Consider the following 57,671-nt stretch of genomic DNA (forward strand, 5'->3'; position numbering starts at 1 on the left):
GCGGGCGAAGAAGCGTCCCATGAGATCCTCGAAGGATGACGAGATGGCGGGGCGGCCGGCCCCCCAGCGGAGCCGGCCGAACGTCACGTCAATCCATGAGGCCGATGGTCTTCATGTAGGCGAGGTTGGCGTCGAGGGCCTCCTGCGCGAGCTCGCTCTTCTTGGCGAAATTCTCCCATTCGCCGCGCGCCACCTTGCGCATCTGGTCGCGGTCCGCCTGCGGCCAGTCGATCACATGGACCTTGCCGCCCGCCGCGTCCTTCTCGGCCAGCTTCTCGTCCTGTTCGTGGACGACCTTGGTCAGGTCCGCCATCGCAGAATAGAACCAGTCGCGCAGCGCCGTCTGGTCCTCCGGCTTGAGGTCGTTCCAGGCGTCCTTGTTGAGGGTCAACTCCATCGACGGCATGGAGTGGATGCCGGGATAGAGCGGATAGGGCGCGACGTCATTGAGGCCGGTCGCGGCGTTGTTGACATAGGCTGAGGCGTCGGCGGCATCAACGATGCCCTTTTCCAGCGCGCCATAGACTTCCGAGAACGGAATCGACACCGGGCTCGCGCCGGCGGCGGCGAAAACGGCCGAGGCGAGACCCTCCGGCGAGCGGATCTTCTTGCCCTTCAGATCCGCGAAATGCTCGATTGGCACGCGGGCCGGCAGCGCCTCGCGGCTGTAGGGACCGCAGCCGATCAACTGCACCTGACCGTCGGCGATCTCGTCCAGCGCCTTCTGCCAGATCTTCTCGCCCGGCCCGTCCTTGCAGAAGCCAAGCATCTGCTCGGGCTTGTCATAGCCGGAGATCAGGTCGCCGAGGATCGCGAAGGCCGGCTCCTGGCCGGAGAAATAGTTCACCGAGGTCCAGTCGCCGTCGAGGACGCCCATCGAGACCGCCTGCGGCGTCTCCTTCGACGGGACGACCGAGCCCGACGGCGTCAGATTGATCTCGACCCGGCCGTCGGTCATCTCCTTGATCTTCGGCAGCCAGGTCTTGGTCAGATACTCGGTCGAGAAGTCCCCCGCATTGAACGAGGTCTGGATCGTGTAGGTCTTCGCCACGGCCGGAGCCGTGAGTGCGGTCGCGACGGCGCAGGCGAGCGCCAGCATTTTGATACGCATGAATGTCCTCCCATCGGTCGTCTCGGCTCGTCGCCGGACAACAGAAGCACTAATATATTTGTTGGCTGACGGCAACCTCTGCTAGGACTCCGTCGAACGCCCGCTAACGAGAGCCGCTCCGGCATGAAACCGCATCAGGTCCCAACCGACGTCTCCGACCTCGACCTGTCACTGGAATTCGATCGACGGCCGCTGGCCTCACAGGGCATCTACGGCTCGCTCAGACGACGCATCGTCGATCTGGCGCTAAGGCCGGGAGAACTCCTGTCGCGCGCCACCCTCGCCAAGGAGTACGGCGTCAGCCAGACTCCGGTGCGCGATGCCTTCTTCCGTCTGGAGCGCGAGGGATTGGTCGAGATCTTTCCGCAGTCGCGAAGCCTCGTCGCGAAGATCAATCTGGCGCACGCCCGCGAGACACAGTTCCTGCGGGTGGCGCTCGAAATCGAGGTCGCAAAGCTCCTCATCCAGGCGCGCGATCCGGCGAAGACCGCCCTCGCCCGGCATGTGCTGCAACTTCAGACCCGCGCACTCGACGAGGGACGCCTGGAGCGGTTCGCGGTGCTGGACCGCCACTTCCACCTGTCCCTCTGCGATGCGGCGGGATATCCGGATTTGTGGCACATGATCTCGGAACGGTCCGGGCATATCGACCGCCTGCGCGCGCTCAACCTTCCCGATCCCGGCAAGGCGAACGCCATCATCGCCGCGCATACCGACATCCTCGATGCGATCGATGCGGGTGATGCGGTGGCTTGCGAGGCGGCGGTGCGCACGCACCTGTCGGGCACGCTCAGCGCGGTGCCGGCGATCAAAGAGCGGTTCCCGCAATATTTCGACTGACAATGCCACCCGCACGGCGCGGGGCGGCGGAGCCCGTCGCCCGCGAAACTGCCGTCTGTGATCCGCCCTCCCGGATCGCCTCCGGGTATAACGATCGCCCCGTTCTCCCCGGGCCGCTTCTTCCGCCGCTCGTGCCGCGGCCAGCCGCACCGGCATCCTGACAGCGAAGACGGCTTATCCAGCCGGGGCTGCGTGGGCCGAGTGGCAGCGTCTTCGCCGCAGGAAGTGAGGGGGTGTCTCCCGCGCTTGCCTCCGCGGCTCCGGGGGCCGCTGATCCGGTCCCCGTCGCGTGGTCGTGTCAGGTCAGAGGGTCGCGCCCATCATCATCCGCACGATCTCCTCGTCGCTGGTCTCCGACGGACGGCGCTCGCCGGCGACTTTGCCGCGGGCGAGGACGACGATCCGATCGGCTGCGGCGAAAATGTCGGGCAGGTTGTGCGAGATCAGGATGATCCCGACGCCCTTCGATTTCAGCCGCTCGATCAGCGCCATCACCTGGCGCTGCTCGGGCACGCCCAGCGCGGCGGTCGGCTCGTCCATGATCACCAGCCGTGCCTGCCAGTGGACGGCCCTGGCGATGGCGATCGCCTGCCTCTGGCCACCGGAGAGCTCGCGCACCGGGGCGCTCGGGTCGGGGATGACGATGCCGAGGCCCTTTAAGACCTCGATCGCGCTGTTGCGCATCGCCGCCCGGTCGAGGAAGCTGAGGCCCAGGATCCGGCGGGTCTTCTCCCGTCCGAGATAGAGGTTGAGCCCGGGGTCGAGATTGTCCGCCAGTGCGAGATCCTGATAGATCGTCTCGATACCCGCGGACCGGACGGCCTCCGGCGGCTTGCCGGTCAGACGCTGGCCGTCGAACTGAACGTCTCCCGACGTTGGCGTATAGACGCCGGAGATCATCTTGATGACGGTCGATTTGCCGGCGCCATTGTCGCCCGCGATCACGACGCATTCGCCTTCATGGACCGCGAAGGAGACGTCCGAAACGGCTTCGTTGCCGCCGAAGCGCTTCTTGAGGTGCCTTGCCTCGAGCAGAACCGTCATGATCGCGCTCCCGTCAGCCGGTCCCGTGACTGGTCGACGACCACGGCGACGATGATCACCAGGCCGACCGCGACGAACTGCCAGTAGGGCGGCAAGCCGCTGAAGACGAGGCCGAACTGGATCACGGCGATGATGAAGGCGCCGATCACCGTGCCGGTCACGGTGCCCTGTCCACCGGTCAGCGAAGCGCCGCCGATGAACACCGCCGCGACGGCGTAGAGCAGGATCGGCTCGCCGGCGTTGGCGGCGCCGGCCGAAAACCGCATCGTATAGATTAGCCCGCCGATGCCGGCGGTGATCGCCGACAGGACGAACAGCGCCACCAGCTGCTTCTCGACGTTGACGCCGGCCCGCTCGACCGAGGCCCGGTTGGCGCCGAGCGCATAGGTGTGGACGCCGAACTTGGTGTAGCTCAGAAGATAGTGGCAGATAACGGCAAGGACCGCCGCCACCAGGACTGGGATGGGTACTCCGAGGACTATCCCATTGCCGATGGAGCGGGCCTCCTCGCTGCGGATCGACACGGTCGCACCGCCTGCGATGATCAGCGCCGCGCCGCGCGCGATGCCGTAGGTGCCGAGTGTGCCGATGAAGCTCGGCACGTTGATGAAGGCGACGAGCCAGCCATTGATCAATCCGACGATCACTGCGGCGAGAAGACCGACGACGAGGCCGATGATCACCGCGAGCCAGCCCGCGTCCGCCCCGATGAAGCGTACGACCAGCGCCATGGCGACGGCCGCAAAGCCGGTCGAGAAGGCGATGGAGAGGTCGATATGGCCGGCCACGATGACCAGCGTGAGACCGAGCGCCAGAAGCAGGATCTGCGATGCCGCCACGGCGATCGACTGGATCGAGTAGAGGTGGAACAGGAATGTGCTTCCTGTTTCCACCCGCGCATAGATTTCGAAGAAGCCGAGGATGAGGATGAGAAACAACCACGACCAAGCGGCGAGGAGGGACTTCAAAATTGAAGTCCCGTTCTTTTCCGACATTACTGTCTGCCTTACTCGGAGTAGATGAACTTCTTGATGTTCTCGTCCTCGACGTTGTTCTTGTCGATGACGGTGAAGCCGGTTCCGATCGTAGTGGGCACCGATTGGCCGGTCAGCGCGGCATAAGCCGTCATCACGCCGTAATAGCCGATTTCCGCCGGATGCTGGGCGATCGCGGCGTCGACGAGACCCGACGAGATGTTGTCGACGATGCTCCTCGGCGCGTCGAAGGCGATCACGGTCACGTCGTCCTGCTTGCTGGCGCTGGCGACACCATTGCCGGCGCCGATGGCGGAGAAGAGGTTCGCGCCGAACACCCCTGAAATGTCGGGATTGCGCGCGAGCACCGCCTGGAACTGCGAGGCAGCGAGCGACGCGTCGTTCTCGTTGTATTGCGTATCGAGCACCTCAACGTCCGGATGGTTCTCGGCCATCTCCTGCTTGAAGCCCTGCTCGCGCTGGTCCGTCGTGGAAATGCCCGGCCGGACGTTGGAGACGTAGACCTTGCCCTTGCCGCCGATCTTGTCGGCCATGAAGCGCGCGGCCATCCGACCGCCTTCGAGATTGTCGGAGGCGATATAGGAAAGCGGGAAGTCGGCGTCGCCGGAGCCGGTCTGATACTTGCCGTTGCCGACATAGGTATCCACGGTGACGACCGGAATGCCGGCCTGATTGGCGCGCCGCAGCGGCTCGATCATCTGCGTGCTGTCGGTCGGCGCGATCAGGATCGCGTCGGGCTGGCGGGCGATCACCGCATCGAGGACCGGCGTCTGCAGGACCGGATCGAATTCCTCCGCGCCCTGGAAGTCGACGGTGATGCCGAGGGCTTCGGCGGCGGCCTGGGCGCCGCGATTCATGGTGATGTAGAAGGCGTCGGTCGTCAGCCCGGGGACGAGCGTGATCTTGAAGTCCTTCTTCTCCTGAGCCTGCGCCATGCCGGCCAAGCCCATCGCCGCCACGAGAACGGTCGACCTGATGAGATTCCGCATACTGAATGCCTCCCTGTGAAAAAAACGGCTCCTCCAAGCCGCCGTGACGCCCGATCGCGTCGACCGTCACGGGTCAGACACCGGTCCGACGTTCGGAGATTGCCTCGCCGCGCCTTCTGGCGCAAGAATTAAATCACAGAAATTAATTTCAGGAGAAATCGGAGTGACCAGACGCGCCAGGAACGCTCGGCTGCTGAACCGAAGTCTGATGCACGCGGCCGCCAAGCTACATTATCTCGACGGGCTGACCCAACTGGAGATTTCGCGCCGGATGCAGGTTTCGACGGCGACCGTCTCCCGGCTACTCGCCCATGCCCGGCAAGAAGGCATGGTGCGGATCGAACTGGTCGATCTCGATGAGAGCGACGAGTTCGGCGACAGGCTTTGCGGCCTCCTCGGCCTCAAGGCCGTACGGGTTCTGGAAAGCGGCAATGTCGCCTCGCTGGCCTCCCAGGTGGGCACGCTTCTGACGGAAGCAAATCTCGGCGCCGGATCCGTCGTCGCGATCGGCTGGGGGCGCACCGTGCAGAGCCTGATCGCGGCCGGTTTGCCGGAGCTTCCGGGTGTCGTCGTGGTGCCCGCCACCGGGGGCATGCACGAGACCGCTTCGCATTTCCAGATCAACGAATTCGTGCGCACCGCGGCTGAGCAGATGGGCGGCGAGGCGCGCTTTCTTCATGCGGGCCTCATCGCCTCGGCCGAATTGCGTGCGGTGCTGAGACGCGATCCCGATACCGCGCGCATCCTCGAATTCTGGTCGCGGACAGACGCGGCGATCCTTGGGATCGGCGAATTCCAGAAGGCGTCCAGACGGCCGGGCGTGCGGTTTCCAGACGACGATGCCGGCCGCATCGTCGGCGATGTCGTGCGGCACTATTACGACGAGCACGGAGGCGAGATCCGATGGGAGGGCCAGGAGGATCTCATGGCGATCAGCCGCGAGGAACTCCGCCGAATTCCCCTGAGCATCGGCGTGGCGGTCGGCAAGGAGAAGGTCATGGCCATCCTCGGCGCGGCGCGCTCCGGCATGATCAATGCGCTGGTCACGGACACGCAGGTGGCGCGCCTGCTTCTCGATCATCTGGACCGCTCCGGCGAGACCGCACCGAAGGAGGCCGGATGACCGGCCTTGCGAAACCCTGAAATATGTTTCTGTAAAAAGTTGTTGAAATAGGACCCTGTGGTGGCTATCGCTCTCTTGGACGCATGCGAGCCGGCTGTGCCGAGGGATCCGCGCCAATCTACCTGGCAGCGCCCCGCTCGGTCGGCGATCTCGTCCCATGAAAAGAAAACCACGACGACAGAGGGAGCGCCCATCATGCCGGTGAAGATGACGACGTCGGAGCGACGCGGATATCAGCAGATCTGCGGCGACAACGGATTGATGATGGTCGTCGCCGCCGACCAGCGCGGCGGCATGCGCAAGGTGCTGGCCGACACGCCCGAGGCGCAGGCGAAGATCGACGAAGCGACGCTCGGCGAGGTCAAGGCCGGCATCGTGCGCCACCTCGCCAACAAGGCGACCTGCATTCTGCTCGATCCCGTATGCGCCGTTCCGGCCGTGGTCGACGACGGCGTCCTGTCTCGGGACACCGGGCTCCTGATCGGTCTCGACGCCTCCGGCTGGGACACCGACGAAGCCGGCTACCGCATCTCCAAGCTGGTCCCGGGGATCGACGCCCGGCGGGTGCGCGAGCTCGGCGGCACCGGCGCCAAGCTGATGGTCTATCTGCGTCCCGACCGGCCCGAGGCCAACACGGTCAACCTCCAGATCATCCGCGACTGCGTCGCCGATTTCGAACGCGAGGACGTGCTCCTGGTCGTCGAGATCCTGACCTACCGGCTCGAGGGAGAGTCGGACGCAGACTACGCCAAGGCCTTTCCGGAACTCATCGTGGAAAGCGCCCGGCTGTCGCTGGAACTAGGGTCCAAGGTCCTGAAGCTCCCCTTCCCCGGCACGGCGGACGCCTGCCGCCGGATCACCGAACTCTGCGACGGCGTTCCCTGGGCGGTCCTGTCGGCGGGCGTCGACCACGAGACCTTCATCGGACAGGTGCGGACCGCGATGGAAAACGGCGCGTCGGGCGTAATCGCCGGCCGGTCCCTGTGGAAGGACTGCATCTCGCTCGACCCCAAGGTCCGACAGACCCGGCTGGAGGAGATCGCCAGCGAGCGTCTGCGGCAGCTTCAGGAGGTTCTGGACCTTCATGCGGCGCGCGGCTGAGACGGCGCTCGGCGTCGACGTCGGAGGCACCCGCATCCGCGTCGCCCGGATCGATCGGGCGGGGCGGATCCTTGAACGCATCGTCGAGCCTGTCCGCGCGGATCGCGCCGGGTTTCAGGAGCAGCTGGCGCGCCTGACCGGCGAACTTCGCGCGCCGTCTGACACCGCTGTGGGCATCGGCATTCCCGGCCGCGTCGACGGGCACTCGGGCACAATCCTGTCGGCCGGCTATCTCGACATTGCCGGCCTCGACCTCGCCGGGCTGATCGCCGAACGGACCGGCCTGCCGTGCCGGATCGAGAACGACGCCACCATGGCGCTGATCGCCGAGATGCGCGCGCGAGTAAGCGGCCCCAGTGGCCTCGTCGCCATGTTCACGATCGGCACCGGGATCGGCGGAGCGATGCTTCAGGACGGACGGCCTTGGTATGGCGGCGGTCTCTCCGGACAATTCGGCCACATCGTGGTCGCGGATGACGGACCGCCCTGCAATTGCGGCCGAACCGGCTGCGTCGAGACCTTCAGTTCCGGCACGGCGCTCGGCCGGCTGATCGCGCAGGACGGCCTCCCGGAGACGACCCGCGCCGGCGACCTTCTGGCCCGGGCGAAGGGCGGCGACAGCCAGGCCGCCGACCTTCTCGAGCGCTGGGCGCGGCCATTGTTCCGGGCGATCGAGACGATCGTCTCAGTCACAGATCCGAACCTCGTCCTCATCGGCGGCGGACTGGGAGCCGAGATGACGCGAGCGCTCGCCCGGCTTCCCTCACGCAGCCGCTGGTTCTCGCTGCCGATTGAGGCGGCAGTGCTGGGCGACGATGCCGGGGTCGTGGGAGCCGGGATCTGCGGTCTCGATACGCTGCCGAACAGCGAGGGAGGAGCGACGGCGTGAAACGGGCGATCCTCGTCAACGGCGTTCCCGCGAGCGGCAAGTCGACGATCGGCGCCGGGCTGACCGAATACCTCCTGAAGGCAGGCATCGCGGCCGTTCCTCTCGCACTCGACACGGTGAAGGAAGGGCTCTTCGTCCATGTCGGGGCCGGCGACCGCGCGCACAACCGGATGCTCGGACGGGCAAGCTATCACGCGATCTTCGACACGGTGGCGGCATTCCCCGACGCTCTGGTGCCGGTGATCGACGCCTGGCACGGCTTCCAGCCGGAAAGCGTCCTGCGCGAGCATGTCGCCCGCGCCGGCATCGAGCGCGTGATCGAAGTCTGGTGCCGGGTCTCGCCCGAGACCGCCGCCGCACGCTACCGGGCCCGCGCGCAAGGGCGCCATCGCGGCCATCCGCCGGCGTCCTACGCGGATGAGTTGTTCGAACTGGCAAAGATCGCGCGGCCCTTGGGCATCGGCCCGGTCGTCGAGATCGACACGGAAAAGCCGCTCGACCCACAGAGTTTCGATACGGTTCTGAACTTGCTGAACGCATGAAGCGCGCGCCGGGAGCAAGGCGCGCATCGATTGGAGGAAGAGCGAACATGGCATCCTACGACAAGGGCCCGATACTCGTGACCGGCGCCAGCGGCGGGATCGGCGCGGCGACGGTGCGGCATCTGATGGCCGCGGGAGCCGAGGTGATCGCCAGCGGCCGCGACGAAACGAAGCTCGAGGCGCTGGCGAAGGAGACCGGCTGCCGGGCCCTGCCCTTCGACCTTTGCAGCGAGGAGAGCGTGCGCGAGGCGATCGCCGATGTCGACCTTTGGGGCGTTGTCAATTGCGGCGGCTTCGGCGGCGAGATCGCGACGCCGATGGAGACCGACATCGACGTCTTCGACAAGGTGATCTCGGTGAATGCCCGCGGCGCGCTTCTCGTGATCAAATATGCCTCGCGCACGATGATCCGGCTCGGCAAGGGCGGCGCGATCGTCAATGTTTCGAGCCAGGCCTCGCTGGTGGCGCTGAAGGGGCATATTTCCTACGGTTCCTCCAAGGCTGCGCTAGACAACATTACCCGCGTCTCGGCGCTGGAACTCGGGCCGCACGGCATCCGGGTGAATGGCGTGCACCCGACGGTCGTGATGACCGAGATGTCCGCCTTCTACTGGGGTCGCCCGGAGATCGGCGAGCCGTTCCTCAACCAGATGCCGCTCGGCCGCTGGGCCACGGAGGAGGAGATCGCGGCGCCCATCGCCTTCCTCTTGAGCGACGGCGCGTCGATGATCTCCGGCGTCTCCCTGCCGATCGACGGCGGATTCACGGCCTGTTGAGCCGAGCGGAAGCCGGCGTCGCCAGCCGGTCGGCCTCCGTGCAAGGCCGTTGATCTCGTCGAAGCCGAGGTCCGGCTATTCGCTTTTGAGGGTGGCGAGACCGCCGACTGGTCCAGCCTGAGATCCTCTGCCGGCTGGTGCGAAGCGCGGCCGGGCGAACTGGTCCTGGCGCGAGTTCGGATAGATGTGCGCCGGCCGCTCGCGTCAGAAGCCGAAGCCATGCGCGTCGGCGACGGCGCAGACCGGGCTTGCTGCCGGTCCGGCGGGCAAGCGGCAGCACCACGAGCGTCACGAAGGCGAGCCCGCCGATCCAGTGCACCACGCCGATGACGTGGAGGGCGCGGGCGAGGAACAGGCGTCCCTTTCAAGTGCCCGCCGGGCTCATACCAGGAGGCATTGGAAATGACTCCTGGTTCCGAATCCCGAATTTCGTCAAGCCTATGGCTTGGCGTCGATAATCGGGATGTGTTCAGCGGGCGGATGCGTCAGCATCCATGCCCGCGGGCTCAGGCGTCGGCGGGATAGCGGGCGAGACCGGCCAATGCGCCGGGCGTGACGTCGGCCGCATCGATCTCACGGGCAAGATCGGCGGCAAAGGCCCGGAACGGCTCCAGGTTCACCCGCGGCACGCCGATCACCACCGGCACGTCCAGATCGAGCGCACGGGCGATCAGGCCGCGGAAGCCGCCGCCTTCCGCCTCGGTCTTGCCGAACTTGCAGAGAACGAGGAGGTCCGTGTCCGCCGAGAGCGCCGTCTCGGCCGCCTCGCAGATGCGCGCCAGGCGATCGGTGTCGAGGACGCAGCCCCGCGCCTCAGGCCCACGATCCTCCGAAATGCCGGCCAGCCGGCCGGTCGCCAGATCCTGGAGATACATGTCGCATTTGGCGCGGCCGGGCCGCGCCTCGCTGTGCTGCACCAGCCCCGCCAGGCGCAGGCCGGCCGCCGTCATGCGATAGGCAGCGTCCTTCAGGAACGCTTCGAAGGCGGCGCCGTCGGCATAGACGATGGCGGTGATGGGTGCGGAGGCGGGATCGGGAGTCAACGGCTTCAATCCTTCATGCGGTCTGCGGCGGGTGGCGGGCGGGTCAGCCGCCGAGCGCCGACATGTGGCGGGCGAGTGCGGGGCGCCCGCCCCGGTCGATATGGAAGTCGTGGCCGCTTGGCTTGGCACGGATCGCCGCATCGATGGCGGCGTGAAGCGCCACGTCGGCTTCCGAACCGCGTAGCGGCGCCCGCAGATCCATCCGCTCCTCCTGGCCGAGGCAGGTGTAGAGCACGCCGGTGGCGCCGACGCGGACGCGGTTGCAGGTTTCGCAGAACGTGTGCGTCATCGGCGTGATGAAGCCGATCCGCCCGCCCGTCTCCGCCACCCGGGCATAGCGTGCCGGGCCGCCGGTGCGCTCGCTCGTGTCGGTGAGCGACCAGCGCGCCTCGATGCGGCGCCGCAGCTCGGTCAGCGGCAAATAGCGATCGGTCCGGTCCTCGCCGGTGTCGCCGAGCGGCATGGTCTCGATCAGCGTCAGGTCCATGCCGTGGCCATGGGCAAAAGCGATGAGGTCGTCGATCTCGTCTTCCGTCGATCCCTTCAGCGCGACCGCGTTGAGCTTGACCTTCAGCCCGGCGTCGAGTGCCGCCTGCAAGCCCTCCATGACCGGGCCGAGCGTGCCCCGCCGGGTCAGCGCGCGGTAGCGTTCGGGGTCGAGCGTATCCAGCGAGACGTTGACGCGCCGGACCCCGAGCCGGGCCAGATCGTCGGCATGCCGCGCGAGCTGGGTGCCGTTGGTGGTCAGCGTCAGCTCCTTCAGCGCGCCGGCGGAGAGATGCCGGGACAGGGAGGCGAAGAGGTCGATCACGCCGCGCCGCACCAGCGGCTCGCCGCCGGTGATGCGGATCCTGGTCACGCCGCGTGCGACGAAGGCCGATGCCAGCCGGTCGAGTTCCTCGATCGTCAGGAGCTCCTTGCGCGGCAGGAACGTCATCTGCTCGGCCATGCAGTAGACGCAGCGAAGGTCGCAGCGGTCGGTCACCGACAGGCGGAGATAGCTGATGCGCCGGCCGAAGAGGTCGACGAGGTGGCAGGTTCCGCTCACGACGCCGTCTCCTCGATGGCCGGCAGTTTGCGCGCCAGGATCGCCCTGATCGCGGCGAGGCCGGGGTCGCCCGCACGGTTCATAATGCCCATCAGCTGCATCCAGTCGTCGTCGGAGGCGGTCTCGACGAAGCCGTGGACGGTGGCGCGAACGGTGTCGGCCGGCGCTCTTCCCGCAGCATCGGAGGCTGCCGCAAGACGCTTGACCAGATCGGCATCGTCGAGCGCGGCGACGATCCCGAGGGCGACGTCGGGACGACCGAGAGCGGCAATCATCTCTCCGAACATGGCGGGCTCCTTCCTACTGAACGAGCGGCGACGCCGCCCCTTCGAGTGCGATACCGACGATGTCGGCGCTGCCGATCAGCAACGAGACGTATTGTGCGCTTGCCTGGCGGCGGACATGCTTGTCGAGATAGGCGGCGATGCGCTCCCGCACGACCTCGAACGGAAGCTGCCGCCCGTCGATGCGCCGGTTGAGGCGGATGAGATGGACGCCGTAGCGTGTCTCGACGGGCGCCGAGATCTCCCCCGGCTCCAGCACGGCTAGCGCCGCTTCGAAGTCCGGCGTGGTGTCGCCTGGCGCGATCTGGCCGAGGCTGCCGCCGACGCCGGCCGATGGGCAATCCGAAAAGGCCTTCGCCAGATCCTCGAAGCGCTCCGGTTCGTCCAGGAGCGCGGCAGCCAGGCTTTCCGCCTTGCCGCGAGCCGCAGCGAAGGCATCCGGCTCCGAGCGCCGCGCCGCGATCAGGATGTGGTCCACCTCGTAGAGCGGTGCCGTCCGGAACCGGCGGAGATTGTTGTCGTAGAAGCGGCGCAGCGTCGCCTCGTCCGCTTCGGGCACCCGGATCTGCCGGTCGAGGAGCCCGCGCACCAGCGCGTCCTCCTCGGTCTCGCGGCGACCGTCCGCGTCGGTCTGCGGCTCTGCCGCGATGTCCAGCCGGCGCGCCTCCTGCAGCAGCAGTTCGCGGACGACGAGGGCGCGGGTCGCTGCCAGCCACCCCTCCCCCGGATTGCGCGCCGGGAAGTTCTGGACCTCCGCGGCGATCGCCTTCCGAGAGATCGGCACGCCGTTGACGCTGACCGGCTTGATCGCCACCCGCTCCTTGGATGGCTCGGTCGAAACGGGTGCCGGACGGTGTTCATGCGGGTGCGCGTGGCCCGCCGCCTTGGCGGCATGATCGATGACGAGAGTGTTCATGGTTCTACTCCGCGGGCTGCTGGATCGGGCCGAGGGGACGGGGCTTTGCGGCCGGCGCCGGCACGCGGGCCGGACGCACCGGGGCACTCCCCCGCAGACGCGCCCTGCGGCTGCGCACGACCTGATAGCCGGGACGGCCGAGGTACCAGACCGGCGCGCTCCAGACGTGGACGAGGCGGGTGAAGGGGAAGACGAGGAAGATCGTCATGCCGAGCAGGAGATGCGCCTTGAAGATCGGGCTGACGTCGGCGACGAAAGCGGCGGCGGCGGGCTGCAGCGTCAGGATCCCCTGCGCCCACTCCATGAACTTCACCATCTCGTGGCCGTCGAGGTGCTGGGCCGAGACGACGATCGTCGACAGGCCGAGCGTCAGCTGCAGCCAGAGGATCAGGAGGATCGCGGTATCGGCGAAGCTCGACGTCGCGCGGATGCGCGGATCGAACAGCCGACGATGCGCCAGCATCGAGATGCCGACGAAGCAGGCGATGCCGGCAAGACCGCCGATCACCATGGCGAGGACCTGCTTGAAGCCGTGCGAGATGTGCATGGCGTCGAGCAGCCAGATCGGCGTCAGAAGGCCGAAGAAATGCCCGACGAAGATCGTCAGGATGCCGACATGGAAGAGGTTCGAGCCCCAGCGCAGCTGCTTCTTTCTCAGAAGCTGCGACGAGCTGGATTTCCAGGTGTACTGCTCGCGGTCGAAGCGGATCAGGCTGCCGAGCAGAAACACCGTCAGGCAGAGATAGGGATACCAGCCGAACAGGGTGCTGTTGATGGCGGCGGACATGGCGTGTCTCCTCAGGCCGCGGATTGCGTGACGGCGCGCTTGGCGGCGCGCAGGCGGGTCTTCAGGCGGTCGACCGAGCAGCCATCCATGGCGTCGCCCGGCCCGAAGCTGACGGCGGTCTCCTCCCAGGCCGCGTCCAGCGCGGCGAGGTCGCCGGCCTCGTCTTCCAGATCCACGGGGGCATCGGCCGCCGCAGCCGCCTCGCCTCCGATCCCGCGCAGCGCCGCGAAGACGGCCGCATAGGACGAACCCCGCTTGGACAGCCGCTCCTCGAGGAGTTCGAGGATGTGCGCGGTCTCCGAGAGGAGCGCACGCGCCTCATCGAGCGGCCGGGTCGACAGGAATTCCAGGAACAGCGGCAGGTAGTCGGGCAGTTCGTTCGCCGTCAGGACCAGGCCGCCCGTCTCGTAATGGGCGACGAGGTCGACCATGGCCTGGCCGCGATCGCGGCTTTCGCCATGGATGTGCTCGAAGAGATGCAGCGACAGCCGCCGCGTCCTGTCGAAGAGCTCGACATAGGCCTCCTGGAGTTCGAAGAGATCGGCGGCTTCGAGCTCCATCAGCAGCCGCTGCAGGGCGGTGCGCGTCTCCGGATCCACCAGGCCTTCGGAGTGGACGACGGCGGCGATCTCGCCGCCTGCCCCCTGCAGATCCTCGGACGGATAGGCCAGCAGCGCCGACAGCGCCTTGAAGGTTCGGGCGAACGTCGTGTCGGCCATCATGCGATCTCCATCGGGTTGGAGGCCTTCTTCGGCTTCTTCGTGCCGAACAGATTGGTCTCGGTCGCGCCGCCGGAGCAGCCATTGCCGAAGGAGAAGCCGCAGGAGCCGCGCAGGTCGGCGCTGTCCTCGTTCCACTCGCGATGCGCGGTCGGAATGACGAAGCGGTCCTCGTAATTGGCGATGGCGAGGTAGCGGTACATCTCCTCGATCATCTCGCCGGTGAGGCCGACGCGGCCTGCCAACGCCTCGTCGAGGCGTCCGTCGATCGTCTTCGCCCGCATGTAGCCGCGCATGGCGAGCATGCGCTCCAGCGCCAGCGCCACCGGCTCCTCGTCGCCGGCCGTCAGGAGATTGGCGAGGTATTGCAGCGGGATGCGCAGCGAGCGCACGTCCGGCATCTCGCCGTCGACGCCCATCTTGCCGGCGGCTGCCGCCGACTGGATCGGCGAGAGCGGCGGCACGTACCAGACCATGGGCAGCGTGCGGTATTCGGGATGCAGCGGGAAGGCGATCTTCCACTCCATCGCCATCTTGTAGACCGGCGAGCGCTGCGCCGCCTCCAGCCAGGCCTCCGGCACGCCGTCGGCGCGAGCCTGGGCGATGACCGCCGGATCGCTCGGATCGAGGAAGAGTTTCAGCTGCTCCTCATAGAGGCTCTTTTCGTCCGGCGCGCTCGCCGCCGCCTCGATGCCGTCGGCGTCGTAGAGGATGACGCCGAGATAGCGGATGCGCCCGACGCAGGTCTCCGAGCAGACCGTCGGCTGGCCCGCCTCGATGCGCGGATAGCAGAAGATGCACTTCTCCGACTTACCCGACGACCAGTTGTAGTAGATCTTCTTGTAGGGGCAACCGGAGACGCACATGCGCCAGCCGCGGCACTTGTCCTGGTCGATGAGGACAATGCCGTCCTCCTCGCGCTTGTAGATCGCGCCGGAAGGGCAGACCGCCGCGCAGGTCGGGTTGAGGCAGTGCTCGCACAGCCGCGGCAGGTACATCATGAAGGTGTTCTCGAACTCCCCGTAGATCTCCTTCTGGACGCCCTCGAAATTGTAGTCGGCGGAGCGCTTCTCGAACTCGCCGCCCAGGATCTCCTCCCAGTTCGGCCCCCATTCGATCTTCTCCATCCGCTGGCCGCTCACCGCCGAGCGCGGACGCGCCGTCGGGAAGGCCTTCGATTCCTTCGCCGTATGCAGATGCTCGTAGTCGAAGGTGAAGGGCTCGTAGTAGTCGTCAATTTCCGGCAGGTCCGGGTTGGCGAAGATGTTGGCGAGGATGCGCCACTTCGCGCCCATCTTCGGCTCGATCTTGCCGTTCGCCTTGCGGCTCCAGCCGCCGTTCCACTTGTCCTGGTTTTCCCACTGCTTGGGATAGCCGACGCCGGGCTTGGTCTCGACATTGTTGAACCAGGCGTATTCGACGCCTTCTCGGTTGGTCCAGACGTTCTTGCAGGTGACCGAACAGGTGTGACACCCGATGCACTTGTCGAGATTCAGCACCATTGCGATCTGAGCGCGGATCTTCATTCTGCGGCCTCCAGGGGAGCTTCGCTGTTCAGCGGGTCTTCGAGCCAATCGACTTTCGCCATCTTGCGCACGACGATGAACTCGTCGCGGTTCGCTCCCACGGTCCCGTAATAGTTGAAGCCGTAGGACAGCTGGGCGTAGCCGCCGATCATGTGGGTGGGTTTGAGGACGGTGCGGGTCACCGAATTATGGATGCCGCCCCGGTTGCCGGTGAGTTCGGACCCCGGCGTGTTCACGATCTTCTCCTGGGCGTGATACATCATCATCATGCCCTCCTTGATGCGCTGCGAGACCACCGCCCGGGCGGTCAGCGCGCCGTTGGCGTTGAAGACCTCGACCCAGTCGTTGTCGACGATGCCGGCATCGCGGGCGTCCTTCTCCGAGATCCAGACCACCGGGCCGCCGCGGTTCAGCGTCAGCATCAGGAGGTTGTCGGAATAGGTGGAGTGGATGCCCCATTTCTGGTGCGGGGTGATGAAGTTGAGGGTGATCTCCTTGTGGCCGTTCGGCCGCGCGTTCTGCACGCTGCGCACGGTCTTGAAGTCGACCGGCGGCTTCCAGGTGACGAGTTCCTCCCCGAACGCTCGCATCCACAGATGGTCCTGGTAGAGCTGCTGGCGGCCGGTGAGCGTGCGCCAGGGGATCAGTTCGTGGACGTTGGTGTAGCCGGCGCTGTAGCAGACCTTTTCGCTCTCGATGCCCGACCAGGTCGGCGAGGAGATGATCTTCCTCGGCTGGGCCTGGATGTCCCGGAAGCGGATCTTCTCGTCCTCCTTCGGGAGAGCCAGATGGGCATGCTCGCGTCCGGTGACCTTCGACAGCGCCTGCCAGGCCTTCACCGCAACCTCGCCATTGGTCTCCGGCGCCAGCGACAGGATCACCTCCGCCGCATCGATATCCGTCTCGATCTTCGGCAGGCCCTTGGCCGGTCCGTCGAGGTGGACGCCGTTGAGGTGACCGAGTCCCTCGACCTCGTGGCCGGTCTGCCAGGCGATTCCCTTGCCACCATTGCCGACCGTGCTCAGGAGCGGCCCGAGCGCGGTGAAGCGGGCATAGAGGTTCGGATAGTCCCGCTCGACCACGGCGACCGAGGGCATGGTCTTGCCCGGAACCGGGTCGATCTCGCCGCGCGCCCAGTCCTTGACGTCGAAGGCCTGGCCGATCTCGCCGGCCGTGTCGTGCAGGATCGGCGTCAGGACGACGTCGGTCTCCTTGCCGAGCACTTCCGTCGAGACCGCGGAGAAAGTCTTGGCGAGGCCCTTGTAGATGTCCCAGTCCGAACGCGCCTCCCAGGCCGGATCGACGGCCGCCGAGAGCGGATGGATGAAGGGGTGCATGTCGGAGGTGTTGAGGTCGTTCTTCTCGTACCAGGTGGCCGTCGGAAGCACGATGTCGGAGTAGACGCAGGTGGTCGACATGCGGAAGTCGAGCGTGACCAGGAGGTCGAGCTTTCCTTCCGGAGCCTTGTCGTGCCAGACCACCTCCCTCGCCTGCCCCGCGCCCGCGTCGCCGAGGTCCTCGCGCAGGACGCCGTGCGTGGTGCCGAGGAGGTGGCGCAGGAAGTATTCGTGCCCCTTGCCGGACGAGCCGAGGATGTTGGAGCGCCAGACGAACATGTTGCGCGGCCAATTCGCCGGATCGTCCGGGTCATGGCAGGAGAGCTCCAGCTCGCCGGACTTCAGCGCCTTGGCGACGTAGTCTTTCGGCTCGAGCCCGGCCTCCTTCGCCTTCTTCGCGATGGTCAGTGGATTCTGCTTCAACTGCGGCGCCGAGGGCAGCCAGCCCATGCGCTCCGCGCGGACATTGTAGTCGATGAAGCTGTCGTTCCAGTCGCCGTCGGGCGCCGTCGGCGAAACGATCTCGGCCGCCGTCAGCGTCTCGTAGCGCCACTGGTCGGTGTGCGCGTAGAAGAACGAGGTCGAGTTCATCTGCCGCGGCGGTCGCGACCAGTCGAGCCCGAAGGCGAGCGGCAGCCAGCCGGTCTGCGGCCGCAGCTTCTCCTGGCCGACATAATGCGACCAGCCGCCGCCGGACTGGCCGATGGCGCCGCAGAACACCAGGAGATTGATGATCCCCCGGTAGCTCATGTCCATGTGATACCAGTGGTTCAGGCCGGCGCCGAGGATGACCATGGAGCGGCCATTGGTCTTCTCGGCATTGGTGGCGAACTCGCGCGCGACGGTGACAATGGCATCGCGCTTGACGCCGGTGATGCGCTCGGCCCAGGCGGGCGTGAACGGCACGTCCTCGTCATAGCTTTTGGCGACATTGCCGCCGCCGAAGCCACGGTCGAGGCCGTAATTCGCCATCATCAGGTCGTAGACGGTGGCGACGCGAACGGTCTCGCCATCGGCGGTCTCGATCGTGCGGACCGGCAGATTGCGGGTGAGCACCTCGCCATGCTGCGTGGCGACGAAGTGCTCGGTCGCACGGCCGCCGAAATAGGGGAAATCGACCTCGGCGATCTCGGCGCCCTCGCCGGCCAGCGTCAGCTTCAGCCGGATGTCGCGGCCGTCACCGTCCTTCTCCTCGAGGTTCCACTTGGCCTCTTCGCCCCAGCGGTAGCCGACCGAGCCCCGCGGTGCGACGAACTCGTCCGAGGCCTCGTCGATGGCGACGGTCTTCCACTCCGGATTGTTCGCCTCGCCGAGCCCGCCGGCGATCTCCGAAGCGCGCAGCATCCGCTCCGGAACGAAGCGCCCGTTCTTCTCGGCGAGCCGCACCAGGAAAGGCATGTCCGAGTAGCGCCGGAGATAGTCGTCGAAATAGGGCACCGCCCGATCGAGATGATACTCGCGCAGGATGACATGGCCCATTCCCAGCGCGAGCGCCGCGTCGGTGCCCTGCTTCGGGTTCAGCCAGATGTCGGCGAACTTCGTCGCCTCGGCATAGTCGGGGCTGACGACGGCGCTCTTCGTCCCCTTGTAGCGGACCTCGCTGTAGAAATGGGCATCGGGCGTGCGCGTCTGCGGCACGTTGGAGCCCCAGACGATGATGAAGCCGGCATTGTACCAGTCGGCCGATTCCGGCACGTCGGTCTGCTCGCCCCAGGTCTGGGGCGAGGCCGGCGGCAGGTCGCAATACCAGTCGTAGAACGACATGCAGGTGCCGCCGAGGAGGCTGAGATAGCGCGAGCCGGCCGCGTAGGAGACCATCGACATCGCCGGGATCGGCGAGAAGCCGATGATCCGGTCGGGGCCGTGCTTCTTCGCCGTGTAGGCGTTGGCGGCGGCGATGATCTCGTTCACTTCGTCCCAGGTCGAGCGGACGAGCCCGCCATGGCCGCGGATCGAGGTGTAGGAGTGACGCTTGTCCTGATCCTCGACGATCGAGGCCCAGGCGGCCACCGGCGGCAGCGTCCGGCGCGCCGCGCGCCAGAGCTTCAGGAGCCGGCCGCGCACCATCGGATACTTCACCCTGGCGCCGGAATAGAGGTACCAGGAGTAGGAGGCACCGCGGGCGCAGCCGCGCGGCTCGTGGTTCGGCAGGTCCGGCCGCGTGCGCGGATAGTCTGTCTGCTGGGTCTCCCAGGTGACGATCCCGCCCTTGACGTAGATCTTCCAGGAGCACGAGCCGGTGCAGTTCACGCCGTGGGTGGAGCGGACGATCTTGTCGTGGCTCCAGCGCTTGCGGTAGCCGTCCTCCCAGGAACGGTCCTCGTTGGTGACGATGCCGTGGCCGTCGGAAAAGCTCTCCTGCTCCTTGCGGAAGAAGGTCAGCCGGTCGAGGAAATGAGACATTGCGTGCCCCTCCTTATTCTGCGGGCGCGAGCGGAGCGTCGGGCGCGGCCTCGCCGTGCTCGATGTCGTGGAGATGACCGCCCTTGCGCGTGTAGAGAGCCCAGGTGAGCGCGACGCAGGTCGCGTAGAAGGCCATGAAGCACCACAGCGCCGCTTCCGGACCGCCGGTGAAGGCGATCGAGGTGCCGTAGCTCTTCGGGATGAAGAAGGCGCCGTAAGCGGCGATGGCGGAGGTGAAGCCGATGATCGCGGCCGATTCCTTCTCCGCCTGGCGCTGCTTCGTGGCGGCGTCGGCAGCCGGCATCAGCCGGTCCATGTCCTTGCGCATGATCGTCGGGATCATCTGGAAGGTCGAGGCATTGCCGACGCCGGTGGCGAAGAACAGCACCATGAACATCGCGAAGAAGCCCCAGAAGGCGCCCGGCTCGTCCTTCACCGAGAGGAAGTAGAGGACGCCGCCGACGGCCGCGATCATCGCGATGAAGGTCCAGAAGGTGACGCGGCCGCCGCCCCAGCGATCCGAGACCCAGCCGGTCAGCGAGCGCGACAGCGCGCCGACGAGCGGCCCCAGGAAGGCGAAGGCGAGCGCGTCGACTGCCGGAAACTGCGTCTTCATGAGCAGCGGGAAGCCGGCGGAATAGCCGATGAAGGAGCCGAACGTGCCGGTGTAGAGCCAGCACATCGTCCAATTGTGCTTGCGCTTGAAGATCACCGACTGCTCGGCGAAGGAGGCTTTCGCCGCGGCGATGTCGTCCATGCCGAACCAGGCGGCGATCGTCGCGAGGACCAGGAAAGGCACCCAGACGAAGCCGGCATTCTGCAGCCAGAGCGGCGCTGCACCAGCCTTGACGGCCTGCGGATCGCCGACGATGGCGGCGAAGACGCCGGCGGTGATGACCAGCGGCACGACGAACTGCACGACCGAGACGCCGAGATTGCCGAGCCCGGCATTGAGGGCGAGCGCATTGCCCTTCTGGCGCTTGGGATAGAAGAACGAGATGTTCGCCATCGAGGAAGCGAAGTTGCCGCCGCCGAGGCCGCACAGCAGCGCCAGGGCCGCCATCACCCAGTAGGGCGTTGTGGGATCCTGGACGGCGTAGCCGATGCCGACGGCCGGGATGAGCAGCGAGGCGGTCGTCAGCGTCGTCCACAGGCGCCCGCCGAAGATCGGCACCATGAAGGAGTAGAAGATCCGGAGCGTCGCGCCGGAAAGGCCCGGCAGGGCGGCGAGCCAGAACAATTCACCCGTCGAAAACTGGAAGCCGACCAGCGGCAGCTTGGCGACGACGACCGACCAGACCTGCCAGATCGCGAAGGACAGGAGGAGCGCCGGGATCGAGATCCACAGGTTGCGCGTGGCGACGTGGCTGCCCTTCTTCTGCCAGAAACTGGGGTCCTCGGGACGCCAGTCAGTGAGAACGTGCGAAGACATCGAGATCTTCCTCGGTTGGTTGTCGGGATGGTTTGGGTTGGCGGACGAGGCGCCGGACCCGCTCTGGTCCGGCACGGTTGTTCGGAATCTACTCGGCCGGGGCGACGCGGCCGCCGCGCGGCTCGGCGGCGGCGGCGCCGCCGGTCGCGGGCGCCGGATGCGGGGCGTCCGGCACATCGCTGAGATACGTCTCCGCTGCGAGCTGCGGGTACTTGCGGGCCTCCATCCGGCCGATCGCGACATGCATCCAGATCATCGAGACGAAGACGATCACGAAGAGCAGCATGAAGCAGCTCGTCCACACGCCGGTGAGATCGTTGAGCGCGCCGAAGCCGATCGGCAGGACGAAGCCCCCGAGGCCGCCGATCATGCCGACGAGGCCGCCGACCGAGCCGACATGCCCGGGATAGTAGACCGGGATATGCTTGTAGACGGCAGCCTTGCCGAGGCTCATGACGAAGCCGAGCGCGATGGTCATCGCGACGAACAGCGGCAGGGAGATCCCGAAGGAAAAGGCGAGCGGGCCGTTGATGCCGGCGACGACGTACTGCGTCTCGGGATAGCTGAGGACGAACAGGCAGAGAAGCGCGACGGCGAAGGTGAGATACATCACCCGTCGGGCACCCCAACGGTCGGAAAGCCAGCCGCCGAACGCCCGGAACACCGAGCCCGGCAAGGCGTAGGCGGCGGCGAGCATGCCGGCGGTGGCGAGCGGCAGGTGATAGGCGCCGACATAGTAGCGCGGCAGCCAGCTCGCGAGGGCGACGAAGCCGCCGAAGACGAAGAAGTAGTAGGTCGCAAAACGCCAGACCTGGATGTTCTTCAGGGGCTCCAGCTGCGCCAGCGCCGAAACCGGCTTCTCACCGCTCCTGCGGCGGGCGGCGTGGGCGGGGTCGTCCTTGGCGAACAGGAAGAATGCGACGGCAACGATCGCCAGGATGACGGCATAGATCTGAGCCGTTTCCTGCCAGCCGAAGGCAAGAACCAGGAAGGGTGCGGCGAAATTGGTCACGGCGGCGCCGGCATTGCCCGCCCCGAAGATGCCGAGCGCCGTCCCCTGCCGTTCCTTCTCGTACCAGCGCGAGACATAGGCGACGCCGACGATGAAGGAGCCGCCGGCCAGCCCGACCCCGAGGGCCGCCAGAAGGAACATCTCGTAGGTGCGGACGAAGGAGAGAAGGAAGCAGGCGAGTGCCGTCGTCAGCATCTGCAGGGTGAAGACCAGCCGCCCGCCGAACTGCTCGGTCCAGATGCCGAGAAAGATGCGGCTGATCGAGCCGGTGAGGACGGGCGTCGCGACGAGCAGGCCGAATTCGGTGTCGGTGAGACCGAGCTCCTGCTTGATCCTGACGCCGAGGATCGAGAAGATCGTCCAGACGGCGAAGCATGTGGTGAAGGCGACGGTGCTGAGCCCCAGCGCCCTTGTCTGATCTCCGGGAGCGACCCCCGCCATCTTCTGCATCGTGCCCCCTTTGCGGGACGAATCCCGGCCGGCTTGGAATAACAACCGGACAGTGGCGGGCGTGCCGAAGCTTCCCCTTGATCCATGTCAATCGACTTGAGTTTTCGTGGTGTTTCGCCAAATCACTGATCAGTATCATCCAAGCAATTGCGAAGTGCATCCCGATTTAATGACTTTTTTATTTCTTCCGGTTGATAAACGTCAAGCGGCGCAGCAGGCGCCGGTGCTGTCGGAGAACGGAGACCATGCGGCCAGACGACATCAGCGACGTGCGCGCCCTGCCACTGTTCCGGGAGGTTCGCGACGAGACGTTCGACGGGCTGCTGCGGGCGAGCTTCCTGCAGCGATTCCCGCCGGGCCTGGTGCTGATCCGCGAGAACGAGAGGGCCGATTTCCTGCATGTCGTCGTGGAAGGCGCCGTAGAAATGTTCGCCTCGTCGGCAGGCCGGGAGACGACGATCAGCTTCGCACGGCCGGTCAGCGCCTTCATTCTCGCGGCCGTGCTGAAGGATCAGGTCTATCTGCAGTCGGCGCGGACGCTGGAGACTTCGCGCGTGCTGATGATCCCCGCCTCCAGCGTGCGCGAGGCGATGACCGACGACGCGGCCTTCATGGCGGCCGTCGTACATGACCTCGCCACGGCCTACCGCTCGACGGTGAAGGACCTGAAGAACCAGAAGCTGCGGACAGGCGCGGAGCGCCTTGCGAACTGGCTGCTGCGCCTCGACAGCGAGCAGCATGGCACGGGAAGCGTGGAAATCGACGTGGAGAAGAGGCAGCTCGCCGCTCGGCTCGGCATGACGCCGGAGAACCTCTCACGCGCCTTCGCGGCGCTGAAGCAGCATGGGGCCATCGTGCGGGGAATGCGCGTCGAGATCGTCGACCGTGACGCGCTCATTGCCTTCGCGAGACCGGACCCGCTCGTCGACGACGAGCGGACCTGAGTGTCATGGAAGGGACGCGGCGGGAGCTTTGGACCGGCCTCGGCCGGGCTCCCGCCGCGCTGGAAAGGCTGGACGGGAGGTCAGGCCGCCAGAAGTTCGTCCGCAGGACCGAAGAATTCGTAGTGGATGCGGTCCTGCGCGACGCCGGCGAGCGCCAGCCCGTTGACGAAGGTCCGCAGGAAGCCTTTCGGGCCGCATAGGTAATAATCCGCCTCGGCGACCGGCGTGTTCGCCTTCAGCCAGTCGAGCGAGATCTGGCCCTCCTCGTCGAAGTCCTTGCCGCGGACGTCTTCCGGACGCGGCTCCAGATAGAAGGTCGTCGCGTCGACAAAGGCCGTGGAGGAGGCCAGATCCCGCACACGGTCGCGCATCGCATGCGTCGCGCCGTTCAACGCACCATGGACGTAGTGGACCGGGACATTCGCGCCCGTCTTGGCAAGCGTCTCCAGCATCGCGATCATCGGCGTCAGCCCGACGCCGCCGCTGACGAGGACCACCGGTCGCTCCGGCTGGTGCCCGAGGAAGAACTCGCCCGCCGGCGCGGACACCTTCAGCACCGTGCCGACTTCGGCCGCATCGTGAAGCCAGTTCGAGGCCGAGCCTTCCGGCTCCCGCTTCACCGAAATGCGATAGGTCTCGCCGTTCGGGGCAGCCGAGATGCTGTAGTTGCGCTTCTGCGGGTGCTCGCCCGGCAGCTCGAGCCAGAAGGTCAGGTACTGCCCCGGCTTGTGGGCGAGGACGCGGCCTCCGTCCACCGGCCGCAGAACGAAGGAGGTGATGACCTCGCTCTCGCGGATCCTCGCCTCGACCCGGAAGTCGCGCCAGCCGGTCCAGCCGCCGTCGGCCTCGGCGATCTGCTGATACACCGCAGCCTCGCGGGCGATCAGGATGTCGGCGAGGAACGAGTAGGCTTCGCCCCAGGCGGCCAGCACCGGCTCGCTCGCCGCATCGCCGAGAACGTCCTTGATCGCGCCGAGCAGCGCTTCGGCGACATAGGGATAGTGTTCCGGAAGGATCTGCAGGCCGACATGCTTCTGGGCGATGCGTTCGACCGCCGCGCCAAGAACGCCGAGATTGTCGATGTTCTGCGCATAGGCGAGGATTGCATCGGCGAGCGCCCGCGGCTGCGAGCCGGTCTCGCCGTGATGCGACTGGTTGAACAGGTTCCGGATCATCGGGTTCTGGAACATGCGGGCATACATCGCCCTGGTGATCTCCAGCCCGTGCGCCTCGAGGGCGGGCACCGTGGCCTTCACGGTGGCGATCGTCTGTGCGCTGAGTTGCGACGGCATTCTCGTTACTCCTTGGGTAGAATTGGTCGGGGAAGGCTCAGGCCGAGCGCGCGGCCGGCCGCGGCGCGAGCGTAAGGTCCGGCCGGAAGAACAGGCCTGCCCTCAGGCTGTCGGCGATCCGGTCAGCCTTGAGCTGGAGAAGAGCTGCAGCCTGCGGCGGGAAGCGGTCGGAGGTCGTCTCTCGCCAGATCCCCAGCCAGCGCTCGAACATCGCTGGATCGATCGCGTCCACATGGCGAAGGTGCGCCGCAAAGGGATTGCCCTTGTAGCGGCCGGTCCCCAGCAGGACCGACGACCAGAAAGCCGTCAGACGCTCCAGATGCGCCGGCCAGTCTCCGATGGCGCCTTCGAACAGCGGGCCAAGGACCGCATCGGCGCGCACCCGTCCGTAGAACGCAGATACGAGACCGCGAAGCGCCTCCTCGGTCAGGATTGCTCGTAGCTCGGATGGTTCCTGCATGACACCTCTCAAAACATGCATATCCGATACATGTTAAGTGGCGCCTATCGCCTCTCGACAAAAGATGCAAGAGAAATACATCTTAGGTGACGACAGTGCCGAACGGACCCGATGCGACTGACCCGCTACACCGACTATGCCCTGCGCGTGCTGATCTACCTGTCGGCGCGGCCCGGCCGGCTTTGCTCGATCGCCGAGATCGCGGAGGCCTACGGCATCTCGCACAACCATCTGACGAAGGTGGTCCACGAACTCGGCAAGGCCGGCTACGTCACGACCCTGCGCGGCCGCGCCGGCGGCATCAGGCTGGCGAGGCCTGCCGAGGAGATCCGGATCGGCGAGATCGTCCGCGCGACGGAAGACGGGTTTGACCTCGCCGACTGCCGGAACTGCGTGATCGCGCCGGCCTGTGGGATGACGAGCGTCCTTAGCGAGGCCGTCGCCGCCTTCCTGTCGGTGCTGGACCGCTACACATTCGCGGACCTGCCAAAGCGCGAGATCGACATCCTCTCGCTCTTCCCGCTGGCCGAAGCACCCGCAAAGGCAGCCCGGGCCGCGTCCAAAGCAGAGGCAACGCGATGAAGCCAGTGGCAGACATGGTACGAGATACCGCCGGCGAAGACGCCGCGCCGGCTGCCGATCACGACTTGGAAGTCGACGGCGTGCAGGTGGCGGAGGCCTTCGGCGTTCCGGCCGCGTTCTTTCTCGCCGAGATGCGACGCGGCAATGTTCATGGGAAAGTCGAACGCGGCATTGGTGCGGACGCCGGGCGCCACCGCCTCTCCTTCCGCTATCGCGGCCGCACGCTGACCTTCATCCGGCATCCGGACGGCCGGCTGCGGCCCGACGACGGACCGGCGCATCCCGGCTGAGCGCCGAGGCGCAACAGCTCATCCGGCCAGCGCCACAGGCTCCTCCCGCGCGGCCGCCCCGCGAAACAGGGCAGCGATCACGTCGGATTGGGTGACGATCCCGACGAGCCGGCCGCCGGAGACGACCGGCATGTGATGCAAGCCGGCATCGGCCATCAAGGGCACCAGTTCCGCGAGCGTCGCATCGGCTTCGGCACAGTGCGCCGGCGCGGTCATGATCGCACCGACGGTCGGTGCCGGCACCCTGCCCCACCTCCCCTTGAATCTCTGCGCTCCGGCACTGGCGATCGGCGTGGCGGGTCCCGACACGAAAGCCTCCAGAAGATCGGTCTGCGTCACGATCCCGACCACCCGTCGACCCTCTCCGATCACCGGCAGCGCCTTGATGCGGTGCGAGCGCAGGAGCCGCCGGGCTTCACCCAGCTCCGCCGACGCGCAGACCGTCGCGACATCCCGAGACATGATGTCGGCGGCGACGAGACCACCCGAGCGGCGGCGATAGGCCCGCAGCTCCGCCGCCCAGAGAAGTTCGGCGAGATCGTTGCGGTCGACGTCCACGACCTCGTCATAGCGGCTCAGAACCTCGTCGAGATCGGCCAGCGTGAAGCCGACGCGTTCGCTCGGAGCCGGGTCGGACGTCTTGTGCGGCGACGCAGCCTGCGGACGCAGGTGCGGATAACGGTGTCCCGTCAGGTTGTTGTAGGCGAGCGCGACGACGAGTAGCAGGCCCGAATTCATCAGGACGGGCGCCAGGGCGAAGACATAGCCGAGATCCTGCGCGGCCGGTCCCGCCAGCACCGCGGTGATCGCGACAGCGCCGCCCGGCGGATGGAGGCAGCGCAGGAAGAACATCGCGCCGATCGACAGGCACACCGCCATCGACGCCGCCACGAACGGATCGGGGATCAGCAGCCTGCAGGTGATGCCGATGAGCGCCGCCGTGCCGTTGCCGCCGATGATCGACCAGGGTTGGGCAAGCGGGCTGGAGGGAACACCGAAGAGCAGGACGGCCGACGCTCCCATCGGTGCGATCAGCATGGGCACGTCGCCGGACGCTCCGAGGATCAGCCGGGTGACAAACGCCGTCAGCAGGATGCCGAGAAGCGCTCCGCAGCTGGAGCGCAGGCGCTCACGATAGCTGACCTCGCCGAGATTGGGGATGAGGCGGACGATCTGGAGCTTCGGCAAGGCATCAGGCGGCGGTGGCCGCTCCTGTTTCACTGCCGGATCTCATAGCGGAGCGCTCAATATCTGAACACGCAAGACGTCCTCAAAAAAGGCAGTTTGCTGAAAATCTGTGCTTTCCTCGATCGGCGGGGTGGGGTGGCGCACTCGCCACGCCGCTGACGCGCCCGGATCGCAGCCGTGCCGGGATCGGCCTCATCCTCGCGCCGGAAAAGTCCCGTCAACTCGACCTCGAGCTCGATCCCCGCGCGAACCGGCCGCGCGGATCGATCGTCCGCCTCCAAACCCGGCCTCGCTCAGCGAAACACTACCGAAGGAACAGCGTCGCGGTCGTGGGGGCGACGATCACGATGCCGAGGACCAGCAGCATGACCAGGATGAAGGGCATGGTGGCGAGGAAGATCGATTCCACCGATGTCCCGGGATCATTCAGCGTATTGTGGACGGTGAAGACCGAGATGCCGAAGGGCGGCGTCAACAGGCCGATTTCCACGGCAATCACGGTGATGATGCCGAAATGGAAGAGATCGAAGCCGAGTCCCTCTGCGATCGGGGCGGCGATCGGCACGACGATGAGAAGGATCGACGTGGAGTCGAGGATCATGCCCATCAGGAAGACGATCGCGACATAGAGCATGATGAAGCCCCAGTGGCCGAAGCCGCTGTCGACCACGAGGGACTGGATCGCGTTCGGCAGCCCGGCGATCGACAGCATGCGCGAATAGAAGCTCGCCGCGATCAGGAGAAGCAGGATGGAGACCGAGACCGTGCCGGTCTGCTTCATCACCTGCCAGAGCTTGCGCCGGTTGAGGCTCCGCCGGCCGATGGCGATCAGGAGCGCGCCGAAGGCGCCGACGCCGCCGGCCTCCGTCGGCGTGAAGAAGCCGGTATAGAGACCGCCGAGAACCAGAACGATCAGAAGCACGATCGGAACGAGCTTCAAAAGGATCTCGCCGCCCGTCAGATGCGGTCCTGCCTCCGCATCGATCCGGCGGGACTTCGCCGCCTGCGGGTCGGAGAAGACGAACCCCGGCGCCAGCGAGGCGAGCGTCATGAGCATGAGGACGAACCCGAGCGCCAGCATCATGCCGGGGAGGATCCCGGCGATGAACATGCTTCCGATCGAGACCTCGGCGAGAACGCCGTAGATGATCAGGAGAAGGCTCGGCGGGATCAGCATGCCGAGAACCGAGGAACCGGCCACGGTGCCGGCGCTGAACGAGGCCTTGTAGCCGTGCCGCGTCATCTCCGGCACGGCGACGCGGGTGAACACCGCCGCCGAGGCGATCGAGACGCCGGTGACGGCCGCAAAGACCGTGTTGGCCGCGACCGTCGCGACGCCGAGGCCGCAGAGCACGCGCTTCAGGAGAACTTCCGCGACCTCGAACGTGTCGCGCCCGACATTGGAGACGCTGACGAGAAGCCCCATCAGGACGAAGAGCGGGATGGTGGCGAAGAGATAGTCCGAAATGCCGCTATAGGCGGTGAGTTCGAGCATCCGGAACGACAGGTCGATACTGCCGCGGATCCACCATATGCCGAGAAACGCCACGCCGAGCAGCGCATAGGCGATGTGCATGCCGAACAGCACGCATCCGACGAGGAGGCCGATCAGGAGAAAGCCGATCTCGAGCGAGGTCATTGCACCTGCCCCGTCGGAAGCGGATTGCGGTAGACGGCGCGGTAGAGCGCGGCGAGCGCAGCGACGATCGAGCCGCCGACGATGATCGCGCGGAACGGCCATGTCGGCACGGTGAAGACCCCCTGCACGCCGAAGAACTCGCTCCGCACGAAGGCGGCGACCATCTTGTCCCATGACGCCCAGGCCACGAGGCCGAAGACGAGGGCGCCGGTCAGGCAGAAGAGGCCTTCCAGCACCGCGCCGAAACGCGGGCTGAGATCGGCGATGCGGCGAAACAGGAAGTCGGCGCGCGTCAGCCGGCCCTGCATGATCGCGGCGGCGGTCTGCAGGAAGACGATGGCGACGACGGAATGGCCGGCGATCTCCGCGACGCCCGTGATCGGCGCGTTGAAGAAATTGCGCCCGAGCACGTCGGCGACGATCAGTGCCATCAGAAAGCCGATCCACAACGTGCCGACGGACGACAGCACGGCGGTGACCGTGCCGAGCACGAAGCCGATCGGGGCGTCAGTGAAGGACGGGATGATCTCGCCTTCGGCCTGCTGCGGTTCCTGGATGTTGGATTCGCTCATGATCGCCGGTCGCTTGCGGGAAAAGAAAACCGCCCGACTGACTGCCGGGCGGCATAGCCTCAGCCAGCTTCGATCAGCGGCCTTCGTCCCAGTTGCGCAGCGGCGTCGCGCCATGTTCGCGAAGGGCGTCGAAATAGGCGCTCAGAACCGCCTTGCCGGCGTCGCCGGTCTGGTCGAGCCAGGGCTTGACGATGTCCGGCAGGCCCTTCACCCAGGCTTGCTTCTGGTCGTCGGGAAGGTCGTGAACGGTCAGGCCCGCCGCCTGCATGTCGGTCATCGCCTTCTCGGCGAGCTCGCTGACATACTCGCCATGGGCCTTGGACGTCGCCTTGCCGGCTTCGCGGAATGCCGCCTGGACCGCTTCCGGCAAGCCGTCGAAGAAGTCCTTGTTGGCGGCGATCGAGCCGAAATACATCGAGCCGATACCGACGCGGGTCAGCTCCGGCGCGACCTCGTAGACGCGGGTCGGCAGGATGCCCGAGGCGAAGGACAGCGTGCCCTCGGTCACGCCGGTCTGGATGTTGGTGTAATAGGTCGTCAGGGCCCCGTCGACCGGCGTCGCCCCGGTCCCCTGGAGCCAGTTCGCCGACGTGCCGGGAGCGTTCAGACGGCGGTTCTTCAGATCCTCCATCTTGTTCACCGGGAAGGTGGCATAGACGTCGTAGCTGTCGGTGATCAGCGAGGACAGCGGCACCATGTTCGAGCTGTCCCAGCTCTTCACGAGATCGGGCTGGGTGGCGTTGAGATCGTCGAAGATCTCGATCAGCATCTTGTGGTCCGCCGTCGCGAACGGAGTGAAGTAGGTGACGTTCTGCAGCGGCATGGTGGAGCCTTCCCACACCGTGCCGACCATGCCGACATCGACGATCCCGTCCTGAACGGCTTCCCGCGTGTCGGTATATTTGTAGAGCGTGCCGCCGTAGGATTCGCTCCAGTCGATCTTGTACTCACCCTTCTCGGAAAGGATCTTGTCGACGGTCGGCTGGAACGTGTTCTTCATCGCGTAGACCCAGATGTTCTGTTCCGGGTGCGAGGAGCCGATATTGACGGTGATGCTTTCCTGCGCGAGCGCGGCTGCGCCGGATCCGAGCAGCGAGACCATCATGGTCGATGCCAGAAGCAGTTTCATCATTGTTGTTCCTCCCAGATGGAGCCGCCTGGAGCGGCCCGTGCAATGTCAGTCGGTGATCGTCCCCAGCGCGCGAAGGATGCGTTCCGGCGTGAAGGGCATATGCGTGACCGTCCCGCCGAGCGGGCGGATCGCGTCGTTGATCGCGTTCATGACGGCGGCCGGCGCACCGGCTGTGCCGGCCTCCCCCGCGCCTTTCGCCCCCAGTTCGCTCTCCTCGGTCGGCGTCTCGACATGGCGGATGACCATGTCCGGCATCTCGCCCGACATCGGCACGAGATAGTCGGCCATCGTGCCGTTCAGCAGCTGGCCTTCCTGGTCGTAGCAGATCTCCTCGAACAGGGCCGCTCCAAGCCCCTGCACGATGCCGCCGCGGATCTGCTCGTCCACGAGAAGCGGATTGATGATGCGCCCGCAGTCCTCCACGCACCAGTGCTTCAGAAGCGTGACGAACCCCGTCTCCGTATCGACCTCGACATAGGAGGCCTGGACGCCGTTGGTGAAGGCATAGGGGTAGTTCGAGGTGATGAAGTGCCGCGTCTGCATCAGCTCGCGCGGCAGCCCCTTCGGCAGCGTGTCGCCCCGGAAATAGACGATGCGCCCGACCTCGGAGAGCGCCATGCGCGCCTCACCGGTCTCAGCGTCGACGATGATGCCGTCGCGGATGTCGAGATCGCCGGCTTTGGCCTGGAGCATCGAGGCTGCGACCTCGAGAGCCTGACCCCGCACGGCGCGGCCAGCCTGGAGCGCCGCCTCGCCGCCGATGCCGGCGCCGCGCGAAGCCCAGGTGCCGCCACCGAAGGGCGTCACACGCGTATCTCCGGTCACGACGCGGACCATTGCGGGCGACACTCCGACGGCCTCGGCGACGATCTGCGCCATGATCGCCTCGGTGCCCTGCCCCTGTTCGGTGACGCCGGTCAGCGCGACAACGGATCCGTCGGGGTCCATGCGAACCGTGCAGCCGTCCTGCGCGGAGATCCTTGCGCCGCCGATTCCGTACATGAAGGGTGACGGGTTGGTCAGCTCGATGAAGCTCGCAATGCCGATGCCGCGATGGATGCCCTTCTCGCGAAGCGCCTTCTGCTCGGCCCGCAGAGCCTCGTAGTCCATCGCCTCGACGAGGGCATCGAGGCTCTTGTGGTGGGACAGGCCCTCCAGCTTGAGGCCCGCGGCCGTGGTCAGCGGATAGGCGTCGTCGGCGACGAGATTGCGCCGGCGAAACGCGATCGGGTCGAGCCCCATCTCCGCCGCCGCCTTGTCGACGAGGCCCTCCGTGATCGCCACGGCGACCGGATGACCGACGGCGCGATATTGCGCGCAGATGCCCTTGTTCTGGAAGACCACCGACGTGCGACAGCGGTAATGGTCGAAGGCGTAGGGTCCGCCGACCAGATTGGTGACCTGAAGGCCTTCGACGGCCGAGGTGCGCGGATAGATCGAATAGGGCCCGATGCCGGTCCAGTCGTCGACGTCGAAACCGAGGATCCTGCCGGTCTCGTCCAGGGCGATCCGGCCCGTGGCCTCGTGATCGCGGGCATGAATATCGCCGACAAAGGCTTCCATGCGGTCGCAGGTGAACTTGACCGGGCGCTCCATGATCTTGGCGATGGCCGCGGTCGCAACCTCGTCGGGATAGACATGGACCTTCACCCCGAAGGAGCCGCCGACATCGCCGCAGACGACGCGCACCCGGCTCTCCGGGATCGACAGGTGCTCGGCCAGGAGAAGCTGCAGCATGTGCGGCGCCTGGTTCGAGACATGCGCCGTCATCTCGCCGTCGCCGCTGTTCCAGTCGGCCAGGATGACACGCGGCTCAAGGGTGACGCCGGTGTGGCGGGCCGTCTTGAACGAGGCCTCCACCACCTTGTGCGCTTCGGCGAAGATCCGGTCGACCTCGCCCTTCTCGTTGGTCTTGCGGAAGCAGAGATTGTCGCCGAGCGCCTCGTGCAGGACGGGCGTGTCCGCATCGAGTGCGGTCCGGATGTCGGTGACGGCAGGCAAGGGCTCGAAGTCGATCTCGACCAGCGCCGCACCGGCTTCCGCGTCGGCGCGCGTCCGGCCGACGACCGCGACGACCGGTTCGCCTACCCAGCAGGCCCGGTCGACGGCGAGCGCATGCTGCGGCGGCGTCTTCATGCCTTCGAGGTGGAGGAGCTTGCCTTCCCAGGGGGTGCACACTTCGGCAAGCTCGCGGCCGGTGAACACCCGCAGGACGCCCTTTACCGCCTTGGCTGCTTCCGTCTCGATCGCGCCGATCCGCGCATGCGGATACGGGCTGCGGACGAAGGCGACATGAACCATGCGCGGCAGCGTGATGTCGTCGACATAGCGTCCGCGACCGGCGACGAGACGGCCCGCATTCGGCCGCGGGACCGTGCGGCCGATATAGCTGTTCGGCCGGTTGGGATCGTCGAAACGGATGGTCATCTTGTCCTCGCTCCGTCTCGCGCCTCTGCCGCCGTCTCGCCGGCGCGTGAGCGCGTCACGGTTTCGCCGGCTCGCGCCTTCGCCACCATTTCGATCGCGTCAACGATCGCCTCGTAGCCGGTGCAACGGCAGTAGTTTCCGGACATGTGCTCGCGAATGGTCTCGCGGGACGGCACCCTGTCCGCCTCGATCAGCGCCTTGGCGGAGGCCAGCATGCCCGGCGTGCAATAGCCGCACTGCAAGGCGTTGCGCTCGACGAATGCCTTCTGGAGATCGGCGATGGCACCGCTTTCCGTCAGCCCCTCGACCGTCCAGATCTTGGAGCCCTGCAATTGCGCGGCGATCGTCAGGCAGCCCCGCACCGCCGCACCATCGACCACGATCGTGCAGGCGCCGCACACGCCGTGCTCGCAGCCGACATGCGAGCCGGTCAGTCCGAGATCGAGGCGCAGGACGTCGATCAGGTGGCGGCCGACGGGAACGGTCAGCTCCACCGCTTCGCCATTGACCGTCATTTCGAGGTCGATACGGTCGCGAAACGTCTGCGTCATTGCGCACCTCCGAGGTCGAGCGCGATCCGGCGAAGCAGGACGCCGGCGAGGTGGCGGCGGTAGGTGGCGCTCGCCTGCGTGTCGCCGGGCGGATCGATATCCTGGGCCAGAGCCGTGATCGCGGCGTCGACATCGTCCTGGTCGAGGGCAGCCATCGCGCCCTCGCAAAGAAGCGCCCGGTCGGCGAGGCCGAAGGCGCCGATGCGATGCCGGCCGTCGCGCCGGACGACGGCAAGGCCCGCAAGCGCATAGTCGCCGGCCCGGCGCGCCGCCTCGCGGATGACATGAAGCTCGCCGCGCCTCGCCTTCGGCACGGCGATCGCGGTGAGGATTTCGTTGTCTTCGCGCGCGGTCTCGAAGAGCCCCAGGAAGAAGTCGCCCGCCGCAACCTCCCGCGTGCCGTCCGGCCCTTCCAGAATGATCGTCGCGCCCAGCGCCAGGGCGCAGGCGGGGTATTCGGCGGCCGGATCGGCATAGGCGAGCGCGCCGCCGATGGTGCCGCGATTGCGGATCGCGTCATGGGCGACCAGCGGAGCGGCGGCCGCCAAAAGCGGCGCGTGTTCGGCGATCAGGGCATCGCGGACAATGTCGCTGTGACGGGTCAGCGCCCCGATCACCAAACGGTTGCCATCGAGCCTCGTGCCGCGCAGCGACCGGATTCCGGCGATGTCGACGAGCAAATCGCCTGCACTCGCCCCGAGATTGAGCGCCGCGACCAGGCTCTGACCGCCTGCCAGGATGCGGCCCGCGCCATCGGCCTCGCCGAGAAGGGCAATGGCATGCGCAACCGTCTCGGCGCGCGCATAGCCTCCGATGGAAGCCTTCATGTCGATCTCCTCCCGCAGGCCCTCCCAGGCCCAAATGATCGATCGATCTTGTTCATCGTTCGCTCATTAAGCGTATATTGCGTCAGATCGGCCGTTCGATCAAGGAGGGCTGGGGATGAAACGAATGGAATCGCGATGGTCGGAACGGAAAGGGTCGACGCCCGCCTCGAAACGGATCGGCGGCGCCTCCCGCCTGAGGAGCGCCAGCAACAGATCGTGGACGAGGCGGTGCGCTTCTTCGCCGAGGTCGGTCTCGACGGAAAGACCCGCGAGCTGGCCAAGCGTCTCGGCGTCACCCAGTCGCTGATCTTCAAATATTTCGAGACCAAGCAGGATCTGATCGAGGCGGTCTATGCCCGCGTCTATCTGGAGCGCATCTCGCCGGATTGGCCGGCTCTGATCGGCGACCGGTCACGGCCGATCGGCGAGCGGATGTCGATCTTCTATCGCGACTATGGCAGCCGCATTTTCGACCATGACTGGATGCGCATCTTCATGTTCTCCGGTCTCGCCGGCGCCGAACTCAACAAGCGTTACCTCAACCACCTCAGCAAGACGTTGCTGGAGCCCATCCTCCAGGAAGTCCGGATCGCCGCGCCAGACGCTGCCGATCCGACCCTGGAAGACCTCTGGTCGCTTCACGGCGGCATCGTCTATCTCGGCATCCGCCAGCACATCTACCAAATGCCGGTTCCCGACGACCCACAGCACGAGATCGACCGCGCGATTGCGCGGTTCCTCCGCTCCTTCGACATCGAAGGACCATACCCGACGGCCGCTTCAAGAGGGTGATTGGGACACCGCCCGAGCGCCTGACCATTTGCGGCTTCGGCCCGTGCTCGATCTCCCGTTTCGGAAGGATGGCACGCCTCCCGCTCCATGATTCCCGCCGCGGCTACTGAAATTTATCCGAGCCCCGACGCCGGCAGTCGCCGAGCCCCTCGCCGATCCACCGATAGCGGCCGCGCATCGCAACTGCGCGATCGGGCTGATGAGGTCCAAGCCGCCATGCCGCGGCCTGCTCGCAAGCAGGCGATCCGTCCAAATGTTGCTCAACCTGCCTGACGATCAGCCATGCTTGACTCCTAGGCAGTTTGGCGAGAGGCTGCCCGCGAACGAGTTGGAGTCCCCATTGGGTCAGCAGTTTTCGCCTGAAGAGATGCTCGGAAAACTCGTCGGATTTCCGACGGTCTCGAGCCAGAGCAACCTTCCCCTCATCGATTTCGCCGCCGACTATCTGGCATCGCATGGCATCGTGTCCCACCGCGTGCCGAACGCGGACGGCGGCAAGTCCAATCTCTGGGCGACCATCGGCCCCGACGTTCCCGGCGGCGTCGTCCTGTCCGGCCATACCGACGTCGTGCCGGCCGAGGGCCAGCCCTGGACGAGCGATCCCTTCACGCTGACGGCGCGCGGCGACCGGCTCTACGGCCGCGGCACCACCGACATGAAGGGCTTCCTCGCCATCACCCTGGCGCTGGCGCCCGAGATGGCGGCGGCCGGATTACAGCGGCCGATCCACCTCGCCCTCTCCTATGACGAGGAGGTCGGCTGCCTCGGTGCGCCGTCCATGATCCGCGAGATGCGCGAGACGATCGCGCCGCCCCAGGCGGTGATCGTCGGCGAGCCGACCAAGATGCAGGTCGTCACCGGCCACAAGGGAGTGATGGGCCTCGAGGTGCATGTCCGCGGCAAGCCGGTGCATTCGAGCGTCGTTCACGAGGGCGTCTCGGCGATCATGGTCGCGGCCCGGCTGATCACCTGGCTGTCGGAGCGCATGGAGACGAACCGGCTCGCGGCCGGAAACGCAGGCGGCGACAGTCTGTTCGTCCCGCCCTACACGACGCTCCATTCGGGCCGGATCGAGGGCGGCACCGCCCACAACATCACCGCCAAGGACTGCCGCTTCACCGTCGACATACGGACGCTGCCGAGCGAGCGGTCGGGCGACTATCTCGCCGAGTTTCAGGCCTTCGCGGCCTCGCTCGAATCCGAGATGCAACGGGTTGACCCGGCAAGCGGCATCGACATCGTCAGGCGTTCCGACACCCCCGCCTGCCGCCGCGAGGTGCAGGGCGAGGCCGAGGCGCTCGCGCGCGCTCTGACCGGCGACAATGCCGAACACGCCGTCGCCTACGGCACCGAGGCCGGCCAGTTCCAGGACGAAGCCTTCTCCACCGTCGTCTGCGGCCCCGGCGACATGGAGCAGGGCCACGCGCCCGACGAATTCATCACCCGCGAGCAGCTCGCCGCGGGCGAAGCCTTCCAGCGCCGGCTGATCGAGCGCCTGAAAAACTGAAGCACCAGACCAGCATCGAAAGAACCGACGTGCCGACCATCAACCGCTTCGCCGCCCTGCATTCCGAGATCACCGAGTGGCGACGCGACATTCACGCGCATCCCGAACTGATGTTCGACGTCGAGCGCACCGCCGGGCTGGTCGCGGAGAAGCTGCGCGGCTTCGGCGTCGACGAGGTGGTTACCGGTCTCGGGCGCACCGGGGTCGTCGGCATCATCAAGGGCCGCGACACCGGCTCGGGCCGGGTCATCGGTCTTCGGGCCGACATGGACGCCCTGCCGATCGTCGAGGCGACGGGCGTGCCCTATGCCTCGCAGACGCCCGGCAAGATGCACGCCTGCGGCCATGACGGGCACACGGCGATGCTTCTTGGCGCCGCGCAGTATCTCGCCGAGACGCGCAATTTCGACGGCGCCGTGGCGCTGATCTTCCAGCCGGCGGAGGAAGGCGGCGGCGGCGGGCGCGAGATGGTCGAGGACGGCATGATGGACCGCTTCGGCATTCAGGAGGTTTACGGAATGCACAACCGGCCCGGCCTGCCGGTCGGGCAGTTCCTGACGCGGCCGGGTCCGATCATGGCCTCAGCCGACGAGTTCGAGATCACCGTCGACGGTGTGGGCGGACATGCCGCCTACCCGCATCAGTGCGTCGACGCGACCCTGATCGCGGCCCAGATCATGCTCTCGCTGCAGACGATCGTCTCGCGCAATGTCGATCCGATCCAGTCGGCCGTCGTCTCGGTCACCCAGATGCATGCCGGCGAGGCATTCAACGTCATTCCCCCGACTGCCGTGCTGCGCGGGACCGTGCGCACCCTGAAGCCGGAGATCCGCAATCTCGCCGAGACGCGCATGGACGAGGTGGTGACGCTGACCGCGCGCGCCCTCGGCGGCAAGGCGATGCTCGACTACCGCAGGCAATATCCCGTCGTCGTCAACGATCCCGCCCGCACCGAATTTGCCGCGCGCATCGCGGCGGAAGTCGCCGGCGAGGGCCAGGTCGACGCCGACGCGCCGCCGGTGATGGGCGGCGAGGACTTCGCCTTCATGCTGGAAGCGCGGCCCGGAGCCTTCATCTTCGTCGGAAACGGCGACACCGCGCCGGTGCACCATCCCGGCTTCGACTTCAACGACGATGCGATTCCCGTCGGCTGCTCCTACTGGGCGCGACTGGTGGAAGCGGCCATGCCGCGGAGCGACCGGTAGTCGTTTCGGCGGGCGGTCTTCTTTGGGAAAACAGGAGGAAGGGAATGGCAATGAACCGATGGATGCTCGCTGGAACGGTGGCTCTGGCTCTCGGAGCGACGCATGCCGACGCCGAGACGTTCAAATGGGCCTATCAGGGTGACGTGCAGTCCCTCGACCCGCAGGGCCTGAACGAGACCTTCACCCTCGGCTTCCTCGGCAATGTCTACGAGGGACTGACTGCCTACGACGCCAACCTCGAGCTGCAGCCCTCGCTGGCGACGTCCTGGGAAAACACCGACAAGACCCACTGGCGCTTCAATCTGCGCAAGGGCGTCACCTTCCACAACGGCAACGAGTTCACCGCCGACGACGTCATCTTCACGTGGAAGCGCGGCCTGACGCCGGGCTCCGACATGAAGGGCTACAGCGCCAAGATCAGCGACATCAAGAAGGTCGACGACTACACGATCGATGTCACCACGCCGACGCCGAACCCGATCTTGCCCCGCGACCTCACGCTGTTCTTCATCATGGACAAGGAATGGGCGGAGGAGAACGACGCAACGCAGGCGACGAGCCCGAAGGACGCGAATGGCGGCTCGAGCTTTGCCGCCTCGCACGAGAACGGCACCGGGCCCTTCGTCGTCGTCTCGCGCCAGCCGGACGTGAAGACCGTCTTCAAGAAGTATGACGGCTACTGGGACAAGGACATGAAGTCCAACGTCACCGACGTCGTCTTCACGCCGGTCAGCGAGGACGCGACGCGGACCGCCGCGCTTCTCTCCGGCAATCTCGACATGGTCTATCCCGTGCCGATCCAGGACTGGCCGCGCCTCGAGGGCGCGCAGGGCGTCAAGGCGCTGCATGCCCCCGACGTGCGCACGATCTTCCTCGGCATGGACCAGTTCCGCGACGAGCTTCTGTATTCGAGCGTCAAGGGCAAGAACCCGCTGAAGGACCAGAAGGTCCGCTCGGCGATGGCGCACGCGATCGACCTCGACGCGATCAACAAGAAGATCATGCGCGGCGCAGCGCACCCGACGGGTCTCCTTGTCGGCCCGCAGGTCAACGGCTACAGCGAGGCGCTCGGCGAGCCGTATGAATACGACCCGGAGCTGTCGAAGAAGCTGCTCGACGAGGCCGGTTATCCGGACGGGTTCGAACTCGGCATGGACTGCCCGAACAACCGCTATGTCAACGACGAGCTGATCTGCCGTGCGGTCGCCGGATACCTCGCCCGGATCGGCATCAAGGTCGAGCTGAACGCCCAGCCGAAGTCGAAATACTTCGCCAAGGTGTCCCCGCAGAGCGGCAACGACACCTCGTTCTACCTCCTCGGCTGGACGCCGACGACGATCGACGCCGACAACGCGCTGTTCAACCTGGTTCATTCCTTCGACAAGGACGCGAATGCCGGCCAGTTCAACTACGGCCATTATTCCAATCCGAAGATCGACGAACTGATCGGCCAGATCGAGAACGAGACCGACCAGGCCAAGCGCCAGGACCTGATCGACCAGGCCTTCAAGCTCCTGAAGGACGACGTCGGCTATCTGCCGATCCACCAGCAGCCGCTCTCCTGGGGCGTGCGCGACACGGTCGAGGTCAAGCAGCGCGCCGACGACGTGCTCGACTTCCGCAACGTGATGGTGAAGTGACGCCGGCGCCGGGGCGGCGCAAAGCCGCCCCGGCGCCATCGGCTGCTTTGCCCGCCGACCCCGTCCGCTCCCGCCCCACCCGCCTTGAGGCGGGGGCGCAGCTCCCACGATACCGAGGCACATGCTTCTCTTCGTCCTTAAACGGCTGGCGCAGTCCGTCCTGGTGATGCTGGTCGTCGCGCTGATCGCCTTTGCGCTGTTCCGCTATGTCGGCGACCCCATCAACAACATGGTCGGGCAGGACACGACGCTCGCCCAGCGCGAGGCGCTGCGCCAGCAGCTCGGGCTCAACGATCCGTTCTTCGTCCAGTTCGCGCGCTTCATCGGCAACGCGCTTCAGGGTGATTTCGGCCAGTCTTACCGCCTGCGCCAGCCGGTGGACATGCTCCTCGCCCAGCGCTTCCCCGCCACCTTCGAGCTGTCCCTGGTGTCCGCCGTCATGGCCTTGGCGATCGGCGTCCCGATGGGCGTCTACACCGCGCTGAACCGCAAGGGCATCCTCAGCCGCGCCTTCATGACGCTGTCGCTGATCGGCATCTCGCTGCCGACATTCCTGATCGGCATCCTCCTGATCCTGGTCTTCGGCGTGATCCTGCGATGGCTGCCGACCTTCGGGCGCGGCGATGTCGTCCATATCGGCTGGTGGACGACCGGCTTCCTCACTGAGAGCGGGCTGAAATCGCTGATCATGCCGGCGATTACCCTCGCGATCTTCCAGATGACGCTGATCGTCCGGCTGGTCCGCGCCGAGATGCTGGAAGTCTTGCGCACCGACTACGTCAAGTTCGCCCGCGCGAGGGGCCTCCGCTCGCGCACCATCAACTTCCAGATCGCGCTGAAGAACACGCTGGTTCCGGTGATGACGATCATCGGCCTGCAGATCGGCTCGATCATCGCCTTCGCGATCATCACCGAGAGCGTCTTCCAGTGGCCCGGCATGGGCCTGTTGTTCATCCAGGCGATCGAGAACGTCGATATTCCCGTGATGGCCGCCTACCTTCTCCTCATCGCCTTCATCTTCGTCGTGATCAATCTGACCGTCGACATCCTCTATTTCGTGGTCGATCCACGCCTCAGGGTGCAGCGGTGAGCGAAGTCGAAGCCGCTGCGGAGGCGGAAACCATCGGCTGGCGCGGGCGCCTCGTCGGGAGCGACCTCGTCCACGCCTTCACCCATTCGCCGGTGGCGATCGGGTCGGCGATCGTGACGCTGGTCATTCTGTTCGGCGCAGTGTTCGCGCCGCTCGTCGCGCCGCACAACCCCTTCGACCTCGCCTCGATCGACCTGATGGATTCGCTGTTGCCGCCGGCCTGGATGGACGGGGGATCGCCGAGCTTCCTGCTCGGCACCGACGACCAGGGCCGCGACGTCTTCTCGACCATCCTCTACGGCGCCCGGATCTCGCTCCTCGTCGGCTTCCTGTCGGTGATCCTCGCCATGGCGATCGGCGTCGTCGTCGGACTGGTCTCCGGTTATGCCGGCGGCATCCTCGATGCGATCCTGATGCGCATCGCCGACGTGCAGTTGTCCTTCCCCGCGATCCTGATCGCCCTCCTGATCGACGGCGTCCTGCGCGGGCTCCTGCCGCGCGAAGATTATGACCAGATCGCCGTCTATGTCCTCGTGCTGGCCATCGGATCGAGCTTCTGGGTGCAGTATGCCCGCACCGTGCGCTCTTCGGTGATGATCGAGCGCACCAAGGAATACGTCCAGGCCGGCCAGGTGATCGGCCTGCCGACGACGACGATCCTGTTCCGCCACATCATGCCGAACGTGCTCGGCCCCGTGCTCGTCATCGCGACGATCCAGCTGGCGCTGGCGGTCATCACCGAGGCGACCCTTTCCTTCCTCGGCGTCGGCGTGCCGCCGACTTCGCCCTCGCTCGGCACGCTGATCCGGGTCGGCAACGACTATCTGTTCTCCGGCGAGTGGTGGATCACGATCTTCCCGGGCGTCGCGCTGGTGATTCTGGTCTTGGCGATCAACCTCCTCGGCGACTGGCTGCGCGACGCGCTGAACCCGAAGCTGCGCTGAGGAGACGGGCCATGACGATCCTCCTCGACATCGACGGCCTCAGGGTCGAGTTCCCCTCCCGCCGCGGCGACGTCGTGGCCGCCAGGAACATCACGCTGCAGCTCGCCGCAGGCGAGATCCTCGGCGTCGTCGGCGAATCCGGCGCCGGCAAGTCGACCATCGGCAATGCCGCCATGGGCCTTCTGGAGCGGCCCGGCCGCGTCTCCGCCGGCACGGTGACGCTGGAAGGCCAGCGGATTGACGATCTCGCAGCCGAACCCATGCGACGGCTGCGCGGGGCGAAGATCTCGATGATCTTCCAGGATCCTCTGACCTCGCTCGACCCCTTGCGCACCGTCGCCGAGCAACTGATCACCACGATCCGCACGCATCTGCCGGTGGACGAGGCGGAGGCGCGAGAGCGCGCGATCCGACTGATGGAACAAGTCGGCATCCCCGACCCCGACCGCCGCATCGACCACTATCCGCACCAGTTCTCCGGCGGCATGCGCCAACGTGTGGTCATCGCGCTCGCGCTCTGCGCCGAGCCCGACGTCATCATCGCCGACGAACCGACGACGGCGCTCGACGTCTCGATCCAGGCGCAGATCCTCGATCTTCTGCGCTCGCTGGTGAAGGAATCCGGCGCCGGCATGCTGATCATCACCCACGACATGGGCGTGATCGCCGAGATCGCCGACCGGGTGGCGGTGATGTATCGCGGCGAGGTCGTCGAGACCGGGCCGACCGCAAAGATCCTCGGCGACCCCGACCACGCCTATACCAGGAGCCTGATCTCGGCGGTGCCCCGGCCGGACGTCAAGCTCGACCGCTTCCCCCTGGTCGAGCACATCGAATCCGGCGGCACGCGCCGCAGTCTCGATCTCAAGACGCACTGGCTCGGCCGGCACCGCGACTATGACGCTGTGGAAGGCTCGCTGGTCGCGGTCCGCGATCTGGAGATGATCTTCCATCTCGGCTCGCTGTTCGGCGGAGGCCGCCAGGAGGTTCGGGCGGTCGACGGCGTCTCCTTCGACATCCGGCCCGGCGAAACCTTCGGCCTCGTCGGCGAATCCGGCTCGGGCAAATCGACCATCGCGCGGCTGATCACCGGCATCTACAGGCCGACGGCAGGCGAGATCCGCTTTGCCGGCACCGATCTCGCCAGGCTCGGCAGCCGCAAGGCGCTGAACCGCTATCGCCGGCAGATGCAGATGATCTTCCAGGACCCGTATTCCTCGGTGAACCCGCGCATGACGGTGCGCGACATCGTCGCCGAGCCGATCCGCTTCCACAAGCTCGCCGGATCGCGCCGGGAGATCCGGCAGATCGTCGACGACCTGCTCGACCATGTCGGGCTCGGCCGGCGCGCTGCCGCCAAATACCCGCACGAATTTTCCGGCGGCCAGCGCCAGCGCATCTCGATCGCGCGGGCGTTGGCGACCCGGCCGCGCTTCCTCATCTGCGACGAGCCGACCTCGGCGCTCGACGTCTCGATCCAGGCGCAGATCCTCAACCTCCTGAAGGACCTGCAGGACGAGCTCGGCCTCACCATGCTGTTCATCAGCCACGATTTGCCGGTGATCCGGCAGATGTGCGATCGCGTCGCGGTGCTGCGTGGCGGCAAGGTCATGGAAGTCGCGGCGACCGAGGATCTGTTCGAGCGGCCGCAGCACGACTACACGCGGCACCTGATGGCGCTGATGCCGCGCATGCACCGCGACGCGGAAGCCGGCGAAGAGGCGGCGCATCCACATCCGGAAGGAAAGCCCCTCGACGCCTGATCCTCGGACCGCCGGCCGCGTGCCACTGCCTGCCCACCGGTGACATCACCAACCGCGGCCAAGGCAGTGCGCCGCGATCACAGGAACCAGCTTTCAATTTCGCGCTCAATGCCCCTCGCGCTGGGGCGCGTTGCGGGATGGGCATTGCCGACGCGCCTGTTCGGGCGGATGATCGAGAAGATGCCGAAGGATGAATGCTCGATGGATGCCGCGCCGACACCACCACCCCAGGATGCCGCGAGACGACCGCTGAAGTCGCGGCGCACAGGCTGGGCGGCGAGGCTTCTGGCGCTTCTGCTGAAGACCCCGCTGTCGGCCAACCAGATCTCCTTTGCCGGCATCCTCTTTTCGGCCGGCGGCGCGGCGGCGATGATCGCAGCGCCCGGCCATCCATGGCTGTGGCTCGTCGCGGGGCTGGCGATCCAGCTGAGGCTCCTCGCCAACATGATGGATGGGCTGGTCGCGGTCGAGGGCGGTCGCGGCGCGCCGACAGGTTCGCTCTGGAACGAGGCCCCGGACAGGATCGAGGACAGCCTGTTTCTCGTCGCCATGGGCTATGCGGCGGGGTTTGGCTGGCTTGGCTGGCTGGCGGCGCTTTTGGCTGTGCTCACGGCCTATGTCCGGCTGCTCGGGGTGAGCGTGGGCCTGCCCCACGACTTCCGCGGCCCGATGGCAAAGCCGCATCGCATGGCCGTCCTGACGCTTGCCTGCATCCTCGCCGCGGCAGAGGGCTGGATACGCGGCAGCGCGTTTCTGCCAGCGATCGCCCTCGCCGTCGTGGCGAGCGGAACTGCCGTCACGGTCGTCCGCAGGCTCGCCCGCCAGGCCGAGGGGCTGAGACGCCCCGTGAGCCTTGGGGGCGCAGACAGGCCTTTGCCGTGACGATGTTCCTGAGGCAGGTCCTGCTCGCGCTGACGCGCTTCCTGATCGGCGGGCATGGTCGCTGGATCGGCGTCCAGCCGACGCTCGACCAGCGCATCTACTTCGCCAATCACGGCAGCCATCTCGACACGATCGTCATGTGGGCGGCGCTGCCAGCCCCGCTGCGGACGATGACGTCGCCTGTCGCCGCGGCCGACTATTGGGGCAAGACCCGCCTGCGCCGCTACATCGCACTCGAAATCCTCGGCTGCGTGCTCATCGACCGCAAGCGGAGCGGCGAGAGCGACCCGCTCGCCCCGGTCAGAGCGAGCCTTATCGAGGGGCGATCGCTGATCCTCTTTCCCGAGGGGACGCGCGGGAACGAGCCGCTGCCGGGGCCCTTCAAGTCCGGGCTCTTCCACCTCGCCGAAGCGTTTCCGCGCGTCGAACTCGTTCCGGTCTTTCTCGACAATCTGTCGCGCGCCTTTCCGAAGGGCGCGATCCTGCCCGCCCCGATCAGCTGCACGGCGCGGTTCGGCGCCCCGCTGCGGCCAGGGCCGGGCGAGACGAAATCGGACTTTCTCGAGCGCGCGCGTCGGGCCGTCTGCGTGCTCTCCGAACCCGCGGGATCGGAACGATGATCGACCCGCGCGTCCTCATTCTCATGGTCGGCGTCGTTGCGATCCTCTCCGCGGGATCGATCACCGGCGCGATCCTCGCCCGGCGCATTCGCGATCCGGCGCTGCTGCCGACGGTCCGCAATCTCAACGACCGGGTGAAGGCCTGGTGGCTGATGGTGGCGATCTTCGCCGTCGCCTTCCTGTTCGGCCGGGCCGTGACGCTCGTGCTGTTTGCGCTCGTCTCCTTTTATTGCCTGCGCGAATTCATCACGCTGACGCCGACGCGGCCGGCCGATCACCGATCGGTCGCGGTATCGTTCTACGTCTTCATCCCGCTGCAATACTGGCTGATCTGGACCGACTGGCCATCGCTGTTCTCGATCGCGATACCGGTCTACGCCTTCCTCCTTCTACCGGTGCTGGCGGTGATCGCAGGCGAGACCGAAGCGTTCCTGTCGCGGACGGCGAAGGTGCAGTGGGCGCTGATGCTCACCGTCTACTGCATCAGCCACGCGCCCGCGCTTCTGGTGCTGAAGATCCCAGGTCACGAAGGCGACAACGCGCTCTGGCTGTTCTTCCTGATCACCGTGGTCCAGCTCTCCGACGTCCTGCAATACGTCTTCGGCAAGCTGTTCGGGCGCCGCAAGGTCGCGCCCCGCGTGTCGCCGGCCAAGACCTGGGAAGGCCTCATCGGCGGCGGCCTGTCGGCGACGCTCATCGGCGCCGGGCTCTTCTGGATCACGCCCTTCAGCCCCCTTCAGGCCGGCGCCATGGCTCTTGCGATCGTCGCCGCGGGCTTCTGCGGCGGGCTCGTCCTGTCGGCGATCAAGCGCTCGCTCGGGGCGAAGGATTGGGGAACGATGATCGAGGGCCATGGCGGGGCGCTGGACCGGATGGATTCGGTCACCTTCGCGGCGCCGATCTTCTTCCATCTGACCAATTATTTCTTCGCCGCATGATCATCGCCCCGGCCACCGGGCCGGAGGGGCAGGCGTAAGCGCCGCCGGATCGGACTATTTCCCCGGCGTCCGCGCATCGCCTCCGTCTTTCGGCGCATCATCGTCGCCGACGTCGCGATCCGGTGCGTCGCGCCGACCGCGGTTCTGCCAGGGGAACGAGATCCCCGGCCTGTCGGCGCGTTCGACCTTGCCGCCCTCCTGCGAGCGGTCCTTCTCGCGGCCCCAGAGCTTGCCCTTGCGGCCCTCGGCGATGCGCTCGAAGAAGGCGAAGAGCGAGGGCACGATCAGGATGCCGACGAAGGTCGCGGCGACCATCCCGCCGATCGCCGCCCAGCCGATGGCATTGCGCGAGGCCGCGCCCGCGCCCGACGCGGTGACCAGCGGAATGAGGCCGAGCACGAAGGCCAGCGCCGTCATCATCACGGCCCGGTAGCGCTGCTCGCCGCCGAGCACCGCCGCTTCGGTAATCTCCATGCCGTCGCTTTCGCGCCGCTCCTTGGCGAATTCGACGATCAGGATGGCGTTCTTCGCCGCCAGCCCGATCAGCATCACCATGCCGATCTGCGAATAGACGTTGGAGCTCTGGCCGAAGATCAGGAGCGCCGTCGTCGCGCCGGCCGCCGCCACCCCGATCGAGAGCATCACGGCGAGCGGCTGCAGCCAGCTCTCATATTGTCCGACGAGGAAGAGATAGGCGAAGACGAAGGCCAGCGCGAAGACGAGATAGGTGACGGAGCCTGCCTGCCGCTCCTGATAGGACGTTCCGGAGAAGGCGTAGGTGTAACCGTCCGGCAGGGTCTGCTCTGCCACCTCCTGCAGCGCCGTCAGCGCCGCGCCGGACGAGTAGCCCTCCGCCGCATTGCCGCTGATCTCGGGCGCGGTGAAGAGGTTGTAGCGCGGCAGCGTATAGGGGCCGAAGGTCGTCGAGACCTTCACCACGGTGGAGAGAGGCACCATCTCGCCGCTGCTGTTCTTGGCGTAGAGCTTGGAGATGTCCGCCGGCGACGACCGGGCCGGCGCGTCCGCCTGGATGCGCACCTGGTAGACGCGGCCCTGGTAGAGGAACTGGTTGACGTAGTTCTCGCCCATCGCCGAGCCGATGGTCGAATAGATGTCGGAGACCGACAGGCCGAGCGTCTCGGCGCGGTCGCGGTCGATGTCGACATAGAGCCGCGGAACGTCGGCCGAGAAGCTGGTCCGCGCGCCGGAGATCTCCGGCCTCTGGTTGGCGGCGCTGACGAAGGACCGCGCGACCTGCGCCACCTCGCCCGGGTCTTGCCCCTTCTGCGCCATGATCTCGAAGGTGAAGCCGCCGACCGAACCGAGGCCTGGGATCGGCGGCGGCGGGAAGGCCGCGACCGTCACGCCCGGAATCTGCGAGAACTGCGCGCTCAACTGCCCGAGGATCTGGAACAGATTCTTGCGGTCGCCCCAGGGCTTCAGCGTGATGATGCCGAGGCCGCCCGACGAGATCTGCGCGGAAGTCAGGATCGAATAGCCCGGGATCAGCACATAGGCCTCGACGCCGTCGGTGCGCTTGATGATGTCGCCGACCTCCAGCATCGCCTCGGTCGTGCGTTGCAGCGAGGCGCCCGAGGGCAGCGAGACGTCGAACAGAATCGCGCCCTGATCCTCGGTGGGCAGGAGCGTCGAGGAGAGGCTCGTGTAGCTGAGTACCGCGATGCCGATCGCGACGATGAGGCCGAGGAGCGCCAGGGCGACCCGCCGCACCAGAAACGCGACGGTGCGGGCATAGCCGTTGCGGGCCTTGGCAAGGCCCCAGTTGAAGGCGCGCAACGGGCCCCGGGCGCGGCCCGGCGGGCGCATCAGGATGGCGCAGAGCGCCGGCGTCAGCGTCAGCGCGACCAGCGAGGACAACAGGATCGACGCCGACAGCGCGATGCCGAACTGGCGGTAGAGCTGGCCGGTCAGGCCCGGCAGAAAGGTCGTCGGCACGAACACGGCGAGCAGCACCAGCGTGGTCGAGATGATCGGTCCGGTGATCTCGCTCATGGCGACATGCGCCGCCTCGACCCGGTCGATGCCGCGCTCGGTCATGTTGCGCTGGACGTTCTCGACCACCAGGATCGCGTCGTCCACGACGAGGCCGATCGCGAGGATCAGGGCAAGGAGCGTGATGACGTTGATGGTGAAGCCGATCACCAGGAGGATGGCGAAGGTGCCGATCAGCGAGACCGGGATCGCCAGAGCGGGGATCAGCGTCGATCGCCAGTCCTGCAGGAAGACGAAGACGACGGCCACGATGATCAGCGCCGTGATGCCGAGGGTGAAGAGGATTTCCTCGATCGTCGCCTGCACGAAGGTCGTGGAATCGTAGATGATCTGGTACTTCAGCCCGGCCGGAAAGCTCGATTTCAGCTGTTCGAGCTCGGCCTTCACCGCCGCGACGGTTTGGATGGCATTGGCGCCGGGCGCCTGGTTCACCTGGATCGTCTGGCCGGGATTGTCGCCGACGAAGGTGTTGACCGCGTAGCTCTGCGCGCCGAGCTCCACCCTTGCGACGTCGCGGATGCGCAGGATCGCGCCGTTGTCGCCCGTCTTGACGACGATGTTGGCGAACTGGTCGGGCGAGGAAAGCTGCCCCTTGGAGGTAATCGTATAGACGGTCGCCTGGCCGTCCGGCGCGGGGGACGCGCCGATCTGGCCGGTCGAGGCCGGCAGGTTCTCCGCTTGGATCGCATTGGCGATATCGGCGGCCGACACGTCGAGCGCCGCCATCTTTTGCGGATCGGTCCAGATCCGCATCGCATAGTCCGAGGGTCCGAGCACCTGCGCATCGCCGACGCCCTCGATGCGCTGGATCGCGGGCACGACGTTGGTGGAGAGGTAGGCGCCGGACTGGATCGGATCGAGATCGGGATTGGTCGAATAGAAGGCGATCGCTAGAAGGAAGTTCGGCGAGCGGGTGCGCACCGTCACGCCCTGCCGGGTCACTGCCTCGGGTAGCTGCGAGGTCGCCAGCTGCACGCGGTTCGAGACATTCACCTGGGCGATGTCGGGGTCGGTCCCGATGTCGAAGGTGATCGACAGCGAATAATTGCCGGAATCGGTCGAGGTCGAGGACATGTAGGTCATGTTCTCGACGCCGTTGATCGCCCGTTCGAGTGGCGCGCCGACGGCCTCGGCGAGAACCGTCGAGTCCGCCCCCGGATAGTTCGCGGAGACGCTGACGGTCGGCGGCGTGATGTTGGGATACTGCTGGATCGGAAGCGTGAAGAGCGCGAGAAGCCCGGCCACGACGATGACGACCGAAACCACGGCGGCAAGGCGCGGCCGGCGGATGAAAATGTCGGCAATCACTCGGCGGACCCTCCGCCGGCGGCGCTGTTCCCGTCGGTATTTCCGCCGGCGGCCGCCGTGCCGCTTTTCCGAGATCCATCGCTGCCATCCCGGCCGGCTGCCGAGCTGCCCTGCCCGGATGGCGTCGCCGCCGGTTCGGCATTGCCGCCCCCAGCGGGCCGGCCGGCCGGCCGCGGCGACACCTTCTGGCGCTCCTTCAGCGTCATCGCCCCGCGCACCACCACGTTCTCGCCGCCCGAAAGGCCGCTCGTCACCGCGACCTGGCCGGGTTCGAGCGTTCCCTCAGATCCGCCCTCCGCGGCGAGCGTGATCATCCGCCGCTCGATCGTATCGTCCTCCTTGACGATCAGGACCGAGCGGCCGTCGCGCGAAAGCTGCACCGCCGCCTGCGGGATCACCGGCAGGCGCGGCGGATCCTTCTGCGTGGCGACCAGCGTGACGTTCTGGTTCGGCAGGAGATAGCCCTCCGGATTGGGAAAGCGGATGCGGGTCTCGATAGTGCCGGTGGTGGCGCTGACGGTGTTGTCGACGAAGTCGAAGGAGCCGTTCGGCTGGTATTTCGAGCCGTTCGGCAGGATCAGCGACAGGACGAAGTCCTCGGCCTCGTTGGCGGCCCGATCACCGCCGTCATCGCGGCCCCCGACCTCTTCGGCGCCGGCGGGAGGCCCTTCCGGGCCTTCGGCGGCCGAGCCGCTCGCCGAGGGTGCCTCCGCCTCTTCTCCGCTCTTCGATGCTGGATCGACCGGCTCGGCGGTGTCGGGCGACGTGCTATCCGCCTGCCTGCCGCCCGCCCCTTGCGGCTGCGAATCCCCGCCGTCGCTGCCGCCGGCGCTCTCGCCGGCCTGCGCTTCGACCGCCGGCTGCTGGGAATTGCCGATGCCGAGCTTCTTCCAGTTGATCAACTGGCCCTCGCCGATCGGAAAGATCCCCCAGATCGGGTCCAGCTGAATGAGATTGGCGAGAGGACCGCTCGTGGCCGAGACGTAGTTGCCGGCCGTGATCAGCGGCGCCGACATCGTCCCGTCGATCGGCGCGACGATCGTGGTGTAGTTGAGGTTGAGCTGGGCCTGCTGCACGGCGGCCGCGGCCTGCTGCTGGCTGGCCTCAGCGGATTCGAAGCTCGCCTGCGCGTCGTCCAGCGTCGACTGGCTGACCGTGCCGGTCTGGGCGAGTTCCTTGTTGCGGTTGAGGCTGCGCCGTGCCTGATTGACCTGCGCCTGAGCGCCGGACAGCTGGGCTTTGGCAGCGGCGAGTTCGGCTTCGTACTGGGCGGTCTGAATCTGGAAGAGGAGATCCCCCTTCCTGACCGCCTCGCCCCCCTTGAAGGCAACCCTGTCGATATAGCCGGCGACGCGCGCCTGGACCGCGACCTTTTGGATCGCTGCGATCCGGCCGATGAATTCGAACCGATCGCCGACCGACTGAAGCTCCGCCCTCTGGGTGATCACGGCTGGCGGCGGCGGGTCTCCACCCTGCCCGGCAGCGCCGCCCTGGCCGTTCCCGCCGTCGCTGGAGCCCAAAAAGGAGAGGAAGCCCGGCAGTTCGATCTTGCCGATCAGCGGCAGATCGAGGGTCGAGGCGGCGGATTGCTCCTGGCCGCCCTGACCTGATTGCCCCTGGGCCGACTGCTCCTGGGCCGAAACCTGGCTTCCCGTCAGAAGAACCGCACCGAGCGCGGCAGCAAGACACGGCGCGACCGCCAGTCGCCCCAAGGCAGAGTTTCGTTTCATCCAGATCCCAGACGCTTTACTGACGATCGCTTCGGCCGGTGTGTCTCTCGGCATGATCGGCAGACATATGGCGGCGGAGACAGAACCCAAGCCGTTGACGCCCCCGTGAACGGAAGCGCTTGGATCCGGCCATGGGTGTCACGTCGGGTCGTCTGACGCTGCCCGCGGGCCATTTCGGAGAAGCGATTGCGCCTGGCGTCCTTGCCCGCTCGGGAGCCGGAACGAACTTCACGCTGGATCACGCACAAGGGACGACGTCACCGCCGCCTCCTCTCGGCGGGGGGAAGATCTGCCAGGCAACCTCCGGCGCGGCCTCCTGCGTCCTCCACCGATGCGCCGCTCCCGACGCTCGGTCTTCTCGCCCGGCTAGTTCAGACGCTCGCCGCTCAGCTTGTCGAAGAGATGGAAGTTCCGGGGATCTGCGGTGAGGTTGACGACTTCCTCCTCGCGCACCGGCAGCCGTCCGCGGAAGGTCGCAACGGCCGGCGTCGTGCCGATCCGGCCATGCAGCTGCAATTCGGCCCCGGTCGGCTCGACCAGCTCGACACGGAACGGAAAGACCGGGTGGCCGGCGCCGTCGGAGCCGAGTTCCAGATGCTCCGGCCTCACCCCGAGAACGACATCTGTGCCGTCTGCGGCAGAGCTGTGACCCGGCAACGGAACGAGGAGATCGCCAGTCTGGACCGCGCTCTCGCCGCCAGACCGTCGCAGCGTCCCCTCGAACATGTTCATCGCTGGCGAGCCGATGAAGGACGCGACGAAGACATTGGAGGGACGGTCGTACACCGCGAGGGGCGCACCCACCTGCTCGATTCGCCCGGCGTTGAGCACGACCACCTTGTCGGACATCGTCATCGCCTCGATCTGGTCGTGCGTCACATAGATCAGGGTCGTGCCGAGGCGCTTCTGCAGCGTGCGGATCTCGCTGCGCATCTGGACGCGCAGCTTGGCGTCGAGATTGGAGAGCGGCTCGTCGAACAGGAAGACCTGCGGCTTTCGCACGATCGCCCGCCCCATCGCGACGCGCTGGCGTTGACCGCCGGAGAGTTCCTTCGGATAGCGGCCGAGATAGGGATCTAGGCCCAGCAGCTCCGCGGCCTGCCGCACGGCGGGCGCGATGTCGGCCTTCGGCACGTTCCTCAGGCGCAGGCTGAAGCCCATGTTCTCGGCGACCGTGAGATGCGGATAGAGCGCATAGTTCTGAAAGACCATAGCGATGTCGCGGTCCTTCGGCGCCACCGCGTTGATCACTCGTCCGTTGAGCGAGATCTCGCCGCCCGTGATCGGCTCGAGGCCGGCGATCATCCGCAACAGGGTCGATTTGCCGCAGCCCGAGGCGCCGATCAGCGAGACGAATTCGCCCTCCGCGATGGCAAGGTCGACGTCGTGGATGACCTCGACCTTGCCATAGGCCTTTCTGAGGCGATTGATTTCGACGGTGGCCATCGGCGCCCTCCGGGATGTTGCGTGATTGTGGCTATCGCCGGATCGCGCCCGTTCAGGCGAGCGTGACGACCTTGGTCAGGTGCCGCGGCGCTGTCGTGTCGATGTTCTTCGTCGCCGCCACCTGCTCGCCGAAGAGCTGCAGGGCCGGCAGCATGACCAGCGCGCGGGCAAGGCCCTCTCCGCCGACAGGGATGCTCAGATCGCCGGCCCCGCCGAAACCGATGACCGCAGCGCCCTTGTCCGCGACGTCGCGGGCGACCCGCTCTTCCTCCTCGCGCGTTGCCGGCGTGTAGAGCAGCACCACCAGCGTGTGATCATCGACGAGGCTGATCGGACCGTGCCGGTATTCGAGCGGGTGGAAGAACTGCGAGTAGCTGAGGCTCATCTCCTGCAGCTTCAGGGCGCCTTCGGCGGCGATCCCGAAGAGCGCCGCCGCGCCGAGATAGACGAAGTGCGAGCGGCCATCGACGAGGCGCCGCCCGTTCGCCTCGATCGCCTGAAGGGCGGCTCGGGCGTCGGAGATGACGCTTTCGTCGAGTTCAACGCCCGCCATCCGCAATCCGGCGAGCAGCATCAGGCTGGCCGAGGACGTCATGACGACCCCCTCCTCCGCATGCGTCTCGATGAAGACCGACTTGGCGGCCGCCTTGGTGACGGCGCTGTCTTCGGCGCAGGTGATCGCCAGCGTGTCCATGCCGGCAGCCGCGCTTTCGCGAAGGGCCCGCACCGTCTCGGTGGATTCGCCGCTGCGGGACAGGCCGACGACGGTAAGATCCGTCCTGTCGCCGACATAGGCTCCCCGATGCAGGATCCATTCGGCCCCAGCGACGGCGAGGGCAGAGCGGCCGTTCAGGTTGAAGGCGGCGGCGAGCGTCTGCGCCAGATAGTAGGAGGTGCCGCAGCCGACGAAGACGATCGTCCGTCCGTCGAGTTTCGGCAGTTCCAATGTCAGGGCCTTTTTCCAGAACGGGAACTGTTCGTGGATGACGCGCTCGGTGACACTCATCACCTGCTCCTTATCGAGTTTCTGATTGTTATTTTTGGGCGCCGGCCATCAGCCCGCTGACCAGATAGCGGTTGAGGAAGATGACCAGGACGATCGGCGGAATGATCGCCAGAATGCCGGCGGCGTTCATCAGCCCGTAGTCGACATAGTTGCGGGTGACGAATTCCGGGATGAGGACGGTCAGCGGCTTGGTCGCGAGCGTCGGCGAGAACACCAGCGGCACGATGAACTGCCCCCAGGCATTGAGGAACGTCAGCAGTGCGGCGGCGATCAGCCCCGGTGCGGCGAGCGGCAGGACGATCCGCACGAGGGTGTAGATTCGCCCCGCGCCGTCGAGCCAGGCCGCCTCTTCGAGCGCGATCGGCATGGCCTGGTAGACTGTGCGCATCAGCCAGAGCGCCAGCGGCAGAAAGGCCGAGGTGTAGATCAGCGTGATGCCGACATAGGTGTCGATCAGGCCGAGCTGGATCATCAGCCGATAGAGCGGGATCATCACCGTATAGGCGGGGATCGCCATCGTCGCCACGACGAGGATGAAGAGGATGTTGCGGCCGGGAAACCGCAGGCGCACGAAGGCATAGGCGCCGAAGGCTGCGATCGCGACGGTGACGACCGTGGCGCCGAGCGAGGTGACGAGGCTGTTCAAAAGCGCGGCGGAGAATTCCGGCCAGACCGACTGCACGGTGTTGCCTTGCGAGACGCTCGAGCCGCCGAAGAGCCGCGCATAGTGCTGGAAGGTGACGTGCGGTGGGAAGAAGTGCGGCGTTCGCGAGACAAGCTCGTCGGGCCGGGTGAGGCTCGTCGCCAGCGCCCAGTAGATCGGGCCGAGCGACCAGAGCACCAGGACGAGGATGGCGAAGGCCTTGGCCAGCAGGCGGACGAGACCGCCGCGATCAAATGTCTGAGCGCTCATCAATCCATCCTCGTCTCGCGATAGACCCTGAGGACGTAGATCAGGGAGACGATCAGCGAGGCGATCATCGCCAGGAGCGACAGGGCCATGCCGTAGGAAAAGCGCAGGTTCTGGAAGGCCGACATGTAGACCTGGATGATCACCGACCGCGTCCCCAGGCCCGATCCGCCCATGATCCAGGCCTCGTCGAAGAGATTGAAGGCGAACACCGTCGACTGGCTGAGCGCGATTGCGAGCCCCCCGGAGATCAGCGGCAGCGTCACCATCTGGAAGGATTTGACGGCGCCCGCCCCGTCGAGCTTCGCGGCCTCGTAGAGATCCTTCGGGATGCTCTGGAGCGCCGCGAGAAGGATGATCGCCGTCAGCGGCATCATCCGCCACACATGGACGAGCGTGATCAGGAAGAGCCCGGTCCCCCGGTCGTTGAACCAGACCTGCGGCGTGTCGATGACGCCGAGCGACATCAGGGCGTGGTTCAGGAGGCCGTAGCTCGGATTGTAGATCCACATCCAGACGATGGCGTTCACCACCGGCGGCAGGCACCAGGGCAGGACGACCGCCGCAAGCAGCCACTGCCGGCCATGGCGGACGGAGTTGAGAAGCAGCGCGGCGGCAAGACCGCCCACCGTCTCGAGGATCACCGCCATGGCGACGTAGGCGAGCGTATTCGCCCACGCCGTCTGGACGTTGGAATCGGCCGCGAGGTCGGCATAGTTCTTCAGGCCGACGAAGGGTTCGCCGGCCCGCATCGGATCGACGCGATACAGGCTGTCGACGATCGTCGTGACGAGGGGCATGAACACCAGCCCCCCCATGATCACGACGATCGGCACCACGAAGGCGAGCCCGAGGGCCGCCTCGCCGTTGCCGAAGGCCAGCCGCCTGGCTGTGGTCACATCCGTTGCCATGCGGCCGATGCCCTTTCTCAGCGGTTCTTTGCGGCTTCGGCCCGGTCGGCCATCTGGGCCACGGCCTCGTCCACCGAGATCTGGCCCTTCGCCACCTGGTTGATGGCGCTGGCGACAGCGCTGGAGAATTCCGGATACCAGCCCGGCGTGCCCTGCTTGAACAGGGGTTCGACGGTCTTCGCCTGGGCGAGGAGCTTGTCGCCGGCAAACAGCTTGCCCTCGTTATTGAGCTGCTCAAGAACGCTGAGTCGCGGCGGCAGGTCGCCGAGCGTGTTGTAGATCTCGATCTCGTTCTCCGGCTTCGCCATCCATTCGATGAACGTCACGGCCGCCTCGTGATTGTCCGCCGAGGTTGGCACGCCGATCGCTTCCGGCAGACCGAAGGTGCGCGATTTCCCGCTCGTCGACGGCATCAGCGCGGCGTCCACGTCTCCGGCGACCTTGGACTTGTCCTTGTCGCTGTAGACGGCGAGGTTGCCCGCCCAGCCGGCGACGTCGAAGGTGACGCTGCCGCTCTTGAACAGTTCCTGGATCTCGACGTCCTTCAGGCCCGTCGCCGCCGGGTCGATCAGGCCGGCCTTCAGTGCGTCCGCCTCGAATTGCAGGGCCTTGTAGCCACCGGAATCCTTGTCGGTGAAGAGCGGCTTGAAGTCTTCATCGAAGAGATCGCCGCCGAAGGCCATGGTGAGGAGATACCAGGCGGTCGCGGTGCCTTCCGTCGCCGACAGCGGCAGGCCGATCGGATAGTCGGCGACGCCGGCGGACTTGATGGCTTTAGCCTGGTCCAGCAACTCTTCGGGGCTCTTCGGAGCCGCCTTGATGCCGGCCTTTTCGAGGTGGGCCTTGTTAAAGATCAGGATGCGGAAGTCGTTGTTGTAGGGCAGCGCCAGGAGCTTGCCGTCATATTTGAAGATCTCGGCCGTCGGGATGTCGGAGACGGTGTCGGCCGAGATCTCGTCGAGCGGCTTGTACCACCCCGCCGCGCCGAACTGGCCGACCCAGGACCAGTCGACTTCCGTCGCCTGCGCGGGCGCCGTCTGGGCGACCATGGAGGTGACGACCTTGGTGCGGATGTCGTCCCAGCCCATGGTCTGGATGTTCAGCGTGATGCCGGTCTCCTTGGCGAAACGATCGGTCATCTGCTTGGGGATCGTGCCCCAGGGCGGCAGCAGCACCGTCAGCGTGTCGCCGGAAGCCGCGAGGGCCTGCGTCAGCGAGGGAACGATGAACGCGGCGTTGGCGGCCGCCATGAGTGACAGGAAATTACGTCTCTTCATCTTCATGCCTCCTGGTTGTCGGTTTCGGTGGTTGTCGGAAATTCGCTCAGCGAGCGCTCGAGCCGCTCCAGCCAGGCTGGGCCCACCGCCCAGCCGGCATCGATCGCGGCCCGGTAGAGCGCCCCGCCGATCGGCGGCAGCCGGCGGTGGACCGGCTCGCAGCCCACCCGCTCGCGCAGGCTCTGCATCAGATACGGGCTCGCCGTGACACCGCCGGCATAGCTCCAGCGCAGCGGCCGCTCGCCGGCGGCCTGGCGCCAAGCGGCGATGAGGGTGTCCGTCAGATCCATTGCCGCTCGGTCAAGGATCGCGCGCGCCGTCGCGTCACCGCTATCGGCCAGTTCGGAGACCAGCGCCGCCAGAGAAGCGAAGGCCCCGCGGCGGCTCGTCGTGCCGTAGCACCAGGCCAGCAGGCCGGAGGGCGGGACGCCGAGACGGGACAGGACGGCCTGCGAGAAGCCGGTCTTCGGAGACCGCCCGTCGAGCTCGCGGGACGTCGCGGCAAGGGCCTCGCGTCCGATCCAGAAGGCGCTGCCCTCGTCGCCGAAGGCGTCGCCCCAGCCGCCGACCCGTACATGCGGATCGTCCGGCCCTGCAAGACTGGCCCAAGCCATCGACCCGGTCCCCGCCAGGATCAGCGCGCCCGCCTCGCCTGCGAAGGCACCGTCGAAGGCGATCCGCACGTCGTTGTCGACCACCGGCTCGATCGGCATCAATTCGCGCACGACCCGGATCTGCTCGGCGGAGACGGCTTCGATCTCGCCGTGAAACGGCAGCCCGAACACCGCAGAGCGCACCGACGGCAGCTCGGGCAGGTCTTTGAGAAGCCCGGCCAGAGCCGACTTCCATCCGTCCCCCGCCGAGGGGTCGAGACTTGCGCGGCCGATGAGCGAAACCACTCGGCCGCTCTCATCGGCGAGCGCCGCAAGCGTTTTCGTCCCGCCGCTGTCGAGGCCGAGGATCAAGCTCATTCGATGCCCTCGCCCGCGCCATTGGACACGGAGACGATGCGCGGTTCGCAGCCGAGATCGACTAGGCGCCGGCGCCAGAACGCATCGAGCCCGTCATCCGTGATGATCTCGATCTCAGGCGCGAGCGCCGCCACGCGGTAGGTGAGCCTGCGATCGAACTTCGAGTGATCGACCAGCAGCGTCTTCAGCGTCGCCCGCGCGAGCATCTTTTCGTTGAGCCGGGCTTCGGCCTCGTCGAGGCTGTAGATGCAGAGGTCGTCGGCGATCGCGCCGGCACCGAGGAACAGGTGGTCGAACCACAGCCGCTCGAGCAGTTCCTCGGCGAGGCTTCCGACCATCGAGGCGTTTTCCGACCGCAGCACCCCGCCGATCACCGTCACCTTGATGCCTGCGACGTCCATCAGGTGCTGCGCGGTCACCAGGCAGTTGGTGAAGACCGAGAGCGGC

At 66.6% G+C, this 57,671-nt stretch carries 50 protein-coding genes and 1 pseudogene (2 of these 51 running past the window's edge); 19 read left to right on the forward strand and 32 right to left on the reverse strand.

The features are described 5' to 3' along the window. A protein-coding gene (locus LH400_RS02515; RefSeq protein WP_229151058.1) for a TRAP transporter small permease subunit crosses the window boundary here: on the reverse strand, positions 1-21 show its beginning. The gene continues 501 nt to the left of window position 1, outside the view; only the first 21 of its 522 coding nucleotides appear in the window; the start codon lies at positions 19-21; its stop codon lies beyond the left edge, outside the window. Between the two features lie 67 nt (positions 22-88). Continuing rightward, entirely contained in the window at positions 89-1,111 is a 1,023-nt protein-coding gene (gene dctP, locus LH400_RS02520) for a TRAP transporter substrate-binding protein DctP (protein WP_229151059.1), read from the reverse strand. Positions 1,112-1,234: 123 nt separating this feature from the next. On the opposite strand from dctP, the gene LH400_RS02525 reads away from it, so the two are divergent. Then, a complete protein-coding gene (locus tag LH400_RS02525) occupies positions 1,235-1,951 on the forward strand; it encodes a GntR family transcriptional regulator (RefSeq protein ID WP_229151060.1) in 717 nt (238 codons plus the stop codon). Between the two features lie 303 nt (positions 1,952-2,254). Here the strand turns inward: LH400_RS02525 and LH400_RS02530 are convergent, their stop codons facing one another. Genes LH400_RS02530 through LH400_RS02540 form a run of 3 tightly spaced genes read right to left on the reverse strand, consistent with a single transcriptional unit; the run spans position 2,255 to position 4,979 of the window. After that, positions 2,255-2,995, reverse strand: coding sequence for an ATP-binding cassette domain-containing protein (locus LH400_RS02530; RefSeq protein ID WP_229151061.1), 741 nt, complete (start codon positions 2,993-2,995; stop codon positions 2,255-2,257). After that, positions 2,992-3,963, reverse strand: a complete 972-nt coding sequence (locus LH400_RS02535; protein WP_229151062.1) for an ABC transporter permease — start codon at positions 3,961-3,963, stop codon at positions 2,992-2,994. Before LH400_RS02535 ends, LH400_RS02530 begins: the two co-directional genes overlap by 4 nt. Positions 3,964-4,001: 38 nt before the next feature. After that, positions 4,002-4,979, reverse strand: a complete 978-nt coding sequence (locus LH400_RS02540) for an ABC transporter substrate-binding protein (RefSeq protein WP_229151063.1) — start codon at positions 4,977-4,979, stop codon at positions 4,002-4,004. A gap of 163 nt (positions 4,980-5,142) precedes the next feature. Here LH400_RS02540 and LH400_RS02545 point away from each other — a divergent pair, with 163 nt between their 5' ends. The 5 genes from LH400_RS02545 to LH400_RS02565 all read left to right on the forward strand — a co-directional run bounded on the left by LH400_RS02545 (position 5,143) and on the right by LH400_RS02565 (position 9,410). After that, entirely contained in the window at positions 5,143-6,102 is a 960-nt protein-coding gene (locus LH400_RS02545) for a sugar-binding transcriptional regulator (RefSeq protein ID WP_229151064.1), read from the forward strand. A gap of 195 nt (positions 6,103-6,297) precedes the next feature. Next, a complete protein-coding gene (locus tag LH400_RS02550) occupies positions 6,298-7,203 on the forward strand; it encodes a tagatose-bisphosphate aldolase (RefSeq protein ID WP_229151065.1) in 906 nt (301 codons plus the stop codon). Continuing rightward, the gene (locus LH400_RS02555) at positions 7,187-8,092 is read left to right on the forward strand and encodes an ROK family protein (RefSeq protein WP_229151066.1); all 906 of its coding nucleotides are present in this window, start codon (positions 7,187-7,189) and stop codon (positions 8,090-8,092) included. The genes LH400_RS02550 and LH400_RS02555 overlap by 17 nt, the downstream gene beginning before the upstream one ends. After that, positions 8,089-8,634 carry an AAA family ATPase gene (locus tag LH400_RS02560; protein ID WP_229151067.1) on the forward strand — a complete coding sequence of 182 codons (546 nt, stop codon included), beginning with the start codon at positions 8,089-8,091 and terminating at the stop codon, positions 8,632-8,634. Before LH400_RS02555 ends, LH400_RS02560 begins: the two co-directional genes overlap by 4 nt. A 47-nt stretch (positions 8,635-8,681) precedes the next feature. After that, positions 8,682-9,410, forward strand: coding sequence for an SDR family oxidoreductase (locus LH400_RS02565; protein ID WP_229151068.1), 729 nt, complete (start codon positions 8,682-8,684; stop codon positions 9,408-9,410). A gap of 506 nt (positions 9,411-9,916) precedes the next feature. On the opposite strand, the gene LH400_RS02570 is transcribed toward LH400_RS02565, so the two are convergent. From LH400_RS02570 to LH400_RS26245, 9 genes and pseudogenes are all read right to left on the reverse strand, one after another. Further along, positions 9,917-10,453: a DUF2478 domain-containing protein gene (locus LH400_RS02570; protein ID WP_229151069.1), complete on the reverse strand. Its 537-nt coding sequence runs from the start codon at positions 10,451-10,453 to the stop codon at positions 9,917-9,919. Between the two features lie 43 nt (positions 10,454-10,496). After that, complete coding sequence (gene moaA, locus LH400_RS02575; protein ID WP_229151070.1) at positions 10,497-11,501, reverse strand: GTP 3',8-cyclase MoaA; 1,005 nt, start codon at positions 11,499-11,501, stop codon at positions 10,497-10,499. Continuing rightward, a complete protein-coding gene (locus LH400_RS02580) occupies positions 11,498-11,788 on the reverse strand; it encodes a hypothetical protein (protein WP_229151071.1) in 291 nt (96 codons plus the stop codon). The genes moaA and LH400_RS02580 overlap by 4 nt, the downstream gene beginning before the upstream one ends. Before the next feature lie 13 nt (positions 11,789-11,801). Beyond that, positions 11,802-12,701 (reverse strand): peptidylprolyl isomerase, encoded by a 900-nt coding sequence (locus LH400_RS02585; RefSeq protein WP_229151072.1) that lies wholly within the window; start codon positions 12,699-12,701, stop codon positions 11,802-11,804. A 4-nt stretch (positions 12,702-12,705) separates the two neighbouring features. Further along, entirely contained in the window at positions 12,706-13,488 is a 783-nt protein-coding gene (gene narI / locus LH400_RS02590; protein WP_229151073.1) for a respiratory nitrate reductase subunit gamma, read from the reverse strand. 11 nt (positions 13,489-13,499) lie between these two features. Further along, positions 13,500-14,207: a nitrate reductase molybdenum cofactor assembly chaperone gene (gene narJ, locus LH400_RS02595; protein ID WP_229151074.1), complete on the reverse strand. Its 708-nt coding sequence runs from the start codon at positions 14,205-14,207 to the stop codon at positions 13,500-13,502. Beyond that, on the reverse strand, positions 14,207-15,733 hold the full coding sequence (gene narH / locus LH400_RS02600) for a nitrate reductase subunit beta (RefSeq protein ID WP_229151075.1): 1,527 nt from the start codon (positions 15,731-15,733) through the stop codon (positions 14,207-14,209). Before narH ends, narJ begins: the two co-directional genes overlap by 1 nt. Further along, positions 15,730-19,473 carry a nitrate reductase subunit alpha gene (locus LH400_RS02605; protein WP_229151076.1) on the reverse strand — a complete coding sequence of 1,248 codons (3,744 nt, stop codon included), beginning with the start codon at positions 19,471-19,473 and terminating at the stop codon, positions 15,730-15,732. Before LH400_RS02605 ends, narH begins: the two co-directional genes overlap by 4 nt. Positions 19,474-19,486: 13 nt before the next feature. Beyond that, positions 19,487-22,367, reverse strand: a pseudogene (locus LH400_RS26245) (nitrate/nitrite transporter). A 245-nt stretch (positions 22,368-22,612) separates the two neighbouring features. Here LH400_RS26245 and LH400_RS02620 point away from each other — a divergent pair. Beyond that, entirely contained in the window at positions 22,613-23,311 is a 699-nt protein-coding gene (locus tag LH400_RS02620; RefSeq protein WP_229151078.1) for a helix-turn-helix domain-containing protein, read from the forward strand. Between the two features lie 80 nt (positions 23,312-23,391). Here LH400_RS02620 and hmpA read toward each other — a convergent pair whose 3' ends face one another. After that, on the reverse strand, positions 23,392-24,603 hold the full coding sequence (gene hmpA / locus LH400_RS02625) for an NO-inducible flavohemoprotein (protein WP_229151079.1): 1,212 nt from the start codon (positions 24,601-24,603) through the stop codon (positions 23,392-23,394). Between the two features lie 37 nt (positions 24,604-24,640). Then, positions 24,641-25,063, reverse strand: a complete 423-nt coding sequence (locus LH400_RS02630; protein ID WP_229151080.1) for a group III truncated hemoglobin — start codon at positions 25,061-25,063, stop codon at positions 24,641-24,643. Between the two features lie 111 nt (positions 25,064-25,174). Here LH400_RS02630 and LH400_RS02635 point away from each other — a divergent pair, with 111 nt between their 5' ends. Together LH400_RS02635 and LH400_RS02640 are read left to right on the forward strand one after the other, a co-directional pair. Then, positions 25,175-25,645 (forward strand): Rrf2 family transcriptional regulator, encoded by a 471-nt coding sequence (locus LH400_RS02635; RefSeq protein ID WP_229151081.1) that lies wholly within the window; start codon positions 25,175-25,177, stop codon positions 25,643-25,645. Further along, a complete protein-coding gene (locus LH400_RS02640) occupies positions 25,642-25,935 on the forward strand; it encodes a DUF6522 family protein (RefSeq protein ID WP_229151082.1) in 294 nt (97 codons plus the stop codon). Before LH400_RS02635 ends, LH400_RS02640 begins: the two co-directional genes overlap by 4 nt. 18 nt (positions 25,936-25,953) lie before the next feature. Here the strand turns inward: LH400_RS02640 and LH400_RS02645 are convergent, their stop codons facing one another. The 7 genes from LH400_RS02645 to LH400_RS02675 all read right to left on the reverse strand — a co-directional run bounded on the left by LH400_RS02645 (position 25,954) and on the right by LH400_RS02675 (position 34,271). Continuing rightward, positions 25,954-27,156: an HPP family protein gene (locus LH400_RS02645; RefSeq protein WP_370638311.1), complete on the reverse strand. Its 1,203-nt coding sequence runs from the start codon at positions 27,154-27,156 to the stop codon at positions 25,954-25,956. A gap of 271 nt (positions 27,157-27,427) precedes the next feature. Continuing rightward, positions 27,428-28,762: a TRAP transporter large permease gene (locus LH400_RS02650; RefSeq protein WP_229151083.1), complete on the reverse strand. Its 1,335-nt coding sequence runs from the start codon at positions 28,760-28,762 to the stop codon at positions 27,428-27,430. Further along, the gene (locus LH400_RS02655; RefSeq protein ID WP_229151084.1) at positions 28,759-29,334 is read right to left on the reverse strand and encodes a TRAP transporter small permease subunit; all 576 of its coding nucleotides are present in this window, start codon (positions 29,332-29,334) and stop codon (positions 28,759-28,761) included. The genes LH400_RS02650 and LH400_RS02655 overlap by 4 nt, the downstream gene beginning before the upstream one ends. Positions 29,335-29,407: 73 nt before the next feature. Then, positions 29,408-30,466: a C4-dicarboxylate TRAP transporter substrate-binding protein gene (locus tag LH400_RS02660; RefSeq protein WP_229151085.1), complete on the reverse strand. Its 1,059-nt coding sequence runs from the start codon at positions 30,464-30,466 to the stop codon at positions 29,408-29,410. A gap of 45 nt (positions 30,467-30,511) precedes the next feature. Then, the gene (locus LH400_RS02665; RefSeq protein WP_229151086.1) at positions 30,512-32,893 is read right to left on the reverse strand and encodes a xanthine dehydrogenase family protein molybdopterin-binding subunit; all 2,382 of its coding nucleotides are present in this window, start codon (positions 32,891-32,893) and stop codon (positions 30,512-30,514) included. Continuing rightward, positions 32,890-33,444, reverse strand: a complete 555-nt coding sequence (locus LH400_RS02670) for a (2Fe-2S)-binding protein (protein WP_229151087.1) — start codon at positions 33,442-33,444, stop codon at positions 32,890-32,892. Before LH400_RS02670 ends, LH400_RS02665 begins: the two co-directional genes overlap by 4 nt. After that, positions 33,441-34,271 carry an FAD binding domain-containing protein gene (locus LH400_RS02675; RefSeq protein ID WP_229151088.1) on the reverse strand — a complete coding sequence of 277 codons (831 nt, stop codon included), beginning with the start codon at positions 34,269-34,271 and terminating at the stop codon, positions 33,441-33,443. The genes LH400_RS02670 and LH400_RS02675 overlap by 4 nt, the downstream gene beginning before the upstream one ends. A 135-nt stretch (positions 34,272-34,406) precedes the next feature. On the opposite strand from LH400_RS02675, the gene LH400_RS02680 reads away from it, so the two are divergent. From LH400_RS02680 to LH400_RS02725, 10 genes are all read left to right on the forward strand, one after another. After that, complete coding sequence (locus tag LH400_RS02680; RefSeq protein WP_229151089.1) at positions 34,407-35,063, forward strand: TetR/AcrR family transcriptional regulator; 657 nt, start codon at positions 34,407-34,409, stop codon at positions 35,061-35,063. A gap of 367 nt (positions 35,064-35,430) precedes the next feature. Beyond that, positions 35,431-36,570: an acetylornithine deacetylase gene (argE, locus tag LH400_RS02685; RefSeq protein WP_229151090.1), complete on the forward strand. Its 1,140-nt coding sequence runs from the start codon at positions 35,431-35,433 to the stop codon at positions 36,568-36,570. 29 nt (positions 36,571-36,599) lie between these two features. Further along, positions 36,600-37,775: a M20 aminoacylase family protein gene (locus LH400_RS02690; RefSeq protein WP_229151091.1), complete on the forward strand. Its 1,176-nt coding sequence runs from the start codon at positions 36,600-36,602 to the stop codon at positions 37,773-37,775. A 44-nt stretch (positions 37,776-37,819) separates the two neighbouring features. Next, a complete protein-coding gene (locus LH400_RS02695; protein ID WP_229151092.1) occupies positions 37,820-39,415 on the forward strand; it encodes an ABC transporter substrate-binding protein in 1,596 nt (531 codons plus the stop codon). A gap of 121 nt (positions 39,416-39,536) precedes the next feature. Beyond that, the gene (locus LH400_RS02700; RefSeq protein WP_229151093.1) at positions 39,537-40,505 is read left to right on the forward strand and encodes an ABC transporter permease; all 969 of its coding nucleotides are present in this window, start codon (positions 39,537-39,539) and stop codon (positions 40,503-40,505) included. Continuing rightward, complete coding sequence (locus LH400_RS02705) at positions 40,502-41,449, forward strand: ABC transporter permease (RefSeq protein ID WP_370638312.1); 948 nt, start codon at positions 40,502-40,504, stop codon at positions 41,447-41,449. Before LH400_RS02700 ends, LH400_RS02705 begins: the two co-directional genes overlap by 4 nt. Before the next feature lie 11 nt (positions 41,450-41,460). After that, a complete protein-coding gene (locus LH400_RS02710) occupies positions 41,461-43,212 on the forward strand; it encodes an ABC transporter ATP-binding protein (protein ID WP_229151094.1) in 1,752 nt (583 codons plus the stop codon). Positions 43,213-43,413: 201 nt separating this feature from the next. Next, complete coding sequence (locus tag LH400_RS02715) at positions 43,414-44,094, forward strand: CDP-alcohol phosphatidyltransferase family protein (protein ID WP_370638321.1); 681 nt, start codon at positions 43,414-43,416, stop codon at positions 44,092-44,094. 2 nt (positions 44,095-44,096) lie between these two features. Further along, complete coding sequence (locus LH400_RS02720; RefSeq protein ID WP_229151250.1) at positions 44,097-44,714, forward strand: lysophospholipid acyltransferase family protein; 618 nt, start codon at positions 44,097-44,099, stop codon at positions 44,712-44,714. After that, positions 44,711-45,652: a phosphatidate cytidylyltransferase gene (locus tag LH400_RS02725; protein WP_229151096.1), complete on the forward strand. Its 942-nt coding sequence runs from the start codon at positions 44,711-44,713 to the stop codon at positions 45,650-45,652. Before LH400_RS02720 ends, LH400_RS02725 begins: the two co-directional genes overlap by 4 nt. Positions 45,653-45,706: 54 nt before the next feature. Here the strand turns inward: LH400_RS02725 and LH400_RS02730 are convergent, their stop codons facing one another. The 9 genes from LH400_RS02730 to LH400_RS02770 all read right to left on the reverse strand — a co-directional run. Continuing rightward, positions 45,707-48,973 (reverse strand): efflux RND transporter permease subunit, encoded by a 3,267-nt coding sequence (locus LH400_RS02730; protein ID WP_229151097.1) that lies wholly within the window; start codon positions 48,971-48,973, stop codon positions 45,707-45,709. After that, positions 48,970-50,685: an efflux RND transporter periplasmic adaptor subunit gene (locus LH400_RS02735; protein ID WP_229151098.1), complete on the reverse strand. Its 1,716-nt coding sequence runs from the start codon at positions 50,683-50,685 to the stop codon at positions 48,970-48,972. The genes LH400_RS02730 and LH400_RS02735 overlap by 4 nt, the downstream gene beginning before the upstream one ends. Before the next feature lie 384 nt (positions 50,686-51,069). Further along, on the reverse strand, positions 51,070-52,149 hold the full coding sequence (locus LH400_RS02740) for an ABC transporter ATP-binding protein (protein ID WP_229151099.1): 1,080 nt from the start codon (positions 52,147-52,149) through the stop codon (positions 51,070-51,072). A gap of 52 nt (positions 52,150-52,201) precedes the next feature. After that, on the reverse strand, positions 52,202-53,155 hold the full coding sequence (locus tag LH400_RS02745; RefSeq protein ID WP_229151100.1) for an SIS domain-containing protein: 954 nt from the start codon (positions 53,153-53,155) through the stop codon (positions 52,202-52,204). Between the two features lie 28 nt (positions 53,156-53,183). Further along, positions 53,184-54,068: a carbohydrate ABC transporter permease gene (locus LH400_RS02750; RefSeq protein ID WP_229151101.1), complete on the reverse strand. Its 885-nt coding sequence runs from the start codon at positions 54,066-54,068 to the stop codon at positions 53,184-53,186. Further along, positions 54,068-54,976: a carbohydrate ABC transporter permease gene (locus LH400_RS02755; protein ID WP_229151102.1), complete on the reverse strand. Its 909-nt coding sequence runs from the start codon at positions 54,974-54,976 to the stop codon at positions 54,068-54,070. Before LH400_RS02755 ends, LH400_RS02750 begins: the two co-directional genes overlap by 1 nt. 17 nt (positions 54,977-54,993) lie before the next feature. Next, a complete protein-coding gene (locus tag LH400_RS02760) occupies positions 54,994-56,253 on the reverse strand; it encodes an ABC transporter substrate-binding protein (RefSeq protein WP_229151103.1) in 1,260 nt (419 codons plus the stop codon). A 2-nt stretch (positions 56,254-56,255) separates the two neighbouring features. After that, positions 56,256-57,224 carry an N-acetylglucosamine kinase gene (locus LH400_RS02765; RefSeq protein WP_229151104.1) on the reverse strand — a complete coding sequence of 323 codons (969 nt, stop codon included), beginning with the start codon at positions 57,222-57,224 and terminating at the stop codon, positions 56,256-56,258. Next, positions 57,221-57,671, reverse strand: the 3' portion of a protein-coding gene (locus tag LH400_RS02770) for a DeoR/GlpR family DNA-binding transcription regulator (protein WP_370638313.1). The gene runs 362 nt beyond the window's last position; only the last 451 of its 813 coding nucleotides appear in the window; the start codon falls outside the window, past its right edge — the gene reads right to left on this strand; it ends in the stop codon at positions 57,221-57,223. Before LH400_RS02770 ends, LH400_RS02765 begins: the two co-directional genes overlap by 4 nt.

It is taken from the genome of Jiella soli (genome assembly GCF_020615385.1).
In the GTDB taxonomy this organism is placed as follows: Bacteria; Pseudomonadota; Alphaproteobacteria; order Rhizobiales; family Rhizobiaceae; genus VKMB-3413.

Bases quoted from the DNA above. Each gene is read 5' to 3' on its own strand.
- dctP (WP_229151059.1), bottom strand. From the start codon at position 1,111: ATGCGTATCAAAATGCTGGCGCTCGCCTGCGCCGTCGCGACCGCACTC.
- LH400_RS02525 (WP_229151060.1), top strand. From the start codon at position 1,235: ATGAAACCGCATCAGGTCCCAACCGACGTCTCCGACCTCGACCTGTCA.
- LH400_RS02530 (WP_229151061.1), bottom strand. From the start codon at position 2,995: ATGACGGTTCTGCTCGAGGCAAGGCACCTCAAGAAGCGCTTCGGCGGC.
- LH400_RS02540 (WP_229151063.1), bottom strand. From the start codon at position 4,979: ATGCGGAATCTCATCAGGTCGACCGTTCTCGTGGCGGCGATGGGCTTG.
- LH400_RS02550 (WP_229151065.1), top strand. From the start codon at position 6,298: ATGCCGGTGAAGATGACGACGTCGGAGCGACGCGGATATCAGCAGATC.
- LH400_RS02555 (WP_229151066.1), top strand. From the start codon at position 7,187: ATGCGGCGCGCGGCTGAGACGGCGCTCGGCGTCGACGTCGGAGGCACC.
- LH400_RS02565 (WP_229151068.1), top strand. From the start codon at position 8,682: ATGGCATCCTACGACAAGGGCCCGATACTCGTGACCGGCGCCAGCGGC.
- LH400_RS02580 (WP_229151071.1), bottom strand. From the start codon at position 11,788: ATGTTCGGAGAGATGATTGCCGCTCTCGGTCGTCCCGACGTCGCCCTC.
- LH400_RS02585 (WP_229151072.1), bottom strand. From the start codon at position 12,701: ATGAACACTCTCGTCATCGATCATGCCGCCAAGGCGGCGGGCCACGCG.
- narI (WP_229151073.1), bottom strand. From the start codon at position 13,488: ATGTCCGCCGCCATCAACAGCACCCTGTTCGGCTGGTATCCCTATCTC.
- narJ (WP_229151074.1), bottom strand. From the start codon at position 14,207: ATGGCCGACACGACGTTCGCCCGAACCTTCAAGGCGCTGTCGGCGCTG.
- narH (WP_229151075.1), bottom strand. From the start codon at position 15,733: ATGAAGATCCGCGCTCAGATCGCAATGGTGCTGAATCTCGACAAGTGC.
- LH400_RS02605 (WP_229151076.1), bottom strand. From the start codon at position 19,473: ATGTCTCATTTCCTCGACCGGCTGACCTTCTTCCGCAAGGAGCAGGAG.
- LH400_RS02620 (WP_229151078.1), top strand. From the start codon at position 22,613: ATGCGGCCAGACGACATCAGCGACGTGCGCGCCCTGCCACTGTTCCGG.
- hmpA (WP_229151079.1), bottom strand. From the start codon at position 24,603: ATGCCGTCGCAACTCAGCGCACAGACGATCGCCACCGTGAAGGCCACG.
- LH400_RS02630 (WP_229151080.1), bottom strand. From the start codon at position 25,063: ATGCAGGAACCATCCGAGCTACGAGCAATCCTGACCGAGGAGGCGCTT.
- LH400_RS02635 (WP_229151081.1), top strand. From the start codon at position 25,175: ATGCGACTGACCCGCTACACCGACTATGCCCTGCGCGTGCTGATCTAC.
- LH400_RS02640 (WP_229151082.1), top strand. From the start codon at position 25,642: ATGAAGCCAGTGGCAGACATGGTACGAGATACCGCCGGCGAAGACGCC.
- LH400_RS02650 (WP_229151083.1), bottom strand. From the start codon at position 28,762: ATGACCTCGCTCGAGATCGGCTTTCTCCTGATCGGCCTCCTCGTCGGA.
- LH400_RS02655 (WP_229151084.1), bottom strand. From the start codon at position 29,334: ATGAGCGAATCCAACATCCAGGAACCGCAGCAGGCCGAAGGCGAGATC.
- LH400_RS02660 (WP_229151085.1), bottom strand. From the start codon at position 30,466: ATGATGAAACTGCTTCTGGCATCGACCATGATGGTCTCGCTGCTCGGA.
- LH400_RS02665 (WP_229151086.1), bottom strand. From the start codon at position 32,893: ATGACCATCCGTTTCGACGATCCCAACCGGCCGAACAGCTATATCGGC.
- LH400_RS02670 (WP_229151087.1), bottom strand. From the start codon at position 33,444: ATGACGCAGACGTTTCGCGACCGTATCGACCTCGAAATGACGGTCAAT.
- LH400_RS02675 (WP_229151088.1), bottom strand. From the start codon at position 34,271: ATGAAGGCTTCCATCGGAGGCTATGCGCGCGCCGAGACGGTTGCGCAT.
- LH400_RS02680 (WP_229151089.1), top strand. From the start codon at position 34,407: ATGGTCGGAACGGAAAGGGTCGACGCCCGCCTCGAAACGGATCGGCGG.
- argE (WP_229151090.1), top strand. From the start codon at position 35,431: ATGCTCGGAAAACTCGTCGGATTTCCGACGGTCTCGAGCCAGAGCAAC.
- LH400_RS02695 (WP_229151092.1), top strand. From the start codon at position 37,820: ATGGCAATGAACCGATGGATGCTCGCTGGAACGGTGGCTCTGGCTCTC.
- LH400_RS02700 (WP_229151093.1), top strand. From the start codon at position 39,537: ATGCTTCTCTTCGTCCTTAAACGGCTGGCGCAGTCCGTCCTGGTGATG.
- LH400_RS02710 (WP_229151094.1), top strand. From the start codon at position 41,461: ATGACGATCCTCCTCGACATCGACGGCCTCAGGGTCGAGTTCCCCTCC.
- LH400_RS02715 (WP_370638321.1), top strand. From the start codon at position 43,414: ATGGATGCCGCGCCGACACCACCACCCCAGGATGCCGCGAGACGACCG.
- LH400_RS02720 (WP_229151250.1), top strand. From the start codon at position 44,097: ATGTTCCTGAGGCAGGTCCTGCTCGCGCTGACGCGCTTCCTGATCGGC.
- LH400_RS02725 (WP_229151096.1), top strand. From the start codon at position 44,711: ATGATCGACCCGCGCGTCCTCATTCTCATGGTCGGCGTCGTTGCGATC.
- LH400_RS02740 (WP_229151099.1), bottom strand. From the start codon at position 52,149: ATGGCCACCGTCGAAATCAATCGCCTCAGAAAGGCCTATGGCAAGGTC.
- LH400_RS02745 (WP_229151100.1), bottom strand. From the start codon at position 53,155: ATGAGTGTCACCGAGCGCGTCATCCACGAACAGTTCCCGTTCTGGAAA.
- LH400_RS02750 (WP_229151101.1), bottom strand. From the start codon at position 54,068: ATGAGCGCTCAGACATTTGATCGCGGCGGTCTCGTCCGCCTGCTGGCC.
- LH400_RS02755 (WP_229151102.1), bottom strand. From the start codon at position 54,976: ATGGCAACGGATGTGACCACAGCCAGGCGGCTGGCCTTCGGCAACGGC.
- LH400_RS02760 (WP_229151103.1), bottom strand. From the start codon at position 56,253: ATGAAGAGACGTAATTTCCTGTCACTCATGGCGGCCGCCAACGCCGCG.
- LH400_RS02765 (WP_229151104.1), bottom strand. From the start codon at position 57,224: ATGAGCTTGATCCTCGGCCTCGACAGCGGCGGGACGAAAACGCTTGCG.